Consider the following 57,671-nt stretch of genomic DNA (forward strand, 5'->3'; position numbering starts at 1 on the left):
GTAAACTCAGGGAATTTTCCGTTGGTCCAGTCAAACGTACCTGCATCAATAATGGCACCACCTAATGATGTTCCTTGCCCTCCAATATATTTTGTTAATGAATGAATAACCAAGTTTGCTCCGTGCTCTATAGGGTTTAATAAAGATGGCGTAGCCACTGTATTATCTACTATAAATGGAACACCTGCCGCTTTAGATTCTTTTGAGATTCCTTTCAAGTCCAATACATCTAACTTTGGGTTCCCTAATGATTCTACAAAGAATGCCCTAGTGTTATCTTGTACCGCTTTTCCAAAATTTTCAGGATCTGAAGCATCTACAAAAGTTGTTGTAATACCCAATCTTGGTAAGGTTACATTCAATAAATTAAACGTACCACCATACAAACTACTTGACGCCACAATGTGATCGCCCGCTTTTAATAAGGTCAATAAACCTGTTGAGATCGCCGCTGTTCCTGAAGCAAAAACTACTGCTCCTACCCCGCCTTCTACTGCAGCTAATCTGTCCTGTAAAATTTGATTGGTAGGATTATTCAATCTTGTATAAATGAAACCTAATTCACCTAGTGAAAATAAATTTGCCGCATGATCCGTATCATTAAATACATACGATGATGTCTGATAAATAGGCACTGCTCTAGTACCACCGTTAGTAGTTGTGTCGTGACCTGCGTGTAATGCGTTTGTTGCTAATTTGTGATTACTCATGATTTTGTTGTTTTAAAAATTGTTTAAATAATTAAAAGCCAAACCTTGACCAGCATACTATGCGGGTAGGTAAAATCAAAAAGTTATAAGAAAGTAATATCGAAGAAAATTCGATTACTGTTATCCATCCCCTAAGGGTAGAATGTAGCACCTTCTTTGTATAGAACAAAGGGTTGCTAAGGTTTCAAAGGGTCTAATCCCTCCACCTTTCTTGATAACTATTCAATACGTGTTTGAACTTTGAGGTACAAATATTAGCCAGAAGTTTGTAATAACCTAAGATTTTAAGAAAAAAATATAATTCTAGGTTGTGTTGTTATTTTTCTGTGGGTCTTTAAAATTAAAACATGCGTGGTTCAAAATATTCTAGAATGTCAATATAGATCTGTTTTTTAAAGTAAAAAAAGAAGCACACGTGTTCCAAACCTGTTCTCGATACACTTTCTACCTCATGAAAATGAGGTGGAAAGCACTCGAACTGACAATATGGTTATTTGAATTTTAAAAACTTTACAAAACTAAGTACGGATGACACTTCGAGTGATTTTTACGACCTTTTTCGGGAAGAAAAATTATGTTAAATAGAGTTGGTAACGCTAGCATTTTTAAACAACATACCCTCTTTTGCCAAGCAATCAATATTAGGTGTTTGCAGTAACTTATCATCATACGCGCTAATAGCTTGGTAGGCATGATCATCGACATGATGAAAATGATATTCGGCTTTTTATTACTACTTTTTTGTGCTTCGCCACTAATTGGCAACAGGAAAAACAAACCTACTATGACTAAGATTAGTTTATTCATTTTGGTTGTTGTTTGGTGGAAATAAAATTAGATATGTAGTAACGTTTTGATTTATATGTCAAGGTTAATTTGAATTAGTCTTTAATATCTATTTAATTTATTCTCAATTCTTTTCAAAATCCCATAAACGCAATTAAAATAATCAAATGAATGATTTTTAGCCAATTCAGATTTTGCAAGTCCTTGAAATTGTGGAATATCTGAAATACTACACTCTTTAAAATTAAGAGGTTCCTTATTGATATTTCCAAAACTCCCCATATAAAATGGCACTTTTATATCCTTGAAAATTTTTCTAGAATCTGAATGTGAAAAACCGTTTCTTAAACGTTCTCTAAATTCGTGTAAAATTTTCTTTTCCGGTTTTGTTATTAAACCTTTACTGCAAGACCTATTGATAGTACCACTTAAATCCAAACTACTGTATTTATCGAGTCCTTCTTTATAAAATGTATCCATTTCATTTAAATCATCTAATAGTTTAACTCCATATTCAGAATATAGTAAGCCAGTTTTCAAAGTATCCTCTAATAAATGGTTAGTCAAGGTAATTGCCGCCTGATGCAAACCAAAGAAAATACAATAGCATATTTCAGTACGAACCTCTTTTAAGTTATCTAGTATAGTTAATTCATCTTCAAAAAATGGTTTTATTTTTGCTACTTCACGTGGATCAAAATCCAACTTAGAATTAACCTTTTCTGCAATAAATTTTTTAATTACCTCTTCTAAATTCTCCAAACTGAATATAAAATTATATTTTAATTATAAATAAGTGTACAACTACTCCAACACTGAAAACTCAATACTAGAATCTGTAAATACCGTGTGTGTTTGAGTTTTAAAATCAGACTCATCTGCTTTAAAGATGTTATCTACATACGTCTGTGGATTCAAATCTATTAACGGAAACCATGTGCTCTGTACTTGTACTTGCAGCTTATGACCTTTTTTAATGGTATGGAACACATCTTGCAACTTAATTGTAACATCTGTCTTTTGGTTCGCTACAAATGGTTCTGGGTTGGCAAAACTATTTCTAAAGCGACCTCTTAACACCTCGCTACGTACCATTAAATGATAATTGCTCATTTTCAAATGGTCTTGCATGCCTTCATAGGCTGGTTCATTAGCTGGGTGTACATCGATTATTTTAACAATCCAATCTGCCGCAGTTCCTGTAGTGGCTACTTTTAGCTTTGCCAAAATATCACCCGCCAAGGTCATATCATTTTCCATCACCTCAGTTTCAAAAACCAATACATCACCACGACGTGCCGCAAAACGTTGGTCGTCTGTCATGTATTTTCTTGGTGTAAACACCGTTTTAATATCTTCTGAATACGGAACCGGTTTTTTAATATCGCTAATGAACTTTACTTTTTCCACTTCTTTTGGCTCAAAAGTCAATTCTTGATCTACAGATAAGTACATGTCTTTTTTGACTACGCCTGCTGGTGGCCATGTATCATAAGTCTTCCAATCTTTACGGCCAGTATCAAAAACATAGGCTTCCGGAAGTCCACTATTTTTATCTCCGTTTCCTTTTAAGAAATGTTCAAAGAACTTGGTCTCTATATTCTCTTGAAAAAATTCCGATATTCCGTCACCAAAATAATAGTTACCTACAATATTCTGACCTTTTCTACGCGCCCAAGCACCATGATCCCATGGTCCAAAAACTAAGGTATTGTAATTGTCGGCATTGTACTTTTCTATATTCTTATAGGTTTCTAATGGTCCGTATAAATCTTCGGCATCAAACTCTCCTGCAACGACCATTGTTGCCACGCTAGACTTTACATTTTTCAAATGCTGAATCAAGCCCTTACTCTGCCACATTTCATCATAATTTGGGTGTTCTTTAAGTTCATTCCAAAAATAATCATCAGTAACACCTTCTTTTGCCATACGTGGCGTATCTGTAGTTTCATATTCAAAGAAACGATCTAAATTCTTTAGAGGTCCTTCATCCAAGAAAAACTGATATTGATCTTCAGTAGGCAAATCTGGTAGTGTATACCACGCCGTATCTATAGGTTTATCACCATCTGGTCTTGGAGTTCCGAATAACGACGTTGCTCTAAAATAACTTAGCAAATATGCTCCATTATGGTGGAAATCGTCAAAAAAGAAATCGGCTATACTTGCTTGTGGTGATGCTGCTTTTAACGCTGGGTGTGCATCTACAACGGCATAGGTGGAATAATATCCGGGATACGAAATTCCCCATATACCAACATTACCATTGTTATTTTCAACATTGTTTACCAACCAATCAATGGTATCATAAGTATCTGAACTTTCATCAATATCTTTCTCAGATTCTTTATTCGGCTTAAAAGCACGCATGTTTTCATAATGGCCTTCACTTAACCAACGACCACGAACATCTTGGTAGACCACAATGTAGCCATCTTGCATCATGTGAATATTTGGACCAATTTTCGACTTGAATTCTCCTTCTCCGTATGGTTGTGAACTATATGGAGTTCGTTGCATAATAATTGGGTATTCTTTTGAAGTATCTTTAGGAGAATAAATGGTGGCATGAAGTTTAATACCATCTCTCATGGTGATATCTACTTCTTTTTTCGTGTAGTTATCTTGAACATAGGTTTCAGAAACTTCTGGTTCAGCCTTTGCTACTTTAGGTGCTGTTTTTCTACAAGAAACCATTACTGTAGCTAGTAAAATAAAGGTAAAAAAATGTTTAATGGTAATCTTTGGCATGTCTTAAGAATTTGAATTCTTAAAGCTAAGAAAGTTTACTCGATTTTTGAAGGTTTATATAAAGGTAGACGCAAGAAAATGTGGTCTTACTTAAATACCCTGACAGAAGTGTACCAAATTACATCACGGTTCAGTAATCTGCATTAGAAATTAATAAGCAGGCTCAATAATATTCAAATAAACGGTGTGGTGTAAAAAAGAAAAATACTTCATAAATGCTATCAAAAGCCAGCATTTATGAAGCAATTGTGAACAAGTTTATATCATGAACAATTTTCTTACAAGCATAAGTATGCCGGTAAAAAAATCACCTTTATATTCTTGAACAGTAGTTTCTTGGAGTAATTGTTTTTTCATATGGTTAGTGTTTAGCGGGATGGAATTTAATCAGAAAAAGGAATTAATGCAACTGTTTTTTCAGATTTTTCCAAATCAAAGTCCGCACTGATTTTTACGGCACGGTACTCTTTTTTTGATGCATCAAGAACCACAAATTCAGAAATAAGGTCTGTATCTTTTGAACAAGATTGCAGGGCTACACAAACCAAAATGGCTAGGATAATTCTGTGGGGTTTTGACATGGCATTCGCAGGTTAAGTTATTACTTTAATATGTTTTTCAAAGATGTTACACTTCTGAACAGTGTTAAAAACAAGTTGATATTTGGGACTTCAACCTGTACTTGACGCTGTGCATTTTTTGTTTGTACTACAACTATATATTTCATCTTCTGTAGGTGGCGAGATTTGGGATTCTCTAATTATTACATTTCAAATATATGTAATCCTTTTCCTACAAAATATAATTTGTGGTCAAACCATATTAAGTTGTTGTGAAGGTATGTTAATTGGCTTGTGAGGTAAAATCAGTATATAAAAAAAGCTCCTTAAAAGGAGCTTCTTATTTATTTACAGAACAGTATTATAATTCTAAAGACCAAACACTGATTTTATCTCTGCTACTTTATCTAATTTTTCCCAAGTAAACAATTCTACCTCTTTTTCGATACGACCGTTATAAGGCGATTCAAAAACCTTGGTAACCATAGTGGGTTGTTTACCCATATGACCATAAGCTGCGGTTTCCAAGTAAATTGGGTTTCTTAACTTCAATCTATCTTCAATAGCAAAAGGTCTCATATCAAACAACTCTGCTACTTTCTTTGCAATGTCACCATCGCTCAACCCAACTTTAGATGTACCGTAGGTATCTACAAAAATAGATGTAGGTTCTACCACACCTATAGCATAACTTACTTGTACTAAAATCTCTGTTGCTACACCTGCAGCCACTAAATTCTTAGCTGCATGACGTGCCGCATATGCCGCACTACGATCTACTTTACTTGGGTCCTTACCACTAAAGGCACCACCACCGTGGGCTCCTTTACCACCATAAGTATCAACAATAATCTTACGACCCGTTAAACCGGTATCTCCATGAGGACCACCAATTACAAACTTACCTGTTGGATTAATATGATATTTGATCTGATTATCAAATAACTTCTGAGTTGCTACCGGAAGTTGCTCTTTTACTTTTGGAATTAATATTGAAATAATGTCCGACTTTATCTTAGCCAACATTTTTTCATCATCTGCATCAAAAGCATCGTGTTGTGTAGAGACTACAATAGTATCTATACGAATTGGCTCATTGGCATCTGAATATTCTATAGTAACCTGCGCCTTTGCATCTGGTCTTAAGTATGCAATTTCTTTTCCCGCACGACGTAGTTCTGCCAACGTGTGCAGAATTTTATGCGAAATATCCAAAGCTAATGGCATATAATTCTCGGTCTCGCTAGTTGCGTAACCAAACATCATACCTTGGTCACCTGCTCCTTGTTCTTCTTTTGAACCACGGTCTACACCTTGGCTAATATCTTGAGACTGCTCGTGTATTAATGATATCACCCCGCAAGAATCTCCACTAAACTGATATTCTCCTTTTGTATACCCTATTTTATTAATGACTTCACGGGCAATGTTCTGTACATCTAAATAGGTACCGCTCTTTACTTCACCTGCCAATACAACTTGACCAGTAGTCACCAAAGTTTCACAGGCAACCTTACTCTCTGGGTCAAAGGCAAGAAAATTATCTAATAATGCGTCACTGATTTGGTCCGCAACTTTATCCGGATGTCCTTCACTAACAGATTCTGATGTAAATAAATATGGCATAACAATCTTTTTATTCTAAAAGGATTTGAACGAATGCCGAAAAGAAGTGTGATGCGATACGATATCAGCATCAACTGCTTTAGCATTTTTTTTGCTTTATACCCTAAGGTTAAAACAGAGGTTGCAATCAGTCAAATCCCTCCTCTTTTTTTTAATTCAGATGCAAAAATAGAAAAAATGTTCTGTTCAATATCTTAATATGATGTTATTTATTAACTCAAATAAAAGATTTCATAATTACAGCTCAAAAACAGCCATATTACAGATCATACTTTACAGAAAGTAATACATATCGCGGTTGTACAAAATAGGCTTGAGTACTAAAGTAAAGTTCATTTGTACTATCACGATTTAGTGTAGTAGTGTTTAACAGGTTAGTTCCTTTTATTCCATACTCCCAACGGCTATCCTTTTTTTGATAAGATAAGTTAGACTCTAAAAAACTATAGGTATTGGATATCGTATCTGCTTCATCAGTATAATTGAAATAATCATAATCTACAGTAAAAATGAAGTTTTTTAGAAAGCTGGCATCAAAACGGGCATAAGGCCTGCTAGTAAAGAATGTTGTTTCTAAATCGCCATTTTCATAATTGTTCACAGTATATCTGTATCCCAATTCTAAATTTGGAGCATTTTTAAAATTCGTAGATAAAGCGCCCGTATAATTTTGTGTCAATGAATTTGATGTACGCTGCTCGTCATCAACAAGGTTATTTGTAGTTGACCACCCTAGGTTACCTTGTACAGATGCTTTTATTTTACCGAAAGTACGTTCGTACTTTCCGCTGGCCGTTAAAGACTCATCATCAAAATTAGAATTGATGGTACTACTCACCCTATTAATACCTATTATGTCAACCCCACTTTTTAACGCATCTATTCTCTTTGTATACGCAACGTTGGCAAAAATATTGGTGAAATTGAACATATTAAAACTAAAGAAATTAAGCGACACATTATGGTTCAACGCACTTTCTAAATCGCGATTACCGCTATACAACGAATTGTAATTATTAAGCACATAACCTTGAGCAAAATTACTGACATCTGTATAGGACCGTGTTACCCGATAATTAAATCGAAGGTTTTCAGATTTTTTTAGTTGTGCGTTAATATATAAGTCTGGCAACAACGACGTTAAATTATCTTCTACCACTGTACCCAACTGCTCATTCTTTACATTGAACTGATGCAAGGTTACACCTGGGTTAAAAGTGAATATCCCTGAAATGACTTTGTAATGTAAACCTGCATAAACATCTGACACATGGAAGGCTACTTCATTTCCAAATTCATCTCCGTTCATATTTAATATAGCATCATCATCTAAAATTTGAAAAATGTTAGAGTTGAAATTTTGATTACTTTGGGTTGTTCCCAAGGTTAAATTGATATTGCTTTTGCTACCCAACACCCTGTAATAATCCACTTTAGCATCGACCTTATTCGTTACTACTGTTTTAGCCTGATTTATATTGTATAAATCTTGATTTTCATCTACAGGAAAAATATCTACAAAGGCAAATTCGTTTCGTATTGCCTCATAAAAAGGATCTTCATCAGCGTATAAATATTGTGCCTCTACCGCAAATATGTTCTTTTCGTTTAACGTGTAGTAGATATTTAAATTCTGGTTTACCGATAAAGGTTTCTGCTTTTTCACCTCATCAATTTCATCGGTAATGGAAGAAATGGAAAGTACATTAACTTCCTCCTTATCATCCGATTGTTTTAAAAGTGCATCATAATCCAGCTGAAAATTTTCATTTGGTTTGTATTTCGCACTTAATTTTGCCAAACCTAAATGTATGGTCTGATCTGTATTCGTGGTCGTGCTCTCTATATCATTACTGGCTATATATGATGTAGTTCCTTCAGATTTCATGAGCGTACCCGTATAAGAATAAATACCAAATCCGCTTAAATCTAAACCTTCGGTTGGTGCATAACTGAAATTCGCTGCTGCAAATTTTGTATCAATATCGTTAGCCCTATTATTCTGCGCGGAAGAAAGACCTAAACCATCTGCGCCCGTAGAGATAGAACTACCACCTCTAGAATTCAAATCCCTAAAACCACCAGTGAAATTTCTATAATCGCTTCGGGTAAATGGCACTTCACCAATATTATTTAAATCGGTGATGATATTAATACTGTATTTAGGACTATAATAAAATAATTTAGGGTGTGCCAAATACCTATCATCAGGTCCATAACCTGCCGTTATTTCTCCAAACCAAAAGTTCTTTTTTCCTTCTTTAAGTTTAATGTTTAATGCAACATTGTCATCATCATTGGTTAACCCTTTCATCTGAGAGATCTCGTTAAAATTGCGTAATACCTCAACTTTACCTAACGCATTTGCCGGAATGTTCTCTACAGCCAATTTAGTATCACCATCAAAAAAATCTTTACCTTCTACCATGACCTTGCTCACGGTCTTACCCTCTACCTCTATTTGACCGTCATCGTTAATTTCAATTCCCGGAAGGTTTTCAAGAACGTCTTTCAACTTTTTTTCCGTACCGGACACAAAAGAATCGGTATCATACACTATAGTATCTCCTTTTACCGAAACCGGCATTTCATAGGTAACATCTACCTCATCTAATTGTGCCGCTTGCTCTTGCATTACAATATCTTTTACAGCATCTTGCTCACCGGCAGTAAAGGTGAAAGATTCCGGTTTAAAACCTAAGTAACTCACTTTTACCGTGTACTGCTCCCCAGTTTTCAATTTCAATTTAAAAAGTCCCGCATGGTTGGTAATTCCGTAAGATTCCAGCCCTTGTGTAGCCGTATTTATAGCAATTACGTTTGCCATATTAACTCCAATGCCCAAACTGTCTTTAACCGTTCCTGACAAGGATATTTCTTGAGCCGATGCAAATGTTGCCACCACTAACAATAGTGTTAAAAGCACTTTATTTTTCATATGATAGGTGTAAAAAAGAATGAATTATGAAGTACTAATTTTAGTTTGGTCTACCGCCGCCACGACCTCCACGGTTTCTAAAATTCTCTCGCATTTCTTTCATCTTTTCCTGAGATATTTCATCATACTCCGCCTGAGTAACTTTTTTACCTTTAGTAGGTGCTTTTATTTCCATTTTCTCTGACGGATTCATAGTTATTTCTGAACAGACAATAGTTGTAACATCATCGTTTACTGCTAATATTAACCCTGGCAGACCCCAATACAATCCCGGACCTTGATTTATGGGGATTTCAGGTGTATACCACGCCTCTATTTCAACTTCTTTAATAATAAACTCTTCTTCTTTTTTAGCTTCATCTTTATTTTCTTCTCCCCTACCCGGTCTTCTAAAAACGGCGCTCATATTTGCTCGTTTAATAGTCTTTGTAGCAGTTGCCTTAAACGCAGTGTAATTCCCAATCTTCTTAGATTCACTACCCATTTTCCAATCTAATGCTTCTAATTCATCATCAATCAAGAAAATCTTACCCAGTAGCTCATTTTTGATCAGATATTGTTGATCCTGAATATTCTTATACAAATCACCATCATTACCTGCCATTGCACCAAAACGCGGTCCGCGACCTCCACCACCTGTACCTGGCTGATCTAACTTTTCCTCTACTTTATAAATAGATGCAACCTTATCAAAAGTTAGCACAAAGGTTTTCTCATTAGCTTTTTTTATACGCTCCATCATATCTTTCTTTCTATCTTCTGGTATATTTCTATTGCCAAAATCAAAGTTCACCTGAGTTTTACTCTGGTATACCGCTTTACCCTGAAAGTCTTGTGCTTGCATGCTTACACCCATAAAAACAATCACAAATGCTATAAACCACTTATATTTTATCATGTCTTAAAATTTAATTCAAGAGTATGACATCATTTTTTGCTTTTGGTTTAATCGATTTTCGTTAATAAATGAATTGAGGTAAATATTTTTATGCCATACAACAAATATGTTTTTACTTCCTGTAGTTATCTTGTATCTTGTACCATTGAATATTCTTAGGAACAAGAACACAACCATTAATCAATTTAATTCTATGCACATAGCAGTTGCCGGAAATATAGGTGCCGGGAAAACTACCCTAACCAGATTACTTGCAAAACATTATAAATGGGAAGCTCATTTTGAAGATGTAGTTGAGAACCCATATTTAGATGATTTTTACAACCAAATGGAACGCTGGAGTTTTAACCTTCAGATATACTTTTTAAATAGTAGATACCGTCAAATTCTACAAATTAAGGAAAGCGGAAAAGAAATTATTCAAGACAGAACCATATACGAGGATGCTCATATTTTTGCACCCAACTTACATGCTATGGGTCTTATGACCAATAGAGATTTTCAAAACTATTCTAGCTTGTTTGAATTAATGGAAAATTTGGTTGATCCGCCAGATCTTCTAATTTACTTACGTAGTTCTATACCAAATTTGGTAAAGCAGATTCATAAAAGAGGAAGAGAGTATGAAAACACGATTTCAATTGACTATTTAAGCCGATTGAACGAACGTTATGAAGCTTGGATTCATGGTTACAAAAAAGGAAACTTGCTGATCATAGATGTTGACGATTTGGATTTCGTTGACAATCCTGAAGATTTAGGTAGCATACTTAACAAAATTGACGCTCAAATTAACGGTCTATTTTAAGTTCACTTTCGCAAAGCCCTAAACCATTGGAAGATTTTGAAAACAAAGTGACACGCTTTCTTCAAGATGAGATTCCGTTTTTCTTTATAATAGATTTTGAAAAATCGGTAAAACAGGTTTATACTTTTGAAGAAGCTGCAAACGAAAACATCTATTTCAATATTAAAGGTAAGGGCAACGATCAAAACCTTCCCAATACAATACATGAAAACGTAAATTTTGATTTAAAGCCAACACTGGTTTCTAAAGAAATTTATGAAAGAGCTTTTTCTACCGTTAAGCACGAACTAAATACTGGCAATAGCTTTTTGCTAAATCTCACCTTTCCTACCGCACTTAATACAAGCGTAGACTTAGATGATATTTACCAAAAAGCACATGCTCCATATAAGCTTTTATACAAGGATAAATTTGTGGTCTTTTCTCCTGAGTGCTACTTAAAGGTAAAAGATGGAGACATTTTCTCCTATCCTATGAAGGGCACTATCAATAGCGATGTACCCAATGCTGAAGAATTGTTGCTTTCAAATAAAAAAGAGCTATACGAGCATAATACTATTGTTGACCTTATACGAAACGACCTTTCCATGATTGCCAAAAAAGTAAGGGTCAATAAATTTAGATTCATAGATAAAATTAAAAAAGGTAATCAAGAGCTGCTACAGACCAGTACCGAAATACAAGGAGAGCTGCCTGAAAGCTGGAAAAACGAGTTCGCCTCTTTATTATTAAAAACGCTACCCGCAGGATCTATAAGCGGAGCTCCTAAAAAGAAAACCTTAGAGATTATTTCTAAGGCAGAAATTGCACCCAGAGGATTCTATACCGGAATCTTTGGCGTATTTGACGGACAACACATTGATAGCGCCGTTAGTATTAGATTTATTGAAAAAATAGACGATACCCTTGTTTACAAAAGTGGCGGTGGCATTACCCACCTAAGCGAGATGGAAGAGGAATATCAAGAACTTCTAGAAAAAATATATGTACCCATTATTTGAATCTGTTTGTATTGAAAATAGTCAAATTAAAAATGCCGACTATCATGAAGCTAGATTTAGGAAATCTTATATACTTCAATATAAAACCCACCCATCCTACTCGTTGTTTGACGGTATTCATTTGACCAATTTAGACAGTTCTTTAAAATACAAATTACGTATTGGCTATAAGCAACATGGTACACGATTCTCCTTTTCTGAATATGAGAATAGCATACCTACAACACTACAATTAGTAAGCGACGACACTATATCATACGGCGTAAAAAGAAATAATCGTAAAAAACTAAACAACCTCTACAAGCAAAAAGGAGATTTTGACGATGTTCTTATTATTAAAAACGGACTAATAACAGACACTTCTTATGCCAACATTCTTTTTACAGATGGCGAAAAGATTATTACACCGGCAACTCCTTTACTAGAAGGGACCTGCAGAGCCAGGTTATTGGATGAAAATAAGATTATAGAAAAAAGGATTTTAGAGGTTGACATACAAAATTTTAAAAGCTTTCAACTAGTCAATGCCCTTAATGATTTTGATCCTACTAGATGGGTGCCCGTTTCAAATATTAAACGCGAATAATGGTTAGATAAATCCGTTTTTCTTAGCATGATCTATAGCTTCAGAAGTTTTGTTGACCATTAAGAACGGAATATCCTTAAAATCGGAAAATAAGTTTTCTACCCTTTTCATTCGCTTGGTATGATTTACACTACGTAAATAAATAGCTTTAATTCTACCTGGAAACAGTGCAGAAATCTCTTGGTAGATATCGCCATCTTTCTCACCACTATCACCAATTAATATAAACGGCAAATCTGGATAGGATTTTAGAAGATTACTGATCTCTTTTTGCTTTTGAGGCTTTTCGTCACTTTTTTTACGCATTTTAAAACTTGCCATGCTGCGTAATAATACCGGACCTTTAGGGAAATTATTTGTTGTTAAAAACAGTTCTAGATACCTATACAAATTCCATGGACTATGGCTTACGTAAAAAATAGGATTGGCTTCATTTCCCGTTTTACCTTGATGTAGTTTCGTATAAAAATCTGAAGCCCCTTCTAATTGCGAACGCTTGGTAGCTCTTTTGAACATGGTATTCAAAATTACTTTCCATTTTAAGGAAGACACTACACCAGTATGCAATATAGTATCATCAATATCACTAATCACCCCAAATTTAGCCTGTTTACAAGGTATTAGCATCTCACCAGGAAATCTATTTTGCAAAAGAATCTCCCTTTTTAAATTTGTATTGACAAATGAAAGCTCAAACTTTACCCAACCTTCTTCATTTGCCAATTCTTGTAACCCCTCAATATTCTTATCAATTAGATAATAGCCATCACTATCGGTAACCCCTTCTACTGTTTTACCGTTCGAAAATGTAATCTTTAAGGGTGCGTTTTTGATTTCATCGGTTTCAAAACGCTTCCATGTATTTTTAATTAAATTGAAAAAACCTTTTTGATCCAAATCAATATTTTCATCTTCAATTGCCCTCCCTCTTACATATAGGCGAGTAGCACTACCGTATGACTGAAAGTTGATGATTTGAAGTTTATCTTTTTTGAAAATACCCATGGTGTTAAAATTACGGTCTTTCAACAACCTTTAAAATTTTATTTGAAGAATAATCGAATTTCCTACTACTAAACAATCATTCTCTACCTGTATTTTAATTGAAAGTCGGTTTCACTCACTCAATAGCAGCGTTAACTCATTACTCGTTTTATAACCTATAGTATTCTCATAGTTTTAGACAAGCAAAAACGAATAATAACCCTACTTGTTTACACAAGTCTAAAATTTAAACATTATGAGACCAAAAAAGAATCCACAGAAAGACCTAAACAAAAAGAGCGGAATGTTCTTTGTAGTGGGACTACTATTAGTATTAGCCATGGTATATACAGCCTTAGAATGGAAAACATTCGATCCAATTTACAATATAGATGTTGCCATGAACGATGTAGACCCTTCAATTGAAGAAGATGCCCCTATTTTTCAATTAGAAGTAACTCCACCACCAAAACCACCAGTTCTACCAACTGAGATAGAAATTATTGAAGATGATGATCCTATTGAAGAAACTGAAGTTATCGCCATCGAAGTAAATACGGAAACCGAGGTTGTAGACGCATCAGATTTTGAGGTTATAGAAGAAGAGGAAGAAGTAAAAGTAAACTGGATTACCATTGAAGAAGTTCCTGTATTCCCAGGTTGTGAAAATGCCAAAGACAAACGCGGTTGTTTTAATGAAATGATGCAAAAGCATATTATTAAAAACTTTCGTTACCCAGAACTAGCTCAAGAAATGAACATTGAAGGTAGAGTAAATACTACGTTTATGATCAACAATGATGGTACTATTGGAGCTATTAAGAAAAGAGGTCCACATGATGTGTTAGAAAAAGAAGCTGTTAGAATTTTGTCCAAACTGCCTAAAATGACTCCTGGTAAACAAAGAGGTTCAGCCGTAAAAGTGTCCTTCGCTATTCCAATCACATTTAAACTACAATAGCTCTAAAACAAAAAAACCATCAGCAAAGCTGATGGTTTTTTTTTATATCTAAATGTGAAATTACCGTTTATTAATCTCCACTTTTTCTATAGTAATTTCTGTAGCAGTTCCTTTCTTCTCCACAGTGGCATTTTCAAATGCTTGCAATTGTGCCTCAACCTCTGCTTTTGTACCATTATAGACTACTTCCTCAGTAATAGACTCACCATTTACCGTAGTAGAATAAGTAACAATAGCTTCAGCTAAATCTGAACTTTCTACATTCATTTCTACGGTTACTTCTTTGGAATCATTCACCAATGCCACACCTTCTTCTGCATGACCACCTAATATTGGTGCAATTACCAACCCGATCAAACACGTCAATTTAATTAAAATATTCATTGAAGGACCTGAAGTATCTTTAAATGGATCACCAACAGTATCACCAGTTACAGCTGCTTTATGCGCTTCCGAACCTTTATACGTCATTTCACCATTTATTTCAACACCTGCTTCGAAAGATTTCTTGGCATTATCCCAAGCACCACCTGCATTATTTTGAAAGATTGCCCATAATACGCCAGATACGGTAACACCTGCCATATAACCACCTAACATTTCAGCAATTGCCAATTTATTCATTCCAAACAACATTGGAACGAAAGCAATCACCAAAGGAAAACCAATAGTCAATAAACCTGGTAGCATCATTTCTTTTAATGAAGCTTGTGTAGATATCGCTACACATTTATCATATTCAGGCTTACCTGTACCTTCCATAATACCTGGAATATCTTTGAACTGACGCCTAACTTCTTGTACCATTTCCATTGCTGCTTTACCAACCGCATTCATTGCCAAGGCAGAGAATACTACCGGTACCATACCACCAACAAATAACATTGCCAATACAGGCGCTTTAAAAATATTGATTCCGTCAATTCCTGTAAATGTTACGTAAGCCGCGAATAAAGCCAAAGATGTCAATGCTGCAGAAGCAATAGCAAAACCTTTTCCTGTAGCGGCAGTAGTATTACCAACTGAATCTAAAATATCGGTCCTCTCTCTTACAATAGGTTCTTGTTCGCTCATTTCTGCAATACCACCGGCATTATCTGATATTGGTCCAAAAGCATCAATAGCCAATTGCATAGCCGTAGTTGCCATCATAGCAGAGGCTGCCAAAGCTACACCGTAAAACCCTGCGAAAGCATAAGATGCCCAAATAGCCCCCGCAAATAGTAATACTGACGGGAATGTGGATATCATACCAGTTGCTAAACCAGCAATAATATTAGTACCTGCACCTGTACTTGACTGCTGAACTATTTTTAAGATAGGAGACTTCCCTAATCCTGTATAATATTCGGTTACAGATGAAATCACCGCACCTACTACCAAACCTACCAAAGTGGCATAAAAAACACGCATTGCAGAAATCTTTACCAACCCTTCACCAAAGAATTCCATTTTCATGGTCTCTGGCAACATCCACGTTACCAAACCAAAGCATGAGATTGCAACCAGTATAATCGATGTCCAGTTTCCAATATTTAAAGCACCCATTACCTGAGCTTCTTTTGCATCATTACTCTTTATCTTCACCAACATGGTACCTATTATAGATATGATAATACCTACACCGGCAATTGCCATTGGCAACAAAATAGGACCAATACCACCAAAGGCATCAGTAATACTACCGCCCATATCCTTAATCACATAATTACCTAAAACCATAGCCGCTAGAACTGTCGCTACATACGAACCGAACAAATCTGCACCCATACCTGCAACATCACCTACATTATCACCTACGTTATCTGCAATAGTAGCCGGATTACGAGGATCATCTTCAGGAATACCTGCTTCTACCTTACCAACTAAATCAGCACCTACATCTGCTGCCTTGGTATAAATACCACCACCTACACGTGCAAAAAGTGCTATTGATTCTGCACCAAGCGAGAAACCTGCAAGGGTTTCAAGAACAACAGTCATATCCATAGTCGACGTCCAAACACCGCCCATAAAAAACTGAAAGAATACTATAAAGAATACGGTTAAACCCAATACTGCCAGACCGGCAACACCAAGACCCATTACGGTACCACCGCCAAAAGATATTTTCAAGGCATTTGGCAAACTAGTTCTTGCCGCTTGTGTTGTTCTTACATTGGTTTTTGTTGCTATTTTCATTCCTATATTTCCTGCATAGGCAGAAAAAATAGCTCCAAAAATAAACGCGACCACAATTAGCATATGTGTTGTGGGTACTACAAAAGAAACAATAGCAAGCAAAACACTTACTATGATAACGAATACAGCCAAAAGCTTATACTCTGCACTTAAGAAAGCCAAGGCGCCTTCATAAATGTAATCTGATATTTCTTTCATTTTTCCATCTCCGGCATGTTGTTTCATTACCCAAGATCTTTTAACGCCCATGTAAATTAGGCCTAATACTGCCATAAGAATTGGCATGTAAATCATCATTGACTCCATTTAATCTATTGTTAGTTGTTAGATCAACTAATGTAGTAAATTAGAATAGAATAAAAAAAGCCACTTTTTCTTAGAAAAAGTGGCTTAAATGACGCGAAATATTATTTATATCATAAAAGTGCGCTTCGCTTTGTGCTCACTATTATCATATCTTTCTACACATTCATGATAAATCTCTACCGCTTTCGCAGCATCGCTCCATCCGCCTGTATCTACTTTTTTCTCTTCTAAATCTTTATAAACTTGAAAGAAATGTTCTATTTCTTTTAATCTATGCGGATTTAAATCGCTTATATCATTGTTATTGCTCCAAATAGGATCAGATACAGGTACACAGATAATTTTTTCATCTGGTCCTTTTTCATCTGTCATGTGGAAAACTCCAATTGGTTTTACCTCCATTACCGTCATTGGGTATGTAGGCTCTGTACCCATTACCAAAACGTCTAGTGGATCCTTATCCAATGCTAAAGTTTCAGGAATGAATCCGTAATCACCTGGATACATCATTGAAGAAAATAACATACGATCAAAACGAATCTTATGTAAATCGAAGTCGTATTCGTATTTGTTTCTGCTTCCTTTCGGAATTTCTATTAAAACATCAAAGGTCAATCCTTTTGCTGCTGCCATATTAAAAGTTGTTTAAATTCTAGTTTGTAATGAAACGTTACTTATTAGTTATAATTGTAAAAATTAATCGAATTAAAAGACAAATCCAAAAGTTCCTGTAACTCCGAACTTTCTTGCATCTGGATTATCCAGATAATTTCCCCTAAAATTAAAATCTAATCTAAATACCTTGAATATATTTCCTATACCAAAAGAGTATTCATAATAAATTTGATCCGACGGTGCATTTAATGGCGTATTCATAGTTGCCGGAGCACTTAATGCTATATTTTCATCAGATAAATCTCCCCACACCCCACGTATAGCCACTATTTCCCTTAAATTATATTTTCTTAAAAAAGGGATTCTAGAGAAAAATCTTCCATTAAAATTATGCTGCAAATGTACGGCCGCATAGGTGTCTGTCACAAATTCATAGAAGTCTAAATTTGGAAACGTACCGTAATTGGAGAAAAAGGTTTGGTTACCAGGAACAACACTCAAGAGCCCTAAAGGCACTTCACCAAATGTTTTACCCAATTCAACTGTACTTAACAACCTACCAAAACCACCTAATTGCCATGGTTGACTGTATGAGAATTGGAGCTTGCTGTAATCAAAATCACTATTCATAACTCCCTTTGTCCCCTTTGTATAATTCAATAATAGGGTACTGTAGGTATCATTGACATCTCTACGCTCTACACCAAAACCAATTGTTTTCTTACCCGGTGTATATAACACAAGCGCATTAAAATCAAACTGGCGTATTTCTGAAGAAACTCCTGTTGGCGATTCCGGGTCTACATAGTCTAAACTAAAATCATTGGGCAAAGCAGAACTCAAAGTTCTAAAGGTACCACCCACAGATAATTTTAAATTTGTAAGCGGTTCTATTTCAAATTTTAGCGCACTTAAATTAATATTTGTAAGCCTATTGTTTGCGCCAACAGTCAACAAAGACGAAGACGCAATACTTCTCCCTAAAACATCATTTGTAGCGGTTAAACTAACGCCAAGCTGTTCTATATCTCTACGATTACCACCCGACACTATTAGCCTACTGTTTTTATCCAAAAGCATTTTACCAGCCAAACCATGTTTAAATTTGTGGTCCTTGAACCCATATGCTGTGTAACCCTCAATACGCCAAAGATCATTTTGACCAAAATATGTTCTTGCCCCAAGCCTCACTCTTGCCCCTTCTGCGGTGTTATAGCCAAAGAAATCATACACCGAACCTAAGTCTAAATTCCATTTATCTACTTCTACATAACCAGAGCCTAATATGCTGATAAAATTATAGTAGTTTTTAAATTTAGGCACAGTTTTAAGGGTATCAAGCAAGCTATAAATTCCTTGTTCATCTTTGTTCAAGCTTTCCAATCTATTATTTTCCCAAAAGGCATCATCCTTTATAATTTGGGTGACATCTAAGGGGTTTCTATCTTTTTTATAAACCTCTTTGGGTCTTACTTTATCAAACTCGTAATTATCATATACAGACGTTCGCTTTCCATAGAGTCCGCGCGATTCTTCCTTTTTATTAAAACTGAAATCACTTAACATGTAATCACGTTTCAAAAGAAAGACAGAATCGTTCATTACCTCAAAATCTTGCTCAATATATATGTCTTTTACCCAGTTAATATTGGCACTCTTGGTAACTTGTAGATTTATATTCTTTACCGCCCAAGTAGAATCATTCACCCAAAAATCTCCTTTAAAGGTCAGTTCATTTTTACGACGGGGGTAATAAACAATATTATAACACCACTTATTATCTATAAACGCACTATCCCTAAGCGCATAGTTGTACACATCTACACCCGTTTTTGAGAGCGGACTGGTGAAACTTTTATCGAAGAATTTTAAATAATTGTTATAGACATCATATTCTTGATATAAGTCTTGTACAAATGCTATAATAGCCTGATTGTTTTCAAATCCTGAATTCTTGTTCCCTAAGACTTCCTCTTTTTCTTCTTTTAGTTTATTGTCGCCATAAATTTTAGAAAAAGTCTCGTTCAAGAATATGGGTAAGTAGGTTTTACCTGTAATACGGGAAGTATCTAAGTCTTGAAAAACAAATTCCAATCCCTTAAATACTTTACTTTTTATTAGTGAGCTATCTATAGTATTTAAATCGAACTCTACCTTTTCATACTTATCAAAAGCATATTGATCAAACTGACGAACACCGTTCTGACGCTTTTTTGCCCAAATTTTGCGAAGGATATCTACAGCAGGGTTATTCTTTTTAGATTGCTTACCCGCTATCAAAACCACCTCGTTCAACTGCTCTGCAGCTTCAACCATGGTTATTTTTAAGTCATAAACAACTTTAGCATCTAATTGTAGCTCGTAATCTGTATAGCCAATAAATGAAACGATAACAGTAGCATATTCATTTTCAGACTCTAAATAGAACCTACCATCATCATTTGTAATGGTTCCTTCTGTAGAATTTTTAAAGAATACATTCGCAAAAGAAACAGGCTCGCCTTGGTCATCAATGACAATACCGCCTATTTTGGTCTGAGCCTGAGCTATGAAGAAAAATAGACTAAAGAATGTGAATAGTATCCCTTTCATTAAAAATTGTCGTTCAATAAAAATTCTTTTCGCAAATAACATACCAATAAAAAAAGCTTCTCCAGACTTGGTCGGAGAAGCTAAGGTACTTTACAAAAGTAAACTTTTATTTGTATAAAACTTTTTTAACAGCCTTTACCACATCTTTATGGTTTGGCAACCACTCTTCTAATAATACAGGAGAGTATGGCGCCGGTGTATCAGCAGTATTGATTTTAACAACAGGAGCATCTAAATAATCAAATGCATGTGCTTGTATATGATATGTAATTTCAGTTGCTACGTTACCAAATGGCCAAGCTTCTTCTAAAACTACCAAACGATTTGTCTTCTTAACAGATTTCAAAATAGCTTCGTAATCCAAAGGCTTTACCGTACGTAAATCGATAATCTCACAGCTAATGCCTTCTTTTTCCAATTCATCGGCAGCTTTATCCGCTTCTTTGATAATCTTACCAAAAGAAACAATAGTAACATCTTTACCTTCTCTACGAATATCCGCAACACCTAATGGAATAGTGTAGTCACCTTCTGGCACTTCACCTTTATCACCATACATTTGCTCAGACTCCATAAATATTACAGGGTCATTATCACGTATTGCCGCTTTTAATAATCCTTTTGCATCTGCCGGATTAGATGGTACAACAACTTTCAAACCTGGGCAGTTAGCGTACCAGCTCTCAAAAGCTTGAGAGTGTGTTGCCGCTAATTGACCTGCTGATGCCGTAGGACCCCTAAATACAATAGGACAAGGAAATTGCCCACCAGACATTTGTCTGATCTTAGCTGCATTGTTTATTATCTGATCTATACCTACCAACGCAAAGTTGAAGGTCATGAACTCTATAATAGGTCTATTACCGGTCATTGTTGAACCAACACCTATTCCTGCAAAACCAAGTTCTGATATTGGGGTGTCAATAACCCTCTTAGGACCAAACTCGTCCAACATCCCTTTAGAAGCTTTATATGCGCCATTGTACTCAGCTACTTCCTCACCCATCAAATAGATAGATTCATCCTTCCTCATTTCTTCGGACATGGCCTCGGCTATTGCTTGCCTAAATTGTAGTGTTTTCATGTATGGTAAATGTTATTCTTTGTTATATGCTAGAAAGCAAGCAAAAATATGAAATATAATGTCAAAAAATAGAATGCCTTATTTAAAAAAAGTTATAAAATTTACTATGCATGCATAGTAAATTCGGATTTTATTAGCTATCTTCGTCAACATTGATATAAAGTTTTTTAAACATGAAGATATTAGTTTGCATAAGTAATGTACCAGACACTACGTCTAAAATAAATTTCACGGATGGCGACACCAAATTTGACACCAATGGTGTACAGTTTGTAATTAACCCGAACGATGAATTCGGATTAACAAGAGCTATGTGGTTTAAAGAAAAACAAGGCGCTACAGTGCATATTGCTACTGTTGGCGGACTAACTGTTGAACCTACCATGCGTAAAGCACTTGCCATTGGCGCAGATGAAGCTTTTAGAATTAACACAGAACCTACAGACGGTTTCTCAGTTGCCCAACAACTGGCAGAAGTTGTTAAAAATGGAGGTTACGATTTAGTTATTGGCGGCAGAGAGTCTATTGATTACAATGGCGGTATGGTACCAGGAATCTTAGCTTCTTTGACAAATATGAATTTCATCAATTCTTGCATTAATCTTGAAATTGACGGAAACAACGTTACCGCAGTAAGGGAAATTGATGGCGGAAAAGAAAAACTGACCAGTTCACTACCATTAGTAGTTGGCGGTCAAAAAGGTCTTGTTGAAGAAAGTGACCTTCGTATACCTAATATGCGTGGTATTATGATGGCTAGAAAAAAGGCATTAACCGTTGTTGAACCTGTAGATGCCACGAAAGCTACCGAAGACAAAAAATTTGACAAACCGGCTCCAAAAGGTCAAGTTAAACTTGCCGATAGTGTAGATCAATTGGTTGATCTATTACATAATGAAGCCAAAGTCATTTAATAACCTATATAATAGGTAATCATTAAAAACAAAAAAAGATGTCAGTTTTAGTATATACAGAATCAGAACAAGGAAAATTTAAAAAGAATGCGTTCGAGGTTGCCTCTTATGCTTCTGCAGTTGCCAAAATGATGGGTACAATTGTTACTGCTATTGCTTTCAATAGCACTGAAAACGAATCTCTAGGTGAGTATGGCGTTTCTAAAGTCATAAACGTAAAAGATGATGCCCTAGCAACTTTTAATGCTGGATCATACGCTTCTTCTATTGCTGAAGCCGTAAAGAGTACGGATGCAAAAGTGGTTATTTTAAGCTCTAGCACAGACACCAAGTATTTGGCGCCATTGTTATCGGCAAAATTATCTGCAGGTTACGCACCTAACGTAGTTCAAGCTCCAGATAGCACGTCACCATTCACTGTAAAAAGAACCGCATTTAGTAATAAAGGTTTTGCTCACACTCAGATAGATACGGATATTAAAATAGTAGGCGTATCCAATAATGCTTTTGGCGCTCACGAAAACAAAACAGCTATTTCTGTTGAAGAAATAGGTGCCGTTGCTGATGCAGCGACAAATGACACAAAATCTGTTGAAATAGATAAAGTTGTTGGTAAGGCTACTATTGCCGATGCCGATATCGTAGTTTCTGCAGGAAGAGGAATGAAAGGACCGGAGAACTGGGGAATGATAGAAGAATTAGCAGATGTTTTAGGCGCTGCAACCGCTTGTTCCAAACCGGTATCTGACCTTGGATGGAGACCTCACGGTGAACACGTAGGACAAACAGGAAAACCTGTAGCAAGTAACCTTTACATTGCTATTGGTATCTCTGGAGCAATTCAGCATTTAGCAGGTGTTAGTGCTTCTAAAACGAAAGTTGTCATCAATAATGACCCTGAAGCACCTTTCTTTAAAGCAGCTGATTACGGAATTGTTGGAGACGCCTTTGAAGTAGTTCCTCAATTGATTGAAAAATTAAAGGATTTTAAAGCGCAAAACGGTTAAATTTTTGTTATTTTGTGCCCCTTAAAGGGCTGTTCGGATAGTTGGAGCCCCAAGTATTCGAACAGCCTTTTTCAGTTAAAAACCTATGAGTCTAGTACGATTAAAAATAAAAGGTATCTCTTACAGCCAAACTCAGAACGGTGCATACGCACTTATTTTGAACGAGGTTGAAGGCGATAGAAAGTTACCTATTGTTATTGGCGCTTTTGAAGCTCAATCTATTGCTATTGCTTTAGAAAAAGAGATCAACCCCCCAAGACCACTTACACACGACCTTTTCAAAAATTTCTCTGACAGGTTTGATATCGTTATCAAACAGGTAATTATACATAAATTGGTAGATGGTGTATTTTACTCTAGCATCATTTGCGAAAGAGATGGTATCGAAGAAATCATAGATGCAAGAACCAGTGATGCCATTGCCTTGGCATTACGTTTCAACGCTCCTATTTTTACATATAAAACTATATTGGACAAAGCCGGTATTTTCTTGAAATTCTCTTCTAAAGAGAAGGATCAAAAAGATAATGATGACAGCATCATGGTCGATGAAATTTTGCAGGAAGGGGAAACTATAGAAATAGAATCAGGCGCTAGCGATGGCTACACGGAGCTTACTATAGATGAATTGGAAGCAGAATTAAAAAAGGCAGTCACCAACGAAGACTACGAAAAGGCAGCAAAATTGAGAGATGAAATCTCTAAACGCAACTAAATATTAAATTACAGTTTATGAAAAAGGGCAAATGGTTGCTATTTTTTGCACTAATTCTTGCTACAATTACTTTTGCTCAAGACGTAGATGTAAACATTCCTTTAGAAAATACCGCTGATACTACTTTGGCAGAAAATGTAGCTACTGCTGGTTCCATGGGTATGGAAACCAGTGAGGGTTTTTCTATCAATAGTCTGGGTAGAGGTATTCTTGGCATGGCAGTCTTGTTATTTTTAGCATTTCTATTTAGTTCCAACAGAAAAGCCATTAATTGGAAAACAGTTGGTATAGGTCTAGCATTGCAATTAGTAATCGCTATAGGTGTTCTTAAAATCCCTTTTGTACAATTGGTTTTTGAGCAAATAGGAAAAATATTTGTTAGTATTCTAGAGTTCACCCGCGCAGGTAGTAAATTCCTTTTTGAAGGTTTAGTAGTAGATACTGGTACTTTTGGATATATTTTTGCCTTTCAAGTTCTACCAACAATCATATTTTTCTCCGCTTTAACCTCTTTGTTATTTTACTTAGGATTAATTCAAAAAGTGGTAAAATGGCTTGCTTGGGCACTTTCGAAAACATTGGGTATTTCAGGACCTGAAAGCCTTTCTGTTGCAGGAAATATATTTCTTGGACAAACAGAAGCTCCCCTTTTAATTAAAGCATACTTGGAAAAAATGACCAAATCAGAAATTCTATTGGTCATGATTGGAGGTATGGCAACGGTTGCCGGTGCTGTATTGGCTGCCTACATAGGATTCTTAGGAGGTGAAGATGAATTGCTGCAATTAGTTTTTGCGAAACATCTACTAGCCGCATCTGTTATGGCCGCCCCAGGAGCCATTGTAATTTCCAAGATACTATATCCACAAACCGAAGAAGTAAATAGTGACGTTCATGTGTCTTCTGAAAAAATTGGCGCCAATGTGCTAGACGCTATTGCAAACGGAACTACAGAAGGTCTTAAACTTGCAGTTAACGTTGGGGCAATGTTGTTAGTTTTCGTTGCTATCATAGCTATGGTAAACGGAATTTTAGAGTGGACAGGAGATTTAACACACCTAAATACCTGGATAGCCGACAACACCTCTTATTCTAAATTCTCTCTTGAAGCAATTTTAGGAACCGTATTCGCTCCTTTAATGTGGTTAATTGGCGTAGCCAATGAGGACATTATGCTTATGGGGCAATTACTTGGTATTAAATTGGTAGCGAGCGAATTTGTAGGATATATTCAATTGGCAGAACTTAAAAACCTAAGTACCTTACCACATTTAAAGTTTAACAAATCGGTTATTATGGCTACCTATATGTTATGTGGCTTTGCAAACTTTGCTTCTATAGGTATTCAAATTGGCGGCATTGGCTCCCTTGCTCCAGGGCAAAGAAAGACTTTATCAGAATTTGGGATGAAGGCCGTTTTAGGCGGTTCATTAGCCTCATTACTTTCAGCTACAATTGCCGGTATGATTTTAGGATAAAAAGCCCCCTAGCCCCCAAAAGGGAAACACTTACTATTTCGTTGATAATTATTGATAACTGAGAAGTTATTCCTCTGTTTTAAATATCATCTTTCTTTATTTTTGAAACAACAAAAATTATTACTCCGCAAAAGTTCTATGCAAAGGACCTAAGGAGCTCTATTCTTATGAAACAATACCACGACTTACTTAATCACGTATTAGCTGAAGGAAACCAAAAAGGTGACCGCACAGGAACCGGAACTAAAAGTGTTTTTGGATATCAAATGCGTTTTGACCTCAGCAAAGGCTTTCCTATGGTGACCACCAAAAAATTACATTTAAAATCTATAGTATATGAACTACTATGGTTTTTAAAAGGTGATACAAATATTAACTATTTACAGGAAAACGGTGTTCGTATTTGGAACGAATGGGCAGATGAAAATGGAGATCTTGGTCCGGTTTACGGTCATCAATGGCGCAATTGGAACGATGATGAAATTGACCAAATTAAAGAAGTTATTCATTCTTTAAAAACGAACCCTAATAGTAGAAGGATGTTAGTATCCGCTTGGAACCCAAGCGTTTTACCAGACACTTCCAAATCTTTTTCAGAGAACGTAGCTAACGGCAAAGCTGCCTTACCGCCTTGTCACGCTTTCTTTCAATTTTATGTCGCGGACGGTAAATTGTCTTGCCAATTATACCAACGTAGCGCAGATATCTTTTTAGGCGTTCCATTTAATATTGCCTCTTACGCATTGTTCACCATGATGATGGCGCAGGTTTGCGGTTATGAAGCAGGTGATTTCATTCATACTTTTGGTGATGCACATATCTACAACAACCATATGGAGCAGGTTGAATTGCAATTAAGCAGAGAACCTAGAGCTTTGCCAAAAATGAAAATAAACCCTGATGTAAAAGATATTTTTGATTTCAAGTTCGAAGATTTTGAATTGGTAGATTATAATCCGCATCCTCATATAAAAGGGAAAGTAGCTGTTTAGCATCAATTTCAAAATTTATCGGATTAAACGCCATAACTCAATTTTATTTATCTTTCAATAAAATTGTTATCATGGTCAGTACTGATACGCTCATAGATTTCTTTCTAGAAACTAGAGAGCATACCGAGGTCATTTGCAAACCTCTTGAAATTGAAGATTATGTGGTACAACCTATCATAGACGCCTCTCCTCCAAAATGGCACTTGGGTCATACTACTTGGTTTTTTGAAGAATTCATTCTAAAAAATTACGATAAGTCTTATCAGGTGTTTGATGAAGATTTTTCATTCGTTTTTAATAGTTATTATGAAACTGTAGGTAAACGTGTTGTGCGCGCCGATCGTGGCAACCTTTCCAGACCGTCTGTAAAAAAGGTCTATGAATACCGCAGCTATGTGACTAAAGCAATGAATAAGTTGCTAGAAACTACCAAAAACGCAACACTACTAGAAGTTCTTGAAATAGGAATTCACCACGAAAAACAACATCAAGAATTACTACTAACAGACATTAAATATATTTTAGGCAACAATCCATTATTGCCAAAATACTCTGACAATTTTCAAGAATTTACTATTGAAAAAGACCCGCAAAACTGGATTTCTATGAGCGAAGGTATTTATGAAATAGGTCACGATTCTACCGATTTCTGTTTTGATAATGAACTAGGAAGACACAAAGTATACCTTCATGATTATCAAATATCGAACAAACTTGTTACTAATGAAGAATATATTGAATTTATAAAATCTGACGGATACAAACGATTTGACCTTTGGCATGCAGCCGGATGGGATTGGGTTCAGCAAAATCAGGTAAACGCTCCATTATATTGGCATGAAATTGATGGAATTTGGCATTATTATAGCCTAAACGGATTAATAGAAGTTGAATTAGCGGCTCCTGTTACCCATATTTCTTATTTTGAAGCATTTGCCTACGCGCAATACAAAGGAGTTCGCCTACCTACTGAATTTGAGTGGGAAGCGGCACAAAATCTTTTTAATTGGGGACAACGGTGGGAATGGACAGAAAGTGCCTATCTACCCTACCCTAACTATAAAAAAGTAGATGGTGCTTTAGGTGAATACAACGGCAAGTTCATGGTCAACCAAAAAGTTCTTAGAGGAAGTTCTATAGCCACACCTAATAAACATGCAAGACATACTTATCGCAATTTTTTTCCAACAGACTTAAAATGGCAGTTTACCGGAATAAGGTTAGCTAAATAATTACGACATACTAATTATGCAAGACACTAAAATAGTACCGGTTGTTTCAACTGAATTTGAAAAAGAAGTTTATTCTGGATTGACAGATTCCCCTAAACACCTCTCTTCAAAATATTTCTACGACAAAAAAGGTGATAAACTTTTTCAAGATATCATGGCAATGCCTACGTACTATCTAACTGATTGTGAGTATGAAATACTAAAAAACAACAAAGAAGAAATTACTGATTTGTTCACCGGTTTTGGATCTTTTGATTTAATTGAACTTGGAGCAGGAGATGGTAAAAAAACTAAAATTCTACTTAAGGAATTTAGTGATAAGAATATAGATTTCACCTATGTACCTATAGACATAAGCCAGAATGCCTTAAGCCAACTTCATAATTCTATTGAAAAAGAACTACCAAAAATTAACGTTCAACCTTTTCAAGGCACTTACTTTGAAGCTCTAAAAGAAATTAATAACCGTAAGAATAGAAAAATCATATTATTCCTAGGATCTAATATTGGCAACTTAGAACACGATCAAGCAGTTGGTTTTATGAATAAAATTCAGAATCTAATGCAACCCAACGACTTACTTTTTATGGGTTTTGATCAAAAGAAAAATCCACAGACCATATTAGATGCCTATAACGATCAAGAAGGTGTTACCGCTGCCTTCAACAAAAATGTACTTACCAGAATAAATACAGAACTGAACGCAAATTTTGACCTAGATCAATTTTTACATTGGGAAGTTTACAACCCAGAAACGGGATCTGCTAAAAGCTATTTAGTATCAAAAATTCAACAACGTGTGCGAGTTGAAAAATTAGATTTAGACGTTCATTTCAACCAATGGGAAACCATACACACAGAAATTTCGCAAAAATATGATGATGAAATAATTTCTTGGTTAGCCAATGAATCTGGCTTAAAAATGACGACCGAATACGAATCTAAAGCACACGGATATAAAAATTGTGTGTTTAAAAAGTCTTGATTTTACTTCAATGAATTGCATAAAAAAGCCTGCTAGTAAAAATAGCAGGCTTTTTATATTGGTATAATTATTCTACAATTCTAATACCGCATTTTCAGAACCAGCGAAATCATTCCATTGGTAACGATCAGCCTCACCATCATTTACATATTCACCATCAACAATATATTTAAACTCAAAAGAATTCTCTTTAGGAAGATCAAATGTTCCTTTAAAGGTACCGTTCTTTTGTTTTTTTAGTGCGCTTTTTTTAGCATTCCAATTATTGAAATCACCTACTACAGCTACTTTCTTTGCATCGTCTGTAGGCACAGTAAAAGTAACCTTACATACTGGCTTAGTCTTTAAATATTTTTTTGCAATTGCCATGATCTTAAGTTTAATATTTAAAGCAAAACTAGCACAATAAAACACTCATTTACAAGACTTAAGGCATTTTTATCAAATCCGTAATATTTACCCTTTTTATAGATACACTACAAAATATTTTCGTGCAAAATTATCTTATTAGGAATAGCTATCTATCTGTTTTCAAAATTTTAACAATGGCATCTATCTCTGCTTCCGTATTATAGAAATGAAAACTTAACCGAACTCCATCACCACGTTGCGCACAGAAAACATCGTTATCTTTTAATTTTTGAAAAACAACACTATCTGCCTTTATATTAAAAATGGTACTATGCTGTTTTCTATTTACAATCTCATCAGTTAGCAACCCTAATTTTTCAAATTCAGATTTTGCTTTCTCTCCCAATTTTCGATTACGTGCCGTAATCTTATCCATCCCTATTCTTTCAAAAAAATCAATAGAATATTTCAAGCTTCCAAAAATCAATGATGATAAATGACCAGGTTCAAACTTTTTGGCAAACCTAATGTCATTCTTTTTATCAAAATCACCGTCTGCCGCATTAAAACCTATGTTATTTATGGTAAATTCATTCTTAACTTGATTTGAGAACAACATAAAACCATTACCATAACCTGCCAATAGCCATTTATACGCGCTTGCCCCTAGAACGTCAATTCCAGAATTATCAAAATCGAAACTAGTACTACCACAAAACTGTGTGCCATCTACCATGATAATTAAATTTGGATTCTCCTTTTTTAACTCCTTCAAGAAATCTAAATCAATTGCAAATCCGTCTAACCACTGCACCAGGCTCAAAGCTAGAACATCAATTTTTTGGGTTGTTATTTTTTCTTTAATCCGCTCTTCTAAATCAGTAGTCTGTTCTATATAAGACACTTCAAAATCTCTATTCTCAAAACTCCAATTAAGGGAAGGGTAATCATTTTTAACAAGTAGTACTTTTTTAGTTGCACTCAACCCTTCTAACAAAATATTTAGACCTGATGAAAAATTACTTACCAGTGCAACATTCTCTCGTTTACAATTAAAAAACCTACCAACGGTAGAGCGTGTATCTGAAATTACCTTTAAAGATTGTTCGCGCATGTCGCTACCATCTATCAAAAAATCTAAATCGTGCTCTTGTCGCCATTCTAATAACGAATCATATAGCAAACCATACACTGCGGTGTTCGCATAAATACCTTTTCGTAAAACGGGGAATTCTTTTCTAATTTTTTCCATTGGTTATAGGGTATACTACAATTGCTGTATCTTTATACCAAAGATAGGAAGAGTATGTTTTCTAGAAATAAAAATACCTCCAAATTAGATTTAGAACAGCATGAGCTGTTGGAGAACGCTCAAAAAAGAGTGAAACAAAAGAAACATCTTTACACCCATTTTGTAGTCTTTTTGGTTGGTAGCGTCTTCTTGGTTCTAATCAATAAAATATTAAAATACGGACAAGAATATAATTGGTTCGTTTGGGCAATTACCTTTTGGGGCTTTTTATTTGTTCTTCATATTTTCAATGTTTTTGTCACTAACAAATTCATGGGTAACGACTGGGAGCGCGCTCAACGAGAAAGATTGGTAGAGAAACAAAAGAAACGTATTGCCGAAATGGAAAAAGAAATTGAACAGGAAATAACACCTCAGGTATCAATTGAGGAAGAACCTAAAAAAAAATTACTTTGAGAACACTTATAATGATAGCCGCCGCCTCAGAAAATAATGCATTAGGTAAAGACAATGATCTACTTTGGCATTTACCAGATGATTTTAAAAGGTTTAAAAAACTAACATCTGGTCATAAAATTATTATGGGTAGAAAAACATATGAAAGTTTTCCAAAGCCACTACCAAATAGAACACATATTATTATTACAAGAGACAAGGACTACACTGTAGAATTCGATGAATGTATAGTGGTTCATTCTCTTGAAGAAGCCATAGATTTGGTTGACAATGAGATTGCATTTATAATTGGTGGCGGAGAGATATATAAACAAGGTGAAAAGGAATCTGACAAAATTGAGCTTACCAGAGTTCATGGTTCTTTTGAAGATGCCGATACGTTCTTTCCTGATATAGACGAGAATTATTGGATGCTGACGAAACAAGAATTTCACCCAACAGATGAAAAGCATAAGCTATCTTTCACCTATTTAACTTATGTAAAAAAAGAAATGGCTCTTAAAAATCTTTAAAGGTTACCGAATGTTTTGCTTTGACCGATTGTAAAATTGTGGCTAGCACATTTTCATCGCCATTAGTAAAAAATTGATGCGCGCCCATTACTGCAGAACTAGTCAATAAGTCATTATGCTCCAACACTGATTTCGTTTGTCTTGCCACTGCCTGACCAGAATCTATAATAGTAACGTTCTCTGGCAACATTTTTTTCAACAACGGTATTAAGTATGGATAATGCGTACAGCCTAATACAAGATAATCCATTCCCTTCTCAAGCATAGGCGTAATGTAACGCTCTAAAAGACGATACAAATCTTCACTATCCAAATTACCACTTTCTATCATTTCAACCAGACCAGTGCCACGCTGTTCTAATACGGTAATACCCTCTGTGTGATTTTTAGAAGTACTATGAAACAAACTACTAGACAAAGTACCTTTTGTAGCTAGCACTCCAACTATTTTAGATCTTGTATTTATAGCAGCTGGTTTTATAGCCGGTTCTATACCAATAAAAGGCACATCATAATTTGATCGTAAGTAGTCTATTGCATTTGTCGTTGCCGTATTACAGGCAACGACTATTAATTTACAACCTTGACTTAACAAGTATTCTGTATTCTTTATGCTAAGCGCCAATATTTGTTCTGCCGGTTTTTCACCATATGGGGCATTCTTACTATCTGCCAAATAAATACATTCTTCAAAAGGCAAAAGCTCTTGAATCTCTCCCCAAATAGATGTTCCACCAATGCCTGAATCAAAAATACCTATACGCTTATCATCCATATTATTTTATCACCTCTGTTATAGGTTTACCTGTTGTTCCATTAGGAAAAGATATACCTAACAATGCCGAAATGGTTGGTGCAATATCAGGAATCTCTGTTCTATTAATAGTTGAACCTGACTTTATGCCCTTTCCATAAAATAACAATGGCGCATGTGTATCATAAATTTGAGGCGATCCATGAGTAGACCCTGTAGTACTGTAAGAAATATATCCTGGTTTTAAAACCACCAATACATCACCAGATCTCTTTTGGTTATAACCGTTCTGTAAAATATGTGGAATACCAGAAGTGTAGACATTACTCCACATTTGATTTGCCGTATATACTCTATCAATAGCATCATAACCTAAAACTTCTTGTGCTATTTCCACTTGAACCTCTGCCAAACTAAGATCTAGATTTTTTACAATTTTATGATCTAAGAATATTTGATTATTAGAATAGTTCTTAATGATATCCTCTGTACCATATTTATACTGTAAAAACTCGTTCAATCTCTTCTTATTTGCAGCCGTATCTATATAACCAGATGGTATTTTTTCACTCTTTAAATACGTTGGTACTTCAACAGCGCCATGATCTGCGGTTAAAAATAAGGTATACTCACCTTCACCTATTTGCTTATCCAATGCTTTAAACAATCTTTCTAAATCTGCATCTAACCTTAAATAAGTATCTTGAATTTCCTTAGAATTTACCCCGTACATATGACCAACATAATCTGTACTAGAAAAACTTACTGCAAGAAAATCTGTAATATCATCTTTACCCAAATTTTCTTGTTTCAAAGCTTCTATAGCAAAATCGGCCGTTAATGAATTTCCATAAGGTGTAGCCTTAATGATATCAAAACTCTTATTCTTATCTAAAAGTTCTGCAGGGTTATGAGGAAATGAGGTTGAGGTTTCTCCATCAAATTTTCCTTCAAATAAATTATTATCCGTTCCACTCTCTTTATACTCTTTTATATCCTTTAAAGTATTCCATACTTTCTTATATGATTGCGCTGTACCTGATGAATTGAAATCATTTACCCATTTAGGCAATTGTGTCATATAAAATGAACTTGTTATCCAATTACCTTCATCTGCACCATGAAACCAGTATGCAGCGTTAGCTGTATGACCACCTGGCAATACAGCGCCTCTATCCTTCAAGGCAATAGCAATCGTCTTTCCTTTCATTTGGTTACTTAAACGAACTTCATCGGTTATAGTGGTAACACCCATACGATGAGGGGACATTTTACCGGCATCTGCAGTGGTACCAACAGAAGTAAAAGTATCATCACTTGCGCAATATACACTAGCATCTGTTTCCTTATCATACCAATTGTTACCAATAATACCATGTACTGCAGGCGTAGTACCAGTATATACCGATGTATGCCCAGGCCCTGTACTTGTTGGGGCGTAGTTGAAATGATTATTCTTACAATTAAAACCTTGCTCAACAAGCCTTTTAAAACCATCATTACCAAAATGATTATAAAAACGAGTTAAATAATCATAACGCATTTGATCCACTACAATACCTACTACCAATTTAGGCTTGACCCTTAAAAGGTTGTCATTGGTATTTTCCTTATTTTTCTTTTGTGCGCTTAAAACACTTACAAATAACATCGTGCTTACAAACAAAGAAGCAACAAAATAATTTTTCATTTTCATTGAGATAGGATTGTAGCACAAATGTAAATAATTTACACCTTTAAAGATTAAACGGAGGTTAAATCAAGTCCTTTATTGTTATTTTTACCGTAAGAATTTTATTTTTAATAAATGAACTATTTAGCATCTGTAGGAAGCTATGCAATTATGATCCGTGAGGTTTTCAAAAAACCAACCAAATGGAGAATAATGAAGTCACTTATACTCAAGGAAATAGATGAGTTGATTTTTAGCTCATTAGGTATTATTATTTTTATTTCCTTTTTTATTGGTGCCGTTGTAGCCATACAAACAGCACTTAACCTTACCAACCCGTTAATACCAAGAGACCTCATCGGTTTTGCAACGCGCCAGTCGGTTATTTTAGAGTTTGCACCAACTTTCGTTTCTATTATAATGGCAGGTAAAGTAGGATCCTATATTACTTCTAGTATTGGTACAATGCGTGTTACAGAGCAAATAGATGCTTTAGAGGTCATGGGCGTAAACTCATTGAACTATTTAGTATTCCCTAAAATTATTGCCATGTTATTCTATCCCTTTGCCATTGCAATTTCTATGTATGTAGGAATATTTGGTGGATGGATGGCCGGAGTATTTGGAGGATTTTTGACCAGTGAAGATTTTATCACCGGGCTACAATCAGATTTTGTTCCTTTTCATATAGCATACGCGTTCGTAAAAACCTTAATTTTTGCCTTTGTTATTGCTACCATTCCTTCTTTTCATGGTTTTTATATGAAAGGCGGAGCACTAGAAGTTGGTAAAGCAAGTACAACTTCATTCGTTTGGACGAGTGTTGTAATTATCATTCTTAATTATATTTTAACTCAACTTTTACTAGGATAATGATAGAGGTACGAGACATACATAAATCTTTTGGCGATGCTCATATTCTTAAGGGCATAACCACCACTTTTGAAAAAGGAAAGACAAATTTAGTTATTGGACAAAGTGGATCCGGTAAAACCGTTTTTCTAAAATGTTTACTAGGTCTTTTTGAACCAGAAGAAGGTGGTATTGCCTACGATGGCAAACTATACTCTGAACATACCGATGATGAAAAGCGCGATTTAAGACAAGAAATGGGTATGGTATTCCAAGGCAGCGCCCTTTTTGATAGTATGACTGTGGAAGGCAATGTCATGTTTCCTTTAGAGATGTTTACCAAGCAATCTAAATCTGAAATGAAAGAACGCGTAGATGCTGTTCTTAAAAGAGTGAAACTAATAGATGCCCATCATAAGTTCCCATCGGAGATTTCTGGTGGTATGCAAAAACGTGTAGCTATTGCGCGAGCTATAGTTATGAATCCGAAATATCTTTTTTGTGATGAACCAAATTCTGGTTTAGACCCAAAAACTGCGATTGTTATTGATGACCTGATTAAAGAAATCACCGAAGAATACAATATTACCACGGTCATAAATACGCATGACATGAACTCTGTAATGCAAATTGGGGAAAAAATTATATTTCTAAAGGACGGACTTTTAGAATGGGAAGGTACTAAGAACGAAATCTTTAAAACCGATAATGAAGCTGTAACTAATTTTGTGTATTCATCTGACCTTTTCAAGAAGGTACGCCAAATGTATATACAAGAACAAAATTAGTCTTCAGGCATTTCCTTTATTTGAATTTTCTCATTACTCAATCTAAGTCTCAGCCATTCTTGTAGTTTAGCCATATCCTTAACGGTTTCGGCTCTCTTAGCTTCCTTTTTCCAGGTTACCTCAAACAACGGAATACTATCTGTCTTCGTAAAATCTGTTGAAATTAAATAAGCATAACCTATTCGATCTAAATTTTCATAATTGGTCTTTGCTTCAAGACTAATTTCTTGAAATGGAATTTGATTTGATGAAATTTGATTTAGACGCATTAACTCAGTTTCTAGAACCTGTATTTTCTCATCTTTACTGGTCAATATACTTTTCTGAGATTCATATAACTCATTTACATATTTAAGTTCATTTGCCTCATCGCTTCTAGAACCTTGAACAACAGCAAGCTCAGTACCGTTTAATTGTTTATAATCTGCCATTTGTGTACGCCACGTGGCAATTACATTTTCAGGTATACCTTCGTTACCCATAAAAAACAATTCTATTTTAGAATTACCTTCATCATCATAAACCACCTCACTAAAATCTCTTAAAAATTTACCTTCTCCAGTAAATTGATATGGCTGTATTTTTTCTGTAATAAAAGCTTCTGCATCCCTATTGAACAATGATTTTTTAAATACATTGTAAAATGTAAATCCTGCAGGTATCATTACCAATACAGCCAATAAAGAAGCTAACCTAGCTATTAATTTTCTTCGTTGCGAATTCACGTAACGAACCATAGGGAATTTCAAGAGCTTTATCACCAAAAAGGTCGCCAAGGCTATAAAAATAGTATTGATAATAAACAAGTACATTGCACCCCTAGCATACTCCCAGTTTCCAATAGCTAAACCAAATCCTACAGTACATAAAGGCGGCATTAATGCCGTTGCAATTGCAACACCAAAAATAACACTGGCTATGGTACCTTTTTTAGCACGGGCTATTACCAATGCCAAACCACCAAAAAATGCTATTAAAACATCTCTAATATCTGGTTCAGTTCTAGCTAAAAGTTCAGAAGACTCATCCCTTAAAGGGAAAAAGCGATAGAATAAATATGCGGTAATGACACTGAGTACCACCATTACCGCAAAGTTCTTTAATGATCTTTTTAAAGTATCTATATCATTGATTGCCACAGACATCCCTATTCCTAGAATAGGTCCCATTAGTGGCGATATTAACATGGCACCAATTACTACAGCTGTAGAATTGGCATTAAGACCAATGGATGCAATAAAAATGGAACAAATCAAAATCCAAGAAGTATGCCCCTTAAAAGGTATATCAGCAATAATAGCTTCTTTAGTTGCTTGCTGATCTGTATTGGTTCTAATATCCAACAGCTCAGAAAGAAACTTTTTCACACTACCTAAAAGACCTTGAAAATCTTTCTTTACTTCTTCACTACCTCCACCTTCATTACTAGTAGGGGCAATATTATCTTGATTAAGATTGTTCTCCATATTTAAGCGAATTCATCACCAAAGGTATCTTTTACCTTATTTAAAACCTGTTTAATATCTTGCTCTTTAGTTTTAGGATAAATTAAAAGCACTTCATCTTTATCAACTATAATATAATCATTTAATCCATCTACAACTACAACCTTACCGGCTTTGGACCTTATCATGTTACCACTAGCGTCTTGCGTTAATACTTTCGCATTTACAATAGCATTTTTGTTATCATCTTTGTCCAACTTATCATATAATGAACCCCAAGTACCTAAATCGTTCCAATCAAAAGTAGCCTCTTTAACGTAGATAGCTTTTGAGTTCTCCAAAATTGCATAATCAATAGAAATATTTTCAGCCTTTGGATAATTCTCAGAGATAAATTTCTTTTCATCGTCTGTATTATAGCATACTAAACCATCTCTGAATAACGCATATTGTTTAGGTTGAAAATTTTGAAATGCATTGACAATAGTTTTTGCACTCCACATAAAAATTCCTGCATTCCACAAGAAATTACCTTGAGCAAGAAAATCTTTGGCAGTTTCATAATCAGGTTTTTCTCTAAACTGATTTACTTTTTTAATTGAGGCTGTATCTGCTTTATTAGACTCTATATAACCAAACCCTGTATTAGGAAAAGAAGGCTTAATACCTAATGTACATAAAACATCTTCTGTTTCACATTTTTTAAAACACGCCGTAACATCTTTTGCAAAGGCATCCTCATCTTCAATCCAATGATCACTTGGTGCCACAATCATAACCGCATCTTCATTCATCTTCTGAATTTTCATAGCAGCATATAAAATACAAGGTGCTGTATTTCTCATTGCAGGCTCAAGAACTACCTGTTCTTGCTTCACCATTGGCAATTGCTCTAACACTAAATCATTATAACGTTCATTGGTAAGAATTAAAATATTCTCGGTAGGTACAAATTTATTTAACCTTTGAAACGTTTTCTGAATAAGGGTATCACCTGTACCCAACATATCATGAAATTGTTTTGGATTTTCACTTGTACTTATTGGCCAGAATCTTGACCCTACTCCTCCTGCCATTAAAACGGCATAATAATTTTTATTCATGTCAGCTTTTTATTAATTCTACTTCAGCATTTGGTTGAAATAAAAACATCCTTCCTGTAGATATTTCTATACACTCATAACGCTTGGTTCGTTTATTTCCTTTTTTAAATAATTTCCCATTATAGATGCGAAAAACACACCCTATTGGTAATTCGTAAACGTAAGTTTTTTCCGATTGTTGTTCATCGAATTGTTTTAAAGCAATAGATAACTGAGCATCAGTACTACTACTTGCTTTAGGATTTTTAAAATGTCTAGCTAATAATGGCAATAGTTGAGAAGGGAATATCTCTGGTCTAATAAACGGAAGCATTAAATATTGAAATGTTTTTTTCCATTCTAAGCCATGCGGCTTAATATTGCGTCCATACTTCTCAAATGCTATTAAATGAGCTATTTCATGTATTAAAGTAATTAAGAACCTGTATTTATTTAAAGAAGCGTTTACCGTAATTTGATGATTACCATCTTTTCTTCTTCTATAATCTCCATGCCTAGTTACCCTTTCATTAACAATTTTTAAATGCACCTGACTATCCTTAATTAGTTCAAAACAAGGACTAACCGCTAATTCTGGAAGATATTTGGCTAATGTTTGCTGCATTATTATGGTGTACTACTACTAACCTGCAAAATTTTACCGTTATACATTTTCTGCCCTTTTAAGGCAAAATCCATTACATACTCTGCCATTTCTTTTGCACTTACCGGAGCTTCATAACCCGGAAATGCTTCTTCTAACATTTCTGTTTGTACGGCACCTAAAGCCAAAGCGTTAAATGACGGACCCGTTTCTTTAAATTCTTCTGCAAGTAATTCTGTTAACGTCAACACTGCTCCTTTACTTGAACTGTAGGCTGAAAGTCCTGGAAACTTAGCACTACCCTGTATACCACCCATAGAACTTATAGTTAATACATGCCCAGTTTTATTCATGAACGGAATTACCAGTCTTGTCATAGCAGCTACACCAAATACATTTACATCATATACCGCCTTAAATTCCTCTTCCGTTAGTTCTAGAAATGGCTTATTAATCAGTTTACCCGCGTTATTTATAAGTGCTAAAACTTTAGCATTTTTATCTTTTAAAAACTTAGAAAGACCATCTCTACTTTCTTTAGCTGAAACATCAAATGAAAATGTTTCAATATTTTTATGATTAAGATTCTTGATCGGCTCTTCATTCCTAGATAGGGCTAAAACCATATACCCGGCGTCAGCTAATAATTTGCTTAGCTCAAACCCTATTCCCCTACTAGTACCAGTTACAATGATGTACTCCATTAGTTATACTTTACTTCTTTTACCGGTGCATTAACAATACCTTCTAGCATTGGCACAGATTCATTTACAATTTTAGCCATAAATTCATAATCCATCAATGATGCTTCATCTCCTACTTTATGGTACTCTCCAAAGTTGGTGAAATCAAAAGAACTAAAGGTTTGTGACGGCACATTAAATTCATCATGGAATGGCGCATTATCAGAACGTCTAAATAAATTAAATTCCTTTGCCTTTGGAAGAAATCCTACCAATTTTTTGTCAGCATAGCCATTACTGATTTCAGCTAGATTAGATAATTCATAACCAGTTAAATACAAACTATGATCTTTGTCTTGCATTGGCACACCAACCATTTCAAAATTTAGCATCGTATACAAATCAATATTTTGATCTTTTAATTTTTTAGCCAAATACTTAGAGCCTACCAATCCTTTTTCTTCTGCTGTAAAAAGGGCGAAGATTATACTTCTTTTATTGTTTTTTTGTCTACCAAAGTATTTAGCAAATTCTAAAACCGCAGTAGTACCTGATGCATTGTCATTAGCTCCATTTGCTATAGTATCATCTCCGTTTCCACTAATTAAACCGATATGGTCATAATGTGCACCAATAACAACAAACTCATTTTTTAATTCTACATCTGTACCAGGCAAATACCCTACTACATTATAAGCCACCCCATCACTATAATTTTCTAATGTATCCTTATATGATTCAAAATAAGGTAGAATATTATTGTTCTTAAATACATTTTGAATAAAATCTGCAGCTCTTGCAATTCCGTCACTACCAGTATCCCTTCCCTCCAATTCATCTGAAGTCAAGAAAGTCATGGTTTTTTCTATATCAATTGATGATGCCTTGGCAGATACTTTTGACTTTACACTTTCTAATGGTACATCTTTGGATGTAGGTAGAACCGAACCTTTTACACCTTTTGGATTTGTGGGGTTCAATACCGTAGACTGATCAACTTTTGTGCTACCACAACTTAAAAGTAAAAAACTAAAAAAAGCTACATATATATGTTTCATTATCTCATTTCATTTGAAAATATAAAGATAAAAAAAAGCATCCCGATGAAAGGATGCTTTTCTAATTCTATTTTAAAATCAGTGTTCTATGCTAACATAGTAACAGGATTTTCAACAAAATATCTTAATGTCTGAAGGAATTGTGCTCCTACAGCACCATCTACTGTTCTATGATCACAAGCTAGCGTCAATTTCATAGTATTACCTACTACAATTTCACCATTTTTAACAACTGGTTTCTCAACAATTGCACCAACCGAAAGTATAGCAGAATTTGGCTGATTGATAATACTTGTAAACTCAAGAATACCGAACATACCTAAATTAGAAACGGTAAATGTACTACCCTGCATTTCTGACGGAGCAATTTTCTTGTTTCTAGCTTTACCAGCTAAATCTTTTACAGCACTACCTATTTGTGTTAAGCCCAATAAGTCAGCATGTTTTACAACTGGTACAACTAAACCTTCATCTACCGCTACAGCAACACCCATATGAATATGCTTATGGAATATGGTAGTATCGGCACTCCAAGTTGTATTTACCTGTGGATGCTTTTTAAGTGCCATTGCACAAGCTTTCAACACCATATCATTAAATGATACTTTGGTGTCAGGCAAACTATTTATTTGCGCACGTGAAGCTTTTGCGTTATCCATATCTACCTCAATGGTAAGATAGAAATGTGGTGCGTTAAATTTAGAATTACCCAATGCTTTGGCAATAGCCTTGCGCATATTAGAATTCTTAACCTCTTCCGTACCTTCTTCACCAGATGGCAAAGCCATAGAGACCGGTTGAGAAGCTATAGCATTATCTGCTTTTACAGTTGTTGAAGCAACAGGAGCCGCAGCCGCACTTGGCGTATAATTTTCTATATCTTTTTTAGTGATTCTACCATTATCTCCAGAACCGGAAACATTAGCCAAATCTATACCTTTATCCGCTGCTATTTTTTTAGCCAATGGAGATGCAAAAATGCGTTCACCATTACTAACAGATTTAGAAACTTCTTTTTTCTCAGATTCTTCTGCAGGTTTTTTCTCTTCTTTTTTAGCTTCAGTCGTAGAACTCTTTTTGCTTCCACCAGACTTATTGCTCAAAACAGCATCTACATCCGTTCCTTCAGGACCAATGACAGCCAAAACTGCATCTACCGGAGAAGATTCGCCTTCTTGTATACCTATGTATAATAATTTACCATTGTAAAAAGACTCAAATTCCATTGTAGCCTTATCTGTTTCTATCTCAGCAAGAATATCTCCTTCCTCAACATCATCACCAACTTTCTTTAACCAACTAGCCACGGTACCTTCTTCCATGGTATCACTTAAACGAGGCATCTTTACGATTTCAACTCCCTCAGGAATTTCACCAGAACCTTGCTCTTCACTATCATTAGAAGAATCTTCGACAACAGTTTCTTCAGCAGACTCCTCTGCCGATGCCGATGCACCACCGCCACTAATTAATGCAGAAATATCTTCACCCTCGTCACCAATAATTGCTAAAAGAACATCAACAGGCGCAGTATCTCCTTCTTGAACACCAATGTGTAACAAAGTACCTTCATTGAAAGATTCGAATTCCATCGTCGCTTTATCAGTTTCGATTTCTGCCAATATATCTCCTTCTTCTATTTTATCGCCAACGCTTTTTAACCATTTAGCTACGGTACCTTCTTCCATGGTATCACTTAAGCGGGGCATGTTTACTACTATAGCCATCTAATTATAATTTATGTTGAACAAATGGAAAATCCTCTTGTTCGTAAACCATATCATATAGTTGGTTTACCGGTGGATAATCTGATTCTTCTGCAAACTTTTCACATTCCTTAACCATGACTTTGACATTCTTGTCAATATCCTTGATTTCATCTTCAGTTGCATAATTATTTTCTTTGATTATATCCAAAACCTGAGTAATTGGATCAATCTTCTTGTATTCTTCAACCTCATCTTTGGTTCTGTAATGCTGGGCATCTGACATTGAATGACCTCTATATCTATAAGTCTTCATTTCAAGAAAAGTTGGTCCGCCACCACTACGTGCTCTTTCTATAGCTTTACTCATTTCTTGCGCTACAGTTACAGGATTCATACCATCTACTGGTCCACAAGGCATCTCATAACCTAAACCTAGCTTCCAAATTTCTGTAGAAAAAGATGTTCTTTCTACCGAAGTTCCCATAGCATAACCGTTATTTTCACAAATAAAGACAACAGGCAATTGCCATAACATAGCTAAGTTAAAAGTCTCATGCAAAGACCCTTGTCTTACAGCACCATCACCCATGTAACACAAGGTAACGTTATCTCTACCCGCATACTTATCACCAAAAGCCATACCAGCACCTAGAGGAATTTGCCCCCCAACAATACCGTGACCTCCATGAAAGCGATGTTCCTTAGAAAAGATATGCATGGACCCACCCATACCTTTAGAAGTACCTGTCACCTTACCATAAAGTTCCGCCATAACCATCTTAGGGTCAACACCCATACCAATTGGTTGAACGTGGTTTCTATAGGCAGTAATCATACGATCTTTGGTTAAATCCATTGCATGAAGAGCACCAGCCAAAACAGCTTCTTGCCCATTATACAAATGTAAAAACCCTCTTACCTTTTGCTGAATATATACAGCAGCCAATTTATCCTCAAACTTTCTCCAAAATAGCATGTCTGCATACCACTTCAAATACGTTTCCTTGGTGATTTTTTTCATCAATTTTAACTAAAGGTTTAATATTTTTATAAGACAACCGAGATAATATGACCTAGGTATCCAAGAAAAGCAAAAATACACATATAAATGAATCGATAAAAATAATAGTAGCAAATCCATCCAGAAATTATATGCTTAACAAATAAAGTACATAAAGTGTTTATTTACACTACTTTTTGCAGGTTTTCCTAATTTAAAAAACTACTATTAAAGCCAAGTGGCAATAAATCTGCCAAAGAATTACATTCTATTATACTACCTGTCTCTCCCATTAATAGAATCTTAATAGGTTCTTGCTGTCTAAATTCATACTCAGAAATTGCCTGTCTACAATTACCACATGGTGCCGCAGGTTCATTTACTTCATGATTTATGGATGCTGCAGTTATTGCAATCGCCTTAATTTTCATACCCGGATATTTTGCACCTGCATAAAAAACCGCCACCCGTTCTGCACACAACCCAGAAGGATATGATGCATTTTCCTGATTGTTACCTTCTATAATTTCGCCATTCTCTAATAAAACAGATGCTCCGACATTAAAACTGGAATACGGAGCATAAGCTCTATTTCTAGCTTTTACAGCTGCCGACATTAAATTCTGATTATCATTATTTAGTTCACTAAACGAATCATACACTGTAATATCAAAGCTTATTTTCTTTTGGCTAATCATATTATTATTTTGTTTTCAATCTACAAATATATATCTGATGCTAATAATAATTGAACTTAAAAAAAGTAGGAGCATAAAAAAACCTGCATTAAGCAGGTTTTTTTATCTATAATTATCAATTTTGTTTAATCATTATAATACTCTTCTCCTAAATTAAAGGTAAGAGAAAAACGTAATGTATTTTCTAATGGATTTCTTACTTGAGATGTTGAGAATAAATATGATAAATCTACCTGTGCCGCTTTAAACTTAAAACCTGCACCAAGTGTAAAAAACTTTCTAGACCCTTTCTCCTCACTTTCATTAAAATAACCTGTTCTAAGCATAAAGGCATCTTGATACGTATACTCTGCCCCTAAAGCCCAAGTAAACTCTTTTAGCTCTTCACTAAAACCATCTGGAGCATCAGTAAAAGAATTAAATATGCCACTGAATCCACTTTCATTCTGATAAATATCATTATCAGCTGAAGTTATCTCACCATCACCATCATAATCTTGAGGTGTTGGCACCAACAATTTTGTAAATTCTGTAGTTATACCGATTACATTGTCTTGATCTAGAATGAAATCAAAACCACCACCGACACTTAACTTACTAGGTAAAAAGTTTTCTTGTCCGCCAGCATCATATTGTATTTTACCCCCAATATTTGAAAGGTTAAAACCACCCCTCCATCTACCATCAAAATTATTATATGCTATTTCACGTGACCTATAATAACCGGCTATATCTACAGCAAATGAATTCGCAGCTTGAGAATCTACGTTTGTATCAGGGAATTTTAAATTGGAACTAATAAATCTTCCTCCAACAGCCATAGAAAAAGTCGGGCTTAACTTTAAAGAGTACGAACCATCCAAAGCCAACTCATTGGGTTTAACTGTAGTTCCTTGATCATCAATAGACTGCCTAAGCTCAATCTCACCTAATGTAAAATATCTTAAACTAACGGCAAATGCACTCTGGTCATTCAGCTTATTATAAAAACTAGCGTTCAACAATGAAATATCAGTGATTATACTCTCTAAATATGGAGTATAACTTACACCAATACCCATTTGTTGCTCTGCAAAAGCAAATTTAGCAGGGTTCCATTGTTGAGAAAAAGCATCTGTTGACGTTGCAACACCTATATCGCCCATACCCGCAGACCTTGCATCTGCCGCAATCGTTAAAAATGGTACTGCCGTGGTAATAACACGCTGATCATCTTGCGCAAAAACCTTACCTATAATTAATACAAAGAAAACTATTGAAATTTTTCGCATCAGAATTAATTCATTTAGTAATAAGAATGAAATATACCTTTTAAATATATTTACTATTATTATTTTACATGTAAACGCTGTTTTTCCCGTTATCTTGCATTGACCATAAGATTTTTGTAAGAATTTGCCACTACTGTATTCTTCCAACGTTTTAGCAAGTAGTATTATCCTAAAAATAATACTTATTTATCCTTTCTAAAAGAATTATCCAAAACCATACTAATTAGTTGTTTTAAGCGTTTACCTATTAAAGCGAGCCCAAATTTACCGGCAGTTCGCCATGAGATTTTTAAAATTATTTTCAATTATAAAATAATCTCATGAAAACACCGTTCTATTGAGCGAAAGTGACAAACAAATTAAAAGAAATTACAGTATCATATTCTATAGCTACCAAACTACTATAGTATATGAAAATTGAACTCAAGTCCTAATTATGAAAAAACATTTAATAAAAGTTGTACTCTCATGCACGGTATTAGTAGGAGGTTTTACAGTAAGTAGCTGTTCTAAATCCTCATCTGGAAAAAATACGTCTAGAGCTACAGGTTGGAAGATAAATGCCAAGGAAGGTGGTTTTCAATACAATACCGACTTTAAAGAGCAAGAAACCGCTCCTGGATTGGTATTTGTTGAAGGTGGTACATTTACTAAAGGTAAAGTACAAGATGATGTAATGCATGATTGGAACAATACGCCGACAGCACAACATGTACAATCCTTTTATATGGATGAAACTGAGGTTACCAATGTAATGTATTTGGAATACTTAGATTATCTAAAAAGTGTTTACCCTCCAGAAAACCCTAAGTATACTAACATTTATGTAGGTGCTTTACCAGATACCTTGGTTTGGAGAAACAGATTAGGCTTTAACGAAACCATGACAAATAACTACTTGAGACACCCAGCGTACGCAGAGTACCCTGTAGTTGGTGTAAACTGGATTCAAGCTACACAATTTGCAGAATGGAGAACTGACCGTGTAAACGAAGTAATGTTAGAAAGAGAAGGCTACTTATCTGAAGATGCTAAATATCAAGCAGCTACAGGAGAGGTTCAAGGTACTTTCAGTACCGAGGCTTACTTGAACAGACCAGAATCTGTTTACAACGGACAAATTGATTCTTTACAAGGAAAACAGAAAAAAGATAGTACATCTACTTTCGCAAAAAGAAGTAGTGGTATTATTATGCCAGAATATAGGCTACCTACTGAAACTGAATGGGAATATGCTGCTCAGGCTCAAGTTGGACAAAGAGAATACAACAATTATAGAGGTAGAAAAAAATATCCTTGGGAAGGTGATTACACTCGTAATGGACAACGTGTAGGTAGAGGTGATCAATTAGCCAACTTTAAACAAGGTAAAGGTGATTATGGCGGAATTGCAGGTTGGTCTGACGATGGTGCCGATATTACCGCTCAGGTTATGTCTTACAAGCCAAACGATTTAGGTCTTTACGATATGGCCGGTAACGTTGCTGAATGGGTTGCTGATGTTTACAGACCTATAGTAGATGATGAAGTAAGTGATTTCAACTATTACAGAGGTAATATATACATGAAAAGTGCTATTGGCGAAGATGGTAAAGTGAATATCCTTAGAGATTCTATTGTTTATGATACCTTGCCAAACGGAAAAGTTGTTGCTGTAAACTTACCTGGTGAAATTAAAATGATACCTGTTGATGAAGAAGAAACGTACTTAAGAACAAACTTCTCTTCTAGTGATAACAGAGGATATAGGGATGGTGATGCAGGTTCTTCTAGATTCTATGACAGATTCAACGACGGTGAAGATGAAGATGAGAGCAAGAAAATGTACAACTCTCCTAAGCATTCTGTAGAAAGAGATTCTTTAGGGAATCTAGTTAAAGGTTATGATGCTTCTAACAATAGAACTACATTGATTAATGATGAAGTAAGAGTTTACAAAGGTGGTTCTTGGAGAGATAGAGCTTATTGGTTAGATCCAGCACAAAGAAGATACTTACCACAATATATGGCTACTGATTATATTGGCTTTAGATGTGCAATGTCTAGAGTTGGTTCTAAATCAAAAACAAAAAACAAAACAGTTAGAGGAAAGAAAGCAAAATAATTTTTCTCCTTACGAATTAAAAAAGCTCCTTATTTAAGGGGCTTTTTTTTATCTTCGATTTTATGAATATTCAAGAATTACACTCTGCTTTCCTAGCAAACCCCTCAGTAAGTACAGATACTAGAAAAATTAAAAGAAACGATATTTTCTTTGCATTGAAAGGAGATAATTTCAACGGCAACTCTTATGCCCAAAAAGCTCTTGACAGTGGAGCAAGTTTGGTTATTATAGATGAGGCAGAATTCTTCATTGATCAAAGAACAATTATTGTAGATGATGTTTTAACTACATTACAACAATTGGCCAACTTTCACAGAAAGCAATCTAAAGCTGAAGTGATCAGCCTTACGGGTAGTAATGGAAAAACGACTACCAAAGAATTAATAAATGCCGTACTAAGCACAAGCTATAGGACAATAGCCACGATAGGTAATTTAAACAATCATATTGGTGTACCGTTGACCCTATTAAGAATACAACAAGATACTGAGATTGCCATAGTAGAAATGGGCGCAAATCATTTAAAAGAAATAGAATTTTTGTGTACAATTGCCGAACCAGACTATGGATACATCACTAATTTTGGCAAAGCCCACTTAGAAGGTTTTGGAGGTGTTGAAGGTGTAATAAAAGGCAAAAGCGAATTATATGACTATTTAACTAGTCATAAAAAATCAGTTTTTCTAAATGCCGATGATGCCATACAATTAGATAAACTTTCTACCTACACCAAAAAATATGGCTTTAGCACTAAAAACTCTAAATATTATAATATTTCGTTAGTTGAAGCCCAACCGTTTGTTACAATCGAAGTAGAAGAAACAATTATAAAATCTAACCTAATTGGATCTTATAATTTTACGAACTGTTGCGCCGCTATAATTATTGGAAAATTTTTCAATGTGGAATTGAGCAAAACAAAAAATGCAATAGAAAACTATACACCAGACAACAATAGATCTCAGATAATAAATAAAAACGGACACTATATTATTCTTGATGCCTATAATGCTAACCCTTCTAGTATGAAAGTGGCATTAGAAAACTTTGAATCCTTAAAAAAAGATCAAAAAGTTTTAATTCTCGGAGATATGTTTGAACTTGGAGATTCTGCTAAGGAGGAACATCAAAACATCGCAGATTTAGCCTTAGAACTAAATTTTGAAAGAGTAATATTAGTTGGTGAAAATTTTAATAGAACAATTACTAAATCTACAAAGCTGAAAAACTTTAATGATTTAAAAAATCACCTAAATGAGAGCAAACTAAAACCAAAATCAAGTTTATTGATAAAAGGCTCTAGAGGTATGGCCCTAGAGCGTTTGCTAGATTTGATTTAAGACTATTTTACTACCTTAACAACACTTCCGCAGGTCAACATTTTATCTCCAAAATATGGGTTTTTAATAGCCTTTTCTAAACTAAGCCAATCCGCACCTGTATTACCATCAGCCATAGGGCAATGTTGAATATATATTGGACTTTCAAAACCAGTTATCTGTGAAGAAATAAATATAAAATCTTTAGACAATTTCTTAAATTCTAATCTAATTTTCTCTAAGCTTTTTTGATTTGCAATGACCGTCAACGAAGCATTGACAGATTTTAAATGCGCATCAAGAACATCATCTACCGCTTCTTCATCAGCAACATTCAGAGCTTCTTTTAATTCTAGAGCAAGCTCTATAGATTTCTCTTTATTAGAATTGATTAGCTCATCTTTTAATTTAAAATATAATTTCAATGCATCTTCTAGTTTATCATTTTGTTGCTTAGACAACTTGACCAAATGATTTGAATGTACATCCTTATTTGTAGTATCTTCAACATTAGAGTACATCATTGAATTTTTACCTTGTAATTGTGCAGCCGCATCAATAACAAATGCACCATTGGTTACAATTTCATCTCCTGCCTTTAAACCATCTAGAACTATATAACTGTCGCCAACAACCTCTCCCAATTGAACTCGCAACAATTCAAACACCGGTTTGATTGCGCTTATTTTTTTATAAACCACAGAACGTTCGCCAGTCCACAGAACAGCACTTTTAGGCACCATTAACAACTCCTCATCATTACTATCAACATTTACTTTGCCTTCTAGAAACATTCCTGGTCTCCATTTTCCTTCTTTATTTGAAATATCGGCCCTTACCGACACAACTCTTCTTCCCCTATCTAAAATTGGCTCGATAAAAGAAACTTTCGCAACTATTGTTTCCCCTTTAAAAGCCTCAGAACTAATCTCTATTTCCTGTCCTATTTTAAGTAATGGCATTTGATTTTCGTATGCTTGAAAAACACCCCAAACGGTAGACAATTTAGAAACTTTAAATAACGGATCCCCTTGCTTAAAATAATTACCTTCTGAAGCTAATATTTCAACAACGGTTCCTGAAACATCAGCTATTAAAGGAAAATTCTTAATAGGCTTACCTGTTTTCAATAATTCATCTATCTGCTCATCAGTTAATTTCCAAAGACCTAAAGTATTTCTTGCTGCTGCATATAGTTTCTCATGAGTATCTTTATAAGATGCAGATGTCAACAATTTATCTTGAGCCAAATAAAGATCAGGACTATAAATAGTTCCTATTACTTGTCCTTTTCTAACATACTCCCCAATATAATTCACCTCTAACTTATCTAAACGACCATCAAATAAGGTTGTCTGAGTAGCATTGGTTTTATCATTAGAGGTAATCTCACCAGATAATGATATCTGTCCGTTTTTACTATCCAAACCAATTATACTCGTTTGTACATTTGCAAGTGCAACGGCACGTTCACTCATCTCAAAACGATTATCAGAATCAGAAATATAATCTTCTGACATCTCTACAAGGTCCATTCCACAAATTGGACAAGTACCTTTTTTGGAACTTATCACGCTTGGGTGCATAGAACATGTATAAGAAACTTGATCTAAGTGCTCAACTATATTAGAAGTTTTATCACTTTTTGATTCGCCAAAAAACAAATATCCCAACAGCATACCTAAAAGCAATACTGCTAAATAGACAACGTATTTTGTATACTTACCCAAGCTTCTCATTACTTTATTTCTTTATTTAATTTTAGTTCTTGCCAAAAACTGTAAAGCACCGGAACTATCAATAAGGTCACCAAAGCCACCAACATACCGCCAAAACCAGGTATTGCCATTGGTATTAATATATCTTTACCGTGACCCTTGGCAGTTAACACAGGTAAAAGCGCCAACAAAGTTGTTGCAGTGGTCATAAGACATGGTCTTATTCTTTTTTTACCCGCTTCTAAAACAGTATTTCTTATTTCTTCTACAGATTTTGGTTCCATACCTTCAAAACTTTGTTTTAAATAGGTAGCAATAACCACACCATCATCTGTTGCTATACCAAAAAGCGCAATAAAGCCTACCCAGACTGCAACACTCATGTTCACAATCTTAACATTAAACACACTTCTTAAATTATTACCAAAAAAACTAAAATTTAAAAACCAATCTTGTCCATAAAGCCATAACATTATGAAACCGCCCGCAAAAGCTACTGCTACACCCGAAAAGATCATAAACGAAACAGTTAGAGACCTAAACTGAAGATAAAGTATAAATAAAATAGCTAATAATACTAACGGTACAATTACCGACAACGTTTTTTCTGCATGAAGATTATTCTCATAAGTACCTGCAAATCTATACCTAACTCCGTCTGGAACAATTAAATCTCCATCATTAATTTTACTTTCAATTATTTTCTTTGCTTTTTCTACCACAGAAACATCAGCCAAACCATCTACTTTATCAAACAAAACATATCCGGTTAAAAAACCATCTTCACTTTTTATTATTTGAGGACCTTTTTCAAATTTTATCTGTGCCAATTCTAAGAAGGGTATTGAACTACCGTCAGGCAGCGACACAATAATATTTTGTAAATCTTTGGCATCCGATCTTAACTCACGTGGATAACGTATAGTGACATCAAACCTCTCTCTACCTTCAATAGTTTGAGTTAATATTTTACCCCCTATTGCCGATTCTAAAATTTCTTGTAATTCATTTATGGTGATGCCATATCTAGCCGCTTTATCTCTATCAAAAACTACGTTTAAATAAGGCTTTGCAACTATCCTATCTGAAAACACAGAAGCTTTATCTATCTCATTTATCTTTTTCAATTCCTTCTCTAGTGAATAACCAAAACTTTGAATAGATTTTAAATCAGGTCCAAAGACCTTAATCCCCATAGAAGACCGCATACCTGTTTGAAGCATTACCAATCTAGTTTCGATTGGTTGTAATTTAGGAGATGATGTTACACCGGGAATCTTTGTTGCATTAACTATTTCATTCCAAATATCATCTGCACTATGTATGTGTGGCCTCCAATTTCTATAATATTCACCGTCTGAATCTAAAACTAAATCATCTTGAGAAACACCTGCACCTGCAGTAATAAATTTACCACTACCAGTCTCAAATTCATTATCATCATTAGTTTTAAAAGAAAGCGGTTTACCACTTTCATCTAACATATATTCTGTCTTATAAATTATCACATTTTCGAACATGGACATAGGAGCCGGATCTAAAGCAGAATTTACTCGCCCAGCCTTACCTACAACAGTTTCGACTTCAGGTATCGATGTAACCGCCATATCTAATTGTTGTAATAATTTTTTATTTTCAGAAATACCCGAATGGGCAGTCGATGTTGGCATTAACAAAAAAGACCCTTCATTTAGCTTTGGCATAAACTCCTTACCCAAGTTTACGTAAACAATGGACCCTAATATCAACAGAAAAACTGGTATACTTAAAAACACCAATCTGTTGGCCATTGCCCAAATCAATATTTTTTCATAAAATGTATAAAAAATGAAGAGTATGCCTAAAACAGAAAAGGTTATTATCAGTACAAATAAGAAATCAGATATATAACTATTATCAAACCCCAAAGGATTCCAGTAATAGGTCAGTACCAACAAAATGGAGATTACTATATAAAACGTTCTAATTTTATTGAAATATTCTTTTCCAAGCAAGCTGAACTCATTCAAAAGATTTATAATCATCAGCCCTAACAGAACCAGTCCTATCCAAAATCCTGAGAAAATTATCAACAACCCTAATAAACCAATTACATAAGAGCCAAAACCCTTTAATTTAAATTTACTTGAATTTTTACTGTATAACTTAGCAATTAAAGGAGGTATCACAAATAAAGACAGTAGCATTGCAGCAAGTAGTGCAGCAGTTTTTGTAAAAGCCAAGGGCGTAAAAAGTCTACCTTCTTCGCCTGTTAGAACAAAAACAGGAATAAAACTTAAAATTGTCGTTAACCCAGCCGTCACTATAGCTCCCGAAACTTCATTAGCTCCCTCTACTACCAATTCATCAATTGATTTTTCAATACCAAATTGCTCTAATTTTCGTATAATATTTTCAGATAAAATGATACTTAGATCAACCATTGTCCCAATAGCAATGGCAATACCTGACAAGGCTACAATGTTAGCTTCAATTTCAAATATTTTCATAGCAATAAATACCATGAGAACTGCCACAGGTAATAAAGCAGATATAACAACCGAAATTTTAAGGTTACGCAACAATACCAACACTACTAAAATTGCTGTCAATATCTCTAAATACAATGCAGAACTTAAAGTATTTAAAGTATTATCAATAAGTTCTGTTCTATCGTAAAAAGGAACTACAGTTAATTTTGAAATTGTACCATCTTGTAATTTTTTAGAAGGCATGCCCTCCTCTAATTCCTTGATTTTTTGCTTAACAGAGGCTATTACTTTTTTAGGATTTGAGCCATATCTACTGACCACCACTCCGCCAACTACCTCAGCACCCTCTTTATCTAAAATACCTCTACGTTCTTTTGGTCCTAGAGTAACTTTAGCAATATCTTTAATTTTAATGGGAACAAAATCATTAGAAACAACAACCGTACTTTCTATATCACCAATCTTCTTTACAAGCCCTAAACCACGGATAAGATATTCTGCATTGTTTATTTCAATTGTATTTGCCCCAACATTCTTATTCGTTTCTTTAACGGCCTTAACCACATCTTTCAATGCAATTTCATATTGACGCATTAGTTGAGGATTCACCTCTATTTGATACTCTTGAATATGACCTCCAATTGAGGCAACTTCTGACACATCTTCAGCGGATGCCAATGTGTTCTTAATATAGAAATCCTGAATTTTTCTTAACTCATGCAAGTCCCACCCTCCAGTAACTTTTCCGTTTGTATCCCTACCCTCAAGTGTATACCAAAAAAGTTGACCCAAAGCATTGGCATCTGGTCCTAATTTTGGACTTACCCCATCTGGTAACAAATCAATAGGCAAACTATTTAGCTTCTCTAAAATTCTACTACGGCTCCAATAAAACTCAATATCATCTTCGAAAATTAAATAAATAGTTGAAAAACCGAACATTGAGGAACTACGAACAGATTTAACCCCAGGAAGACCTAAAAGATTAGAAGTAAGAGGGTAGGTAATTTGATCTTCAATATCTTGCGGAGATTGTCCCTGCCATTCTGTATAGACAATTTGCTGATTATCCCCTAGATTAGGTATTGCATCTACAGATACTGGATTAGCACCAATTAAAACACTATCAACATTGAATGGAGCACTGATTAAACCCCACAACAAAAGAACTAACAACACTATAAAAGCTATTAGTTTATTCTTAACAAGATATTTAATTAATCCGTTTAACATAGACACTATTAACCTACTCGTTTATTACAAACTTTAAGTCTCTAACAATAAACGCCGGAAACAAGTATAGATTGTAGAAAGAAGGCAACTAATTATCTAATAATTAAACAATAAACACCCTTCTGAAATTTAAACATACTTGATAAAAAACTTGTGGGATATACTGGATTCGAACCGGTGACCTCTGCCCTGTCAAGGCAGCGCTCTAAACCAACTGAGCTAATATCCCCTTTTTTAGATTTTATAAGGGGACAAAGATACTATTAATCTTATTTTAAAAAGATTTGATAAATTGAAAAGTGACACCTGAACTATCTGAAGTTTAAAAATAATCTAACAGGGCTACTATTCCATTATAGGAAATTACACAAGAAAAGAAAAGAGCTGCGAACAAACCTAAATTTAACCATATGCCTGCTTTGTACTTGGTCATCAATTTTTTGTTATTAATGAGAAGAATAATTCCCAATATCACCAATGGTAAAACAAATACATTAAATACTTGTGACAGTATTTGCATTTGAATAGGATTAGCCCCATATACTGGAACGATCAATGCAAACAATGATGCTATTGCCGTTATTATTCTAAACTGTTTTGAATTTGTATCTAATTCTCCAGATTGATAATCCGCCAATAATATGGGTGCAATTAACAAACAAGGAAATATAGACGACAAACCGGCACTTAAAGTACCAAAAAAGAAAAGTGTTAGCGCAAATTTACCTGCTACAGGCTCTAAAGTATTTACCATATCCAACACTTTGGTTACTGGTTGGCCTTGATGAAATAAAGCACCACAGGCTACAGCCATTACCGATGCACTTATAAAGAATACAAGTGTTGCCGCTATAATAGCATCGTTCTTCTGTTGTCTACGATTTTTAATCGTCCATCCTTTTCCTTTTACAAATAGTGGTCTAGATAGAAAAGTAGCTGCCGCCATAGTAGTACCAACGAATGCCGCGACCATCATTTGCCCACCTTCAACCTTTGGTATTGTTGGCACTAACCCCTTAACAACTTCGATTGGCAATGGGTATACCATAAAGAGAGAAATAATGAACGAAAGCCCCATTATAGTAACAAATATTACTAGAATCTTTTCAAAAAAGGTATACTTACCTACCAACAACAATCCATAAAATATAACAATTACAGAAATAGCTATAATTAATACTGCTTCATATTTAGCATCTACCAAACTAGGAAAATATATAAGAAATATCTCGTAAATAATATTTGCAGAAATCCCTAGAATTCCCATTAATGAGTTCCACTGACCAAAAGAGATTCCTAGAATTATTAAAATAGCGATCAACTTTCCCCATTTTAAATGCTTCTTAAATGCATATAAAGCGGTTTCACCGGTAACCAAGGCAAAATTTCCGTATGCATACATTAATAGCCCAGAAAAAACACAGCTTAAAAGTAGCACCCATAATAACTGCATACCATATGTGCTACCTGCCACAATCATTGAAGTAACACTGCCTGTACCAATAGTATAACCAATAGCAAAAATACCAGGACCAAATGCCAATACTAAAGCCAGTATTTTCTTCCAAATTGATTGATTGGCTGAATTATCTATTTTGTTCATTCTTTAGGTGGGTTATTAATGAAAAGAAAAATAAGGTAATAGTCTTTAATCCGGAATTACAATCAATAAGAATGTAATTATTTAGGTTACTCTAAATGTTATAACAATACTGGTATAAGTTTTTAAAATGCACTTTCATTTTTGCTTTTGCCAATTGAGGATCTTGGTTTTTTATCGCATCAAAAATATCTTGGTGTTCTTGTATTCCTCTTAGCGCCATATTTTTATCACAAACATGATACTTTTCAAAATTGGTTAGTATTTCTGGAGTTATTATTAACATAAAAGTGTTCATTGTACTATTGCCACTTGCCCGTGCTATTGCCAAATGAAATAATAAATCTTCCTGTACTGCATCCTCACCATTTTCAACCTTTTCACGGTAAGCATCCAAAGCACTTTTCATTAATTTTAAATCGTCATCTGTTCTTCTTCTAGCAGCTAATCTTACAGTTTTAAGTTCCAATAAAATTCTCGTTTCTACTAAAGATTTGAAATCAGGTTCATCTAATCTTAAAATATCATTTACCATTCCGTTCATGGCTACCTGACCAATATCTGCTACAAAAGTTCCACTTTGTGGCTTAGATATTAAAATACCATAAAATTCCAATTTTTGAATAGCCTCCCTAACACTACTTCTACTTACGCCAAATTTATCCGAGAGCATTCTTTCTGACGGCAATTTATCACCAGGCTCAAGATTTTTATTATTCATTAAATCTCTAAGCTGTACTATTATCTCATTGTGTATTTCTTGATTTTCAGTCCTTGTGAGGATTTCTAATTTCATATATAACTTGTTTTAAGGAAAATCGTTATGGAAATTAACTTGTCAAAAATTGTAATTCTCAATCTATTATTATCAGAAATTATAATCCCAACATTTAAACTCTATTAATCAGTGGTTTGTAATAAAATTTACCAGCCTTAAAAAAGGCCGGTAAACTCATTTCAACAAATCTAACTCAAACAACTCTCTTATTTATACTAGGTATATTAATCTCATATCACTAATGCGTGACTTCTAATTCGTAATATTTAACTTTAGCAGACGCACCTACATCTAAGGTTTGTAAATAGTTACCTGCTTTAAAATAATTCTCAAACACACTCCACTTTTGCATATGAATATCTTCATACACCACAGAATCAGTTTCGTTTAAAATAATTTCCAACCTACCGTCTGAAGCTATAATTTCTAGCTCAAATGTATTAGTTCCAATATCTTCTGAAAACGTATGCCCTTCATTATCTTCCCAAGCATCGGTATGTAAAATTTCTTCATCCGTTGCATCAAGATCTTTAAGTTTTTTAGTAAGCACCCTTACTTTATCTTTCTGCCAATAAATTTTTAACATTGGGGGAGCATTATTATCATCTTCCCCTATTAAATCTCGCTGCTCATTAGTAAGCCTTCCATGGATTTGCATTACCAAAGTTCTATGAAAATTACCACTTACATCTGTCGTAATCTCAGGCACAGACAATGTACCCTTCATACGCCCGCCTTCTGTAAAAGTCCAATTTGTACTATTACTACCAGGTACTATTTGCTCCCTCAGTTCTGTTCTTGAATAGGAAGAATTAGTAGTAGACGAACCTGGTGTTGTGTAAAAAACCAATGAACCGTCTGTAGAATCATTATACATATAAGGTATTAATCTTTCGTCAGTAGCATAATCTATGATTTCTGGTGGCTCTACTTCATCTGGACTACCAATGGGCAATGTAACTTTCCAATTACTTAAATCTATATTCGGTAAAAAGAAATCTACACCTTCTACTTGTTCTTCTTCAACGACTACTTCCTCTTCCGGTTCCGGTTCCGGAATTTCTTCCACCTCTTCTTCAAGAACTTCTTCTTCCTTAACAATCTCTTCTTCAACTGCTTCAGCATCATTACTACAGCTTAAAAAGACAAACGCCATTACAACTACAAAACAGTATTTAGTTATTGTAAGGCTATGGTATCTTAAAATATTATTTAAAATCATATAATTTTTATTAATGCTTCACTTCAAGTTCATAAAAACTGACCTTGGCAAACGAACCCTCATCTCTGCTTTGAAAATAATTACCCGCTTTAAAGTAATTCTCAAAAACACCCCATCTTTTCATATTAAAATCGTCATAAACGGCATATTCAGTTTTGTTCAATGAAACCACCATTTTACCATCTGTAACTTTTACTTCAATTTGAAATTTACCGAAGCCAACCTCTTCTTCAAAATTGAAACCTTCATCATCTGTCCAGGCTTCTTCATGTAAGATGCCAAGAGCATTTACATCTGAATATTTTAATTTTTTAGTTTTGACTCTA

The 57,671-nt window shown here is 34.9% G+C and carries 48 protein-coding genes, 1 tRNA gene and 1 riboswitch (2 of these 50 cut by a window edge); of the genes, 17 read left to right on the forward strand and 32 right to left on the reverse strand.

Annotated elements, in window-relative coordinates:
• The 7 genes from PXD56_RS17295 to PXD56_RS17330 form a co-directional block, all read right to left on the reverse strand.
• Positions 1 to 710 carry the 5' portion of an O-acetylhomoserine aminocarboxypropyltransferase/cysteine synthase family protein gene (locus PXD56_RS17295; protein ID WP_276494587.1) on the reverse strand. The gene continues 565 nt to the left of window position 1, outside the view, so 710 of the gene's 1,275 nt are visible here — the first part of the coding sequence; its start codon is at positions 708 to 710; its stop codon lies off the left edge, out of view.
• Positions 711 to 827: 117 nt separating this feature from the next.
• Positions 828 to 931, reverse strand: a riboswitch (SAM riboswitch).
• 667 nt (positions 932 to 1,598) lie between these two features.
• Entirely contained in the window at positions 1,599 to 2,258 is a 660-nt protein-coding gene (locus PXD56_RS17305; protein ID WP_276494588.1) for a hypothetical protein, read from the reverse strand.
• Between the two features lie 42 nt (positions 2,259 to 2,300).
• Positions 2,301 to 4,196: a CocE/NonD family hydrolase gene (locus tag PXD56_RS17310; RefSeq protein ID WP_276494640.1), complete on the reverse strand. Its 1,896-nt coding sequence runs from the start codon at positions 4,194 to 4,196 to the stop codon at positions 2,301 to 2,303.
• Between the two features lie 437 nt (positions 4,197 to 4,633).
• The gene (locus PXD56_RS17315; protein WP_276494589.1) at positions 4,634 to 4,831 is read right to left on the reverse strand and encodes a hypothetical protein; all 198 of its coding nucleotides are present in this window, start codon (positions 4,829 to 4,831) and stop codon (positions 4,634 to 4,636) included.
• A 348-nt stretch (positions 4,832 to 5,179) separates the two neighbouring features.
• The gene (gene metK / locus PXD56_RS17320) at positions 5,180 to 6,436 is read right to left on the reverse strand and encodes a methionine adenosyltransferase (RefSeq protein ID WP_276494590.1); all 1,257 of its coding nucleotides are present in this window, start codon (positions 6,434 to 6,436) and stop codon (positions 5,180 to 5,182) included.
• A gap of 259 nt (positions 6,437 to 6,695) precedes the next feature.
• The gene (locus tag PXD56_RS17325; RefSeq protein ID WP_276494591.1) at positions 6,696 to 9,374 is read right to left on the reverse strand and encodes a TonB-dependent receptor; all 2,679 of its coding nucleotides are present in this window, start codon (positions 9,372 to 9,374) and stop codon (positions 6,696 to 6,698) included.
• A gap of 40 nt (positions 9,375 to 9,414) precedes the next feature.
• Entirely contained in the window at positions 9,415 to 10,272 is an 858-nt protein-coding gene (locus PXD56_RS17330; RefSeq protein ID WP_276494592.1) for a GLPGLI family protein, read from the reverse strand.
• A gap of 193 nt (positions 10,273 to 10,465) precedes the next feature.
• On the opposite strand from PXD56_RS17330, the gene PXD56_RS17335 reads away from it, so the two are divergent.
• The 3 genes from PXD56_RS17335 to PXD56_RS17345 are packed head-to-tail and all read left to right on the forward strand — an operon-like array spanning position 10,466 to position 12,667.
• Complete coding sequence (locus tag PXD56_RS17335) at positions 10,466 to 11,080, forward strand: deoxynucleoside kinase (RefSeq protein WP_276494593.1); 615 nt, start codon at positions 10,466 to 10,468, stop codon at positions 11,078 to 11,080.
• Positions 11,081 to 11,106: 26 nt separating this feature from the next.
• A complete protein-coding gene (locus tag PXD56_RS17340) occupies positions 11,107 to 12,081 on the forward strand; it encodes an aminodeoxychorismate synthase component I (protein WP_276494594.1) in 975 nt (324 codons plus the stop codon).
• A complete protein-coding gene (locus tag PXD56_RS17345; protein ID WP_276494595.1) occupies positions 12,065 to 12,667 on the forward strand; it encodes an aminotransferase class IV in 603 nt (200 codons plus the stop codon). The genes PXD56_RS17340 and PXD56_RS17345 overlap by 17 nt, the downstream gene beginning before the upstream one ends.
• Positions 12,668 to 12,670: 3 nt before the next feature.
• Here PXD56_RS17345 and PXD56_RS17350 read toward each other — a convergent pair whose 3' ends face one another.
• The gene (locus PXD56_RS17350) at positions 12,671 to 13,672 is read right to left on the reverse strand and encodes an App1 family protein (protein ID WP_276494596.1); all 1,002 of its coding nucleotides are present in this window, start codon (positions 13,670 to 13,672) and stop codon (positions 12,671 to 12,673) included.
• Between the two features lie 235 nt (positions 13,673 to 13,907).
• On the opposite strand from PXD56_RS17350, the gene PXD56_RS17355 reads away from it, so the two are divergent.
• Positions 13,908 to 14,612: an energy transducer TonB gene (locus PXD56_RS17355; protein WP_276494597.1), complete on the forward strand. Its 705-nt coding sequence runs from the start codon at positions 13,908 to 13,910 to the stop codon at positions 14,610 to 14,612.
• A gap of 60 nt (positions 14,613 to 14,672) precedes the next feature.
• Here PXD56_RS17355 and PXD56_RS17360 read toward each other — a convergent pair whose 3' ends face one another.
• The 4 genes from PXD56_RS17360 to PXD56_RS17375 form a co-directional block, all read right to left on the reverse strand.
• Positions 14,673 to 17,099 (reverse strand): sodium-translocating pyrophosphatase, encoded by a 2,427-nt coding sequence (locus PXD56_RS17360; RefSeq protein WP_276494598.1) that lies wholly within the window; start codon positions 17,097 to 17,099, stop codon positions 14,673 to 14,675.
• Between the two features lie 105 nt (positions 17,100 to 17,204).
• Positions 17,205 to 17,732, reverse strand: a complete 528-nt coding sequence (locus PXD56_RS17365) for an inorganic diphosphatase (RefSeq protein ID WP_036156327.1) — start codon at positions 17,730 to 17,732, stop codon at positions 17,205 to 17,207.
• A gap of 72 nt (positions 17,733 to 17,804) precedes the next feature.
• A complete protein-coding gene (locus tag PXD56_RS17370) occupies positions 17,805 to 20,306 on the reverse strand; it encodes a DUF5686 family protein (RefSeq protein ID WP_276494599.1) in 2,502 nt (833 codons plus the stop codon).
• A gap of 106 nt (positions 20,307 to 20,412) precedes the next feature.
• Positions 20,413 to 21,390: a pyruvate dehydrogenase complex E1 component subunit beta gene (locus tag PXD56_RS17375; RefSeq protein WP_276494600.1), complete on the reverse strand. Its 978-nt coding sequence runs from the start codon at positions 21,388 to 21,390 to the stop codon at positions 20,413 to 20,415.
• Between the two features lie 173 nt (positions 21,391 to 21,563).
• Between PXD56_RS17375 and PXD56_RS17380 the strand changes: the two genes are divergently transcribed.
• The 7 genes from PXD56_RS17380 to egtD all read left to right on the forward strand — a co-directional run bounded on the left by PXD56_RS17380 (position 21,564) and on the right by egtD (position 28,713).
• On the forward strand, positions 21,564 to 22,304 hold the full coding sequence (locus PXD56_RS17380) for an electron transfer flavoprotein subunit beta/FixA family protein (protein ID WP_276494601.1): 741 nt from the start codon (positions 21,564 to 21,566) through the stop codon (positions 22,302 to 22,304).
• Positions 22,305 to 22,342: 38 nt separating this feature from the next.
• Complete coding sequence (locus PXD56_RS17385; protein WP_276494602.1) at positions 22,343 to 23,311, forward strand: electron transfer flavoprotein subunit alpha/FixB family protein; 969 nt, start codon at positions 22,343 to 22,345, stop codon at positions 23,309 to 23,311.
• 85 nt (positions 23,312 to 23,396) lie between these two features.
• On the forward strand, positions 23,397 to 24,026 hold the full coding sequence (locus PXD56_RS17390; RefSeq protein WP_276494603.1) for a bifunctional nuclease family protein: 630 nt from the start codon (positions 23,397 to 23,399) through the stop codon (positions 24,024 to 24,026).
• Between the two features lie 17 nt (positions 24,027 to 24,043).
• Positions 24,044 to 25,504 (forward strand): NupC/NupG family nucleoside CNT transporter, encoded by a 1,461-nt coding sequence (locus PXD56_RS17395; protein ID WP_420828456.1) that lies wholly within the window; start codon positions 24,044 to 24,046, stop codon positions 25,502 to 25,504.
• 167 nt (positions 25,505 to 25,671) lie between these two features.
• Positions 25,672 to 26,496 carry a thymidylate synthase gene (locus tag PXD56_RS17400; RefSeq protein ID WP_276494604.1) on the forward strand — a complete coding sequence of 275 codons (825 nt, stop codon included), beginning with the start codon at positions 25,672 to 25,674 and terminating at the stop codon, positions 26,494 to 26,496.
• Between the two features lie 71 nt (positions 26,497 to 26,567).
• Complete coding sequence (egtB, locus tag PXD56_RS17405) at positions 26,568 to 27,728, forward strand: ergothioneine biosynthesis protein EgtB (protein WP_276494605.1); 1,161 nt, start codon at positions 26,568 to 26,570, stop codon at positions 27,726 to 27,728.
• 16 nt (positions 27,729 to 27,744) lie between these two features.
• Positions 27,745 to 28,713 (forward strand): L-histidine N(alpha)-methyltransferase, encoded by a 969-nt coding sequence (gene egtD / locus PXD56_RS17410; protein ID WP_276494606.1) that lies wholly within the window; start codon positions 27,745 to 27,747, stop codon positions 28,711 to 28,713.
• 72 nt (positions 28,714 to 28,785) lie between these two features.
• Here the strand turns inward: egtD and PXD56_RS17415 are convergent, their stop codons facing one another.
• Both PXD56_RS17415 and PXD56_RS17420 read right to left on the reverse strand, forming a co-directional pair.
• Positions 28,786 to 29,082, reverse strand: coding sequence for an isoamylase early set domain-containing protein (locus PXD56_RS17415; RefSeq protein ID WP_036156349.1), 297 nt, complete (start codon positions 29,080 to 29,082; stop codon positions 28,786 to 28,788).
• A gap of 148 nt (positions 29,083 to 29,230) precedes the next feature.
• Positions 29,231 to 30,316 carry an aminotransferase class V-fold PLP-dependent enzyme gene (locus tag PXD56_RS17420; protein WP_276494607.1) on the reverse strand — a complete coding sequence of 362 codons (1,086 nt, stop codon included), beginning with the start codon at positions 30,314 to 30,316 and terminating at the stop codon, positions 29,231 to 29,233.
• 54 nt (positions 30,317 to 30,370) lie between these two features.
• Between PXD56_RS17420 and PXD56_RS17425 the strand changes: the two genes are divergently transcribed.
• The gene (locus PXD56_RS17425; RefSeq protein ID WP_276494608.1) at positions 30,371 to 30,772 is read left to right on the forward strand and encodes a 2TM domain-containing protein; all 402 of its coding nucleotides are present in this window, start codon (positions 30,371 to 30,373) and stop codon (positions 30,770 to 30,772) included.
• Between the two features lie 11 nt (positions 30,773 to 30,783).
• A complete protein-coding gene (locus tag PXD56_RS17430; protein WP_276494642.1) occupies positions 30,784 to 31,284 on the forward strand; it encodes a dihydrofolate reductase in 501 nt (166 codons plus the stop codon).
• On the opposite strand, the gene murI is transcribed toward PXD56_RS17430, so the two are convergent.
• Both murI and pafA read right to left on the reverse strand, forming a co-directional pair.
• Positions 31,271 to 32,059 carry a glutamate racemase gene (gene murI, locus PXD56_RS17435; RefSeq protein WP_276494609.1) on the reverse strand — a complete coding sequence of 263 codons (789 nt, stop codon included), beginning with the start codon at positions 32,057 to 32,059 and terminating at the stop codon, positions 31,271 to 31,273. The genes PXD56_RS17430 and murI overlap by 14 nt on opposite strands.
• A gap of 1 nt (position 32,060) precedes the next feature.
• On the reverse strand, positions 32,061 to 33,734 hold the full coding sequence (gene pafA / locus PXD56_RS17440; RefSeq protein ID WP_276494610.1) for an alkaline phosphatase PafA: 1,674 nt from the start codon (positions 33,732 to 33,734) through the stop codon (positions 32,061 to 32,063).
• Positions 33,735 to 33,845: 111 nt separating this feature from the next.
• Between pafA and PXD56_RS17445 the strand changes: the two genes are divergently transcribed.
• Both PXD56_RS17445 and PXD56_RS17450 read left to right on the forward strand, forming a co-directional pair.
• On the forward strand, positions 33,846 to 34,583 hold the full coding sequence (locus PXD56_RS17445) for an MlaE family ABC transporter permease (protein WP_276494611.1): 738 nt from the start codon (positions 33,846 to 33,848) through the stop codon (positions 34,581 to 34,583).
• Positions 34,583 to 35,350 (forward strand): ABC transporter ATP-binding protein, encoded by a 768-nt coding sequence (locus PXD56_RS17450; RefSeq protein WP_276494612.1) that lies wholly within the window; start codon positions 34,583 to 34,585, stop codon positions 35,348 to 35,350. Before PXD56_RS17445 ends, PXD56_RS17450 begins: the two co-directional genes overlap by 1 nt.
• Here the strand turns inward: PXD56_RS17450 and PXD56_RS17455 are convergent.
• From PXD56_RS17455 to porV, 9 genes are all read right to left on the reverse strand, one after another.
• Entirely contained in the window at positions 35,347 to 36,816 is a 1,470-nt protein-coding gene (locus tag PXD56_RS17455) for a DUF389 domain-containing protein (RefSeq protein ID WP_276494613.1), read from the reverse strand. The genes PXD56_RS17450 and PXD56_RS17455 overlap by 4 nt on opposite strands.
• 2 nt (positions 36,817 to 36,818) lie before the next feature.
• Positions 36,819 to 37,898, reverse strand: a complete 1,080-nt coding sequence (locus tag PXD56_RS17460) for a mannose-1-phosphate guanylyltransferase (protein ID WP_276494614.1) — start codon at positions 37,896 to 37,898, stop codon at positions 36,819 to 36,821.
• A gap of 1 nt (position 37,899) precedes the next feature.
• On the reverse strand, positions 37,900 to 38,502 hold the full coding sequence (locus PXD56_RS17465; protein ID WP_276494615.1) for a SprT-like domain-containing protein: 603 nt from the start codon (positions 38,500 to 38,502) through the stop codon (positions 37,900 to 37,902).
• 2 nt (positions 38,503 to 38,504) lie between these two features.
• Positions 38,505 to 39,185, reverse strand: coding sequence for an SDR family NAD(P)-dependent oxidoreductase (locus PXD56_RS17470; RefSeq protein ID WP_276494616.1), 681 nt, complete (start codon positions 39,183 to 39,185; stop codon positions 38,505 to 38,507).
• A complete protein-coding gene (locus PXD56_RS17475; protein WP_276494617.1) occupies positions 39,185 to 40,222 on the reverse strand; it encodes a M28 family metallopeptidase in 1,038 nt (345 codons plus the stop codon). The genes PXD56_RS17470 and PXD56_RS17475 overlap by 1 nt, the downstream gene beginning before the upstream one ends.
• An 86-nt stretch (positions 40,223 to 40,308) precedes the next feature.
• Positions 40,309 to 41,949: a pyruvate dehydrogenase complex dihydrolipoamide acetyltransferase gene (locus tag PXD56_RS17480; RefSeq protein WP_276494618.1), complete on the reverse strand. Its 1,641-nt coding sequence runs from the start codon at positions 41,947 to 41,949 to the stop codon at positions 40,309 to 40,311.
• A gap of 4 nt (positions 41,950 to 41,953) precedes the next feature.
• Complete coding sequence (gene pdhA / locus PXD56_RS17485) at positions 41,954 to 42,952, reverse strand: pyruvate dehydrogenase (acetyl-transferring) E1 component subunit alpha (protein ID WP_276494619.1); 999 nt, start codon at positions 42,950 to 42,952, stop codon at positions 41,954 to 41,956.
• A 188-nt stretch (positions 42,953 to 43,140) separates the two neighbouring features.
• The gene (cdd, locus tag PXD56_RS17490) at positions 43,141 to 43,629 is read right to left on the reverse strand and encodes a cytidine deaminase (protein WP_338088471.1); all 489 of its coding nucleotides are present in this window, start codon (positions 43,627 to 43,629) and stop codon (positions 43,141 to 43,143) included.
• Between the two features lie 125 nt (positions 43,630 to 43,754).
• Entirely contained in the window at positions 43,755 to 44,900 is a 1,146-nt protein-coding gene (gene porV, locus PXD56_RS17495; RefSeq protein WP_276494620.1) for a type IX secretion system outer membrane channel protein PorV, read from the reverse strand.
• A 436-nt stretch (positions 44,901 to 45,336) separates the two neighbouring features.
• On the opposite strand from porV, the gene gldJ reads away from it, so the two are divergent.
• The gene (gene gldJ, locus PXD56_RS17500) at positions 45,337 to 47,004 is read left to right on the forward strand and encodes a gliding motility lipoprotein GldJ (RefSeq protein WP_276494621.1); all 1,668 of its coding nucleotides are present in this window, start codon (positions 45,337 to 45,339) and stop codon (positions 47,002 to 47,004) included.
• 62 nt (positions 47,005 to 47,066) lie between these two features.
• Positions 47,067 to 48,344 carry a UDP-N-acetylmuramoyl-tripeptide--D-alanyl-D-alanine ligase gene (locus PXD56_RS17505; protein ID WP_276494622.1) on the forward strand — a complete coding sequence of 426 codons (1,278 nt, stop codon included), beginning with the start codon at positions 47,067 to 47,069 and terminating at the stop codon, positions 48,342 to 48,344.
• Between the two features lie 2 nt (positions 48,345 to 48,346).
• On the opposite strand, the gene PXD56_RS17510 is transcribed toward PXD56_RS17505, so the two are convergent.
• The 7 genes from PXD56_RS17510 to PXD56_RS17540 all read right to left on the reverse strand — a co-directional run.
• The gene (locus tag PXD56_RS17510; protein WP_276494623.1) at positions 48,347 to 50,062 is read right to left on the reverse strand and encodes an efflux RND transporter periplasmic adaptor subunit; all 1,716 of its coding nucleotides are present in this window, start codon (positions 50,060 to 50,062) and stop codon (positions 48,347 to 48,349) included.
• On the reverse strand, positions 50,062 to 53,745 hold the full coding sequence (locus PXD56_RS17515; RefSeq protein ID WP_276494624.1) for an efflux RND transporter permease subunit: 3,684 nt from the start codon (positions 53,743 to 53,745) through the stop codon (positions 50,062 to 50,064). Before PXD56_RS17515 ends, PXD56_RS17510 begins: the two co-directional genes overlap by 1 nt.
• Before the next feature lie 154 nt (positions 53,746 to 53,899).
• Positions 53,900 to 53,974 (reverse strand) — tRNA-Val (locus PXD56_RS17520).
• Positions 53,975 to 54,067: 93 nt separating this feature from the next.
• Positions 54,068 to 55,348: an Nramp family divalent metal transporter gene (locus PXD56_RS17525; protein ID WP_276494625.1), complete on the reverse strand. Its 1,281-nt coding sequence runs from the start codon at positions 55,346 to 55,348 to the stop codon at positions 54,068 to 54,070.
• Between the two features lie 91 nt (positions 55,349 to 55,439).
• Complete coding sequence (locus tag PXD56_RS17530) at positions 55,440 to 56,141, reverse strand: FadR/GntR family transcriptional regulator (protein ID WP_276494626.1); 702 nt, start codon at positions 56,139 to 56,141, stop codon at positions 55,440 to 55,442.
• A gap of 220 nt (positions 56,142 to 56,361) precedes the next feature.
• Positions 56,362 to 57,345: a polysaccharide lyase family 7 protein gene (locus PXD56_RS17535; protein WP_276494627.1), complete on the reverse strand. Its 984-nt coding sequence runs from the start codon at positions 57,343 to 57,345 to the stop codon at positions 56,362 to 56,364.
• A 10-nt stretch (positions 57,346 to 57,355) separates the two neighbouring features.
• On the reverse strand, positions 57,356 to 57,671 hold the 3' portion of the coding sequence (locus PXD56_RS17540; protein ID WP_276494628.1) for a polysaccharide lyase family 7 protein. Its footprint extends 596 nt past the window's final position; the window shows 316 of its 912 coding nt (coding positions 597-912); its start codon lies beyond the right edge, outside the window; it ends in the stop codon at positions 57,356 to 57,358.

The sequence above is a fragment of the Maribacter zhoushanensis genome, assembly GCF_029350975.1.
Taxonomy (GTDB): domain Bacteria; phylum Bacteroidota; class Bacteroidia; order Flavobacteriales; family Flavobacteriaceae; genus Maribacter; species Maribacter zhoushanensis.

What these genes read in the sequence shown, in the direction of transcription:
- metK (WP_276494590.1), bottom strand. Translation starts at nt 6,436, where the DNA reads ATGCCATATTTATTTACATCAGAATCTGTTAGTGAAGGACATCCGGAT.
- PXD56_RS17470 (WP_276494616.1), bottom strand. Translation starts at nt 39,185, where the DNA reads ATGGAGTACATCATTGTAACTGGTACTAGTAGGGGAATAGGGTTTGAG.
- PXD56_RS17400 (WP_276494604.1), top strand. Translation starts at nt 25,672, where the DNA reads ATGAAACAATACCACGACTTACTTAATCACGTATTAGCTGAAGGAAAC.
- PXD56_RS17505 (WP_276494622.1), top strand. Translation starts at nt 47,067, where the DNA reads ATGAATATTCAAGAATTACACTCTGCTTTCCTAGCAAACCCCTCAGTA.
- PXD56_RS17450 (WP_276494612.1), top strand. Translation starts at nt 34,583, where the DNA reads ATGATAGAGGTACGAGACATACATAAATCTTTTGGCGATGCTCATATT.
- PXD56_RS17475 (WP_276494617.1), bottom strand. Translation starts at nt 40,222, where the DNA reads ATGAAACATATATATGTAGCTTTTTTTAGTTTTTTACTTTTAAGTTGT.
- PXD56_RS17395 (WP_420828456.1), top strand. Translation starts at nt 24,044, where the DNA reads ATGAAAAAGGGCAAATGGTTGCTATTTTTTGCACTAATTCTTGCTACA.
- PXD56_RS17355 (WP_276494597.1), top strand. Translation starts at nt 13,908, where the DNA reads ATGAGACCAAAAAAGAATCCACAGAAAGACCTAAACAAAAAGAGCGGA.
- PXD56_RS17415 (WP_036156349.1), bottom strand. Translation starts at nt 29,082, where the DNA reads ATGGCAATTGCAAAAAAATATTTAAAGACTAAGCCAGTATGTAAGGTT.
- PXD56_RS17385 (WP_276494602.1), top strand. Translation starts at nt 22,343, where the DNA reads ATGTCAGTTTTAGTATATACAGAATCAGAACAAGGAAAATTTAAAAAG.
- porV (WP_276494620.1), bottom strand. Translation starts at nt 44,900, where the DNA reads ATGCGAAAAATTTCAATAGTTTTCTTTGTATTAATTATAGGTAAGGTT.
- PXD56_RS17420 (WP_276494607.1), bottom strand. Translation starts at nt 30,316, where the DNA reads ATGGAAAAAATTAGAAAAGAATTCCCCGTTTTACGAAAAGGTATTTAT.
- PXD56_RS17330 (WP_276494592.1), bottom strand. Translation starts at nt 10,272, where the DNA reads ATGATAAAATATAAGTGGTTTATAGCATTTGTGATTGTTTTTATGGGT.
- cdd (WP_338088471.1), bottom strand. Translation starts at nt 43,629, where the DNA reads ATGATTAGCCAAAAGAAAATAAGCTTTGATATTACAGTGTATGATTCG.
- PXD56_RS17525 (WP_276494625.1), bottom strand. Translation starts at nt 55,348, where the DNA reads ATGAACAAAATAGATAATTCAGCCAATCAATCAATTTGGAAGAAAATA.
- PXD56_RS17480 (WP_276494618.1), bottom strand. Translation starts at nt 41,949, where the DNA reads ATGGCTATAGTAGTAAACATGCCCCGCTTAAGTGATACCATGGAAGAA.
- PXD56_RS17370 (WP_276494599.1), bottom strand. Translation starts at nt 20,306, where the DNA reads ATGAAAGGGATACTATTCACATTCTTTAGTCTATTTTTCTTCATAGCT.
- PXD56_RS17530 (WP_276494626.1), bottom strand. Translation starts at nt 56,141, where the DNA reads ATGAAATTAGAAATCCTCACAAGGACTGAAAATCAAGAAATACACAAT.
- PXD56_RS17535 (WP_276494627.1), bottom strand. Translation starts at nt 57,345, where the DNA reads ATGATTTTAAATAATATTTTAAGATACCATAGCCTTACAATAACTAAA.
- PXD56_RS17430 (WP_276494642.1), top strand. Translation starts at nt 30,784, where the DNA reads ATGATAGCCGCCGCCTCAGAAAATAATGCATTAGGTAAAGACAATGAT.
- PXD56_RS17375 (WP_276494600.1), bottom strand. Translation starts at nt 21,390, where the DNA reads ATGAAAACACTACAATTTAGGCAAGCAATAGCCGAGGCCATGTCCGAA.
- egtB (WP_276494605.1), top strand. Translation starts at nt 26,568, where the DNA reads ATGGTCAGTACTGATACGCTCATAGATTTCTTTCTAGAAACTAGAGAG.
- PXD56_RS17360 (WP_276494598.1), bottom strand. Translation starts at nt 17,099, where the DNA reads ATGGAGTCAATGATGATTTACATGCCAATTCTTATGGCAGTATTAGGC.
- PXD56_RS17350 (WP_276494596.1), bottom strand. Translation starts at nt 13,672, where the DNA reads ATGGGTATTTTCAAAAAAGATAAACTTCAAATCATCAACTTTCAGTCA.
- pafA (WP_276494610.1), bottom strand. Translation starts at nt 33,734, where the DNA reads ATGAAAATGAAAAATTATTTTGTTGCTTCTTTGTTTGTAAGCACGATG.
- pdhA (WP_276494619.1), bottom strand. Translation starts at nt 42,952, where the DNA reads ATGAAAAAAATCACCAAGGAAACGTATTTGAAGTGGTATGCAGACATG.
- egtD (WP_276494606.1), top strand. Translation starts at nt 27,745, where the DNA reads ATGCAAGACACTAAAATAGTACCGGTTGTTTCAACTGAATTTGAAAAA.
- PXD56_RS17455 (WP_276494613.1), bottom strand. Translation starts at nt 36,816, where the DNA reads ATGGAGAACAATCTTAATCAAGATAATATTGCCCCTACTAGTAATGAA.
- murI (WP_276494609.1), bottom strand. Translation starts at nt 32,059, where the DNA reads ATGGATGATAAGCGTATAGGTATTTTTGATTCAGGCATTGGTGGAACA.
- PXD56_RS17345 (WP_276494595.1), top strand. Translation starts at nt 12,065, where the DNA reads ATGTACCCATTATTTGAATCTGTTTGTATTGAAAATAGTCAAATTAAA.
- PXD56_RS17365 (WP_036156327.1), bottom strand. Translation starts at nt 17,732, where the DNA reads ATGGCAGCAGCAAAAGGATTGACCTTTGATGTTTTAATAGAAATTCCG.
- PXD56_RS17325 (WP_276494591.1), bottom strand. Translation starts at nt 9,374, where the DNA reads ATGAAAAATAAAGTGCTTTTAACACTATTGTTAGTGGTGGCAACATTT.
- PXD56_RS17515 (WP_276494624.1), bottom strand. Translation starts at nt 53,745, where the DNA reads ATGTTAAACGGATTAATTAAATATCTTGTTAAGAATAAACTAATAGCT.
- PXD56_RS17315 (WP_276494589.1), bottom strand. Translation starts at nt 4,831, where the DNA reads ATGTCAAAACCCCACAGAATTATCCTAGCCATTTTGGTTTGTGTAGCC.
- gldJ (WP_276494621.1), top strand. Translation starts at nt 45,337, where the DNA reads ATGAAAAAACATTTAATAAAAGTTGTACTCTCATGCACGGTATTAGTA.
- PXD56_RS17310 (WP_276494640.1), bottom strand. Translation starts at nt 4,196, where the DNA reads ATGGTTTCTTGTAGAAAAACAGCACCTAAAGTAGCAAAGGCTGAACCA.
- PXD56_RS17510 (WP_276494623.1), bottom strand. Translation starts at nt 50,062, where the DNA reads ATGAGAAGCTTGGGTAAGTATACAAAATACGTTGTCTATTTAGCAGTA.
- PXD56_RS17425 (WP_276494608.1), top strand. Translation starts at nt 30,371, where the DNA reads ATGTTTTCTAGAAATAAAAATACCTCCAAATTAGATTTAGAACAGCAT.
- PXD56_RS17465 (WP_276494615.1), bottom strand. Translation starts at nt 38,502, where the DNA reads ATGCAGCAAACATTAGCCAAATATCTTCCAGAATTAGCGGTTAGTCCT.
- PXD56_RS17335 (WP_276494593.1), top strand. Translation starts at nt 10,466, where the DNA reads ATGCACATAGCAGTTGCCGGAAATATAGGTGCCGGGAAAACTACCCTA.
- PXD56_RS17390 (WP_276494603.1), top strand. Translation starts at nt 23,397, where the DNA reads ATGAGTCTAGTACGATTAAAAATAAAAGGTATCTCTTACAGCCAAACT.
- PXD56_RS17460 (WP_276494614.1), bottom strand. Translation starts at nt 37,898, where the DNA reads ATGAATAAAAATTATTATGCCGTTTTAATGGCAGGAGGAGTAGGGTCA.
- PXD56_RS17445 (WP_276494611.1), top strand. Translation starts at nt 33,846, where the DNA reads ATGAACTATTTAGCATCTGTAGGAAGCTATGCAATTATGATCCGTGAG.
- PXD56_RS17380 (WP_276494601.1), top strand. Translation starts at nt 21,564, where the DNA reads ATGAAGATATTAGTTTGCATAAGTAATGTACCAGACACTACGTCTAAA.